General features: G+C 44.0%; 52 protein-coding genes and 1 pseudogene. 25 read left to right on the top strand and 28 right to left on the bottom strand.

The annotated features are described in order from the left end of the window. Nucleotides 1–30 precede the first annotated feature (30 nt). The gene (locus IQQ51_RS02990; protein WP_048608552.1) at nt 31–1,017 is read right to left on the bottom strand and encodes a DUF2860 family protein; all 987 of its coding nucleotides are present in this window, start codon (nt 1,015–1,017) and stop codon (nt 31–33) included. Nucleotides 1,018–1,221: 204 nt separating this feature from the next. Here IQQ51_RS02990 and IQQ51_RS02985 point away from each other — a divergent pair, with 204 nt between their 5' ends. Continuing rightward, nucleotides 1,222–1,719 carry a fasciclin domain-containing protein gene (locus IQQ51_RS02985; protein ID WP_050643900.1) on the top strand — a complete coding sequence of 166 codons (498 nt, stop codon included), beginning with the start codon at nt 1,222–1,224 and terminating at the stop codon, nt 1,717–1,719. 127 nt (nt 1,720–1,846) lie between these two features. On the opposite strand, the gene IQQ51_RS02980 is transcribed toward IQQ51_RS02985, so the two are convergent. From IQQ51_RS02980 to IQQ51_RS02950, 7 genes are all read right to left on the bottom strand, one after another. Beyond that, complete coding sequence (locus IQQ51_RS02980; protein WP_193840317.1) at nt 1,847–2,143, bottom strand: hypothetical protein; 297 nt, start codon at nt 2,141–2,143, stop codon at nt 1,847–1,849. A 131-nt stretch (nt 2,144–2,274) separates the two neighbouring features. Further along, a complete protein-coding gene (locus tag IQQ51_RS02975) occupies nt 2,275–2,532 on the bottom strand; it encodes a hypothetical protein (protein ID WP_050633506.1) in 258 nt (85 codons plus the stop codon). Between the two features lie 165 nt (nt 2,533–2,697). Further along, entirely contained in the window at nt 2,698–3,180 is a 483-nt protein-coding gene (locus IQQ51_RS02970) for a GNAT family N-acetyltransferase (protein ID WP_193840316.1), read from the bottom strand. Between the two features lie 98 nt (nt 3,181–3,278). Continuing rightward, complete coding sequence (locus tag IQQ51_RS02965) at nt 3,279–3,593, bottom strand: cupin domain-containing protein (protein ID WP_193840315.1); 315 nt, start codon at nt 3,591–3,593, stop codon at nt 3,279–3,281. A 71-nt stretch (nt 3,594–3,664) separates the two neighbouring features. Beyond that, the gene (locus tag IQQ51_RS02960) at nt 3,665–4,168 is read right to left on the bottom strand and encodes a YgjV family protein (RefSeq protein ID WP_050650519.1); all 504 of its coding nucleotides are present in this window, start codon (nt 4,166–4,168) and stop codon (nt 3,665–3,667) included. A gap of 124 nt (nt 4,169–4,292) precedes the next feature. Then, nucleotides 4,293–5,093 carry a PhzF family phenazine biosynthesis protein gene (locus tag IQQ51_RS02955; protein ID WP_193840314.1) on the bottom strand — a complete coding sequence of 267 codons (801 nt, stop codon included), beginning with the start codon at nt 5,091–5,093 and terminating at the stop codon, nt 4,293–4,295. A gap of 324 nt (nt 5,094–5,417) precedes the next feature. Continuing rightward, entirely contained in the window at nt 5,418–6,068 is a 651-nt protein-coding gene (locus IQQ51_RS02950; protein ID WP_050643905.1) for a LysE family translocator, read from the bottom strand. 362 nt (nt 6,069–6,430) lie between these two features. Here IQQ51_RS02950 and IQQ51_RS02945 point away from each other — a divergent pair, with 362 nt between their 5' ends. Next, nucleotides 6,431–7,462 (top strand): polyamine ABC transporter substrate-binding protein, encoded by a 1,032-nt coding sequence (locus tag IQQ51_RS02945; RefSeq protein WP_050633512.1) that lies wholly within the window; start codon nt 6,431–6,433, stop codon nt 7,460–7,462. 3 nt (nt 7,463–7,465) lie between these two features. Beyond that, on the top strand, nt 7,466–9,898 hold the full coding sequence (locus IQQ51_RS02940; protein WP_193840313.1) for a putative bifunctional diguanylate cyclase/phosphodiesterase: 2,433 nt from the start codon (nt 7,466–7,468) through the stop codon (nt 9,896–9,898). 235 nt (nt 9,899–10,133) lie between these two features. Here the strand turns inward: IQQ51_RS02940 and IQQ51_RS02935 are convergent, their stop codons facing one another. Together IQQ51_RS02935 and IQQ51_RS02930 are read right to left on the bottom strand one after the other, a co-directional pair. Continuing rightward, complete coding sequence (locus IQQ51_RS02935) at nt 10,134–11,159, bottom strand: diguanylate cyclase domain-containing protein (RefSeq protein ID WP_048611070.1); 1,026 nt, start codon at nt 11,157–11,159, stop codon at nt 10,134–10,136. A 9-nt stretch (nt 11,160–11,168) separates the two neighbouring features. After that, nucleotides 11,169–11,624 carry a hypothetical protein gene (locus IQQ51_RS02930; RefSeq protein WP_017064717.1) on the bottom strand — a complete coding sequence of 152 codons (456 nt, stop codon included), beginning with the start codon at nt 11,622–11,624 and terminating at the stop codon, nt 11,169–11,171. A gap of 462 nt (nt 11,625–12,086) precedes the next feature. On the opposite strand from IQQ51_RS02930, the gene IQQ51_RS02925 reads away from it, so the two are divergent. The 6 genes from IQQ51_RS02925 to IQQ51_RS02900 all read left to right on the top strand — a co-directional run bounded on the left by IQQ51_RS02925 (nt 12,087) and on the right by IQQ51_RS02900 (nt 17,652). Beyond that, the gene (locus IQQ51_RS02925) at nt 12,087–12,461 is read left to right on the top strand and encodes a c-type cytochrome (RefSeq protein WP_059018733.1); all 375 of its coding nucleotides are present in this window, start codon (nt 12,087–12,089) and stop codon (nt 12,459–12,461) included. A gap of 37 nt (nt 12,462–12,498) precedes the next feature. After that, nucleotides 12,499–13,923, top strand: a complete 1,425-nt coding sequence (gene ccoN, locus IQQ51_RS02920; protein WP_193840312.1) for a cytochrome-c oxidase, cbb3-type subunit I — start codon at nt 12,499–12,501, stop codon at nt 13,921–13,923. Then, nucleotides 13,924–14,538, top strand: a complete 615-nt coding sequence (locus IQQ51_RS02915) for a cbb3-type cytochrome c oxidase subunit II (RefSeq protein WP_017060032.1) — start codon at nt 13,924–13,926, stop codon at nt 14,536–14,538. It abuts the gene before it with no gap. Next, a complete protein-coding gene (locus IQQ51_RS02910) occupies nt 14,535–16,691 on the top strand; it encodes a cytochrome c (RefSeq protein ID WP_193840311.1) in 2,157 nt (718 codons plus the stop codon). Before IQQ51_RS02915 ends, IQQ51_RS02910 begins: the two co-directional genes overlap by 4 nt. Before the next feature lie 267 nt (nt 16,692–16,958). Then, on the top strand, nt 16,959–17,186 hold the full coding sequence (locus tag IQQ51_RS02905) for a PAS factor family protein (protein ID WP_004730426.1): 228 nt from the start codon (nt 16,959–16,961) through the stop codon (nt 17,184–17,186). Between the two features lie 283 nt (nt 17,187–17,469). Beyond that, nucleotides 17,470–17,652: a hypothetical protein gene (locus IQQ51_RS02900; RefSeq protein ID WP_004730424.1), complete on the top strand. Its 183-nt coding sequence runs from the start codon at nt 17,470–17,472 to the stop codon at nt 17,650–17,652. Nucleotides 17,653–17,821: 169 nt separating this feature from the next. Here IQQ51_RS02900 and IQQ51_RS02895 read toward each other — a convergent pair whose 3' ends face one another. From IQQ51_RS02895 to IQQ51_RS02865, 7 genes and pseudogenes are all read right to left on the bottom strand, one after another. After that, on the bottom strand, nt 17,822–19,114 hold the full coding sequence (locus IQQ51_RS02895; RefSeq protein WP_193840310.1) for an alpha/beta fold hydrolase: 1,293 nt from the start codon (nt 19,112–19,114) through the stop codon (nt 17,822–17,824). 362 nt (nt 19,115–19,476) lie between these two features. After that, nucleotides 19,477–20,214 (bottom strand): DUF3726 domain-containing protein, encoded by a 738-nt coding sequence (locus tag IQQ51_RS02890; protein ID WP_193840309.1) that lies wholly within the window; start codon nt 20,212–20,214, stop codon nt 19,477–19,479. Continuing rightward, a pseudogene (locus IQQ51_RS02885) lies at nt 20,211–22,012 on the bottom strand (hypothetical protein). Before IQQ51_RS02885 ends, IQQ51_RS02890 begins: the two are co-directional and overlap by 4 nt. 229 nt (nt 22,013–22,241) lie before the next feature. Then, complete coding sequence (locus IQQ51_RS02880) at nt 22,242–23,849, bottom strand: BCCT family transporter (RefSeq protein WP_193840307.1); 1,608 nt, start codon at nt 23,847–23,849, stop codon at nt 22,242–22,244. Between the two features lie 230 nt (nt 23,850–24,079). Then, nucleotides 24,080–25,075: a membrane dipeptidase gene (locus IQQ51_RS02875; RefSeq protein ID WP_048608578.1), complete on the bottom strand. Its 996-nt coding sequence runs from the start codon at nt 25,073–25,075 to the stop codon at nt 24,080–24,082. A gap of 183 nt (nt 25,076–25,258) precedes the next feature. Beyond that, complete coding sequence (locus tag IQQ51_RS02870) at nt 25,259–26,719, bottom strand: aldehyde dehydrogenase family protein (protein ID WP_050650528.1); 1,461 nt, start codon at nt 26,717–26,719, stop codon at nt 25,259–25,261. A 189-nt stretch (nt 26,720–26,908) separates the two neighbouring features. Then, the gene (locus tag IQQ51_RS02865) at nt 26,909–27,307 is read right to left on the bottom strand and encodes a RidA family protein (protein WP_004730412.1); all 399 of its coding nucleotides are present in this window, start codon (nt 27,305–27,307) and stop codon (nt 26,909–26,911) included. Between the two features lie 157 nt (nt 27,308–27,464). Here IQQ51_RS02865 and IQQ51_RS02860 point away from each other — a divergent pair, with 157 nt between their 5' ends. The 10 genes from IQQ51_RS02860 to IQQ51_RS02815 all read left to right on the top strand — a co-directional run bounded on the left by IQQ51_RS02860 (nt 27,465) and on the right by IQQ51_RS02815 (nt 35,964). Next, a complete protein-coding gene (locus IQQ51_RS02860) occupies nt 27,465–28,346 on the top strand; it encodes a LysR family transcriptional regulator (RefSeq protein ID WP_048608581.1) in 882 nt (293 codons plus the stop codon). A 719-nt stretch (nt 28,347–29,065) separates the two neighbouring features. Continuing rightward, nucleotides 29,066–29,467, top strand: a complete 402-nt coding sequence (locus IQQ51_RS02855; RefSeq protein ID WP_048608582.1) for an ATP synthase subunit I — start codon at nt 29,066–29,068, stop codon at nt 29,465–29,467. 1 nt (nt 29,468) lies between these two features. After that, entirely contained in the window at nt 29,469–30,239 is a 771-nt protein-coding gene (gene atpB, locus IQQ51_RS02850) for a F0F1 ATP synthase subunit A (RefSeq protein ID WP_048608583.1), read from the top strand. Between the two features lie 45 nt (nt 30,240–30,284). Continuing rightward, entirely contained in the window at nt 30,285–30,521 is a 237-nt protein-coding gene (gene atpE / locus IQQ51_RS02845) for a F0F1 ATP synthase subunit C (RefSeq protein ID WP_004730405.1), read from the top strand. A gap of 54 nt (nt 30,522–30,575) precedes the next feature. Beyond that, the gene (locus tag IQQ51_RS02840) at nt 30,576–31,046 is read left to right on the top strand and encodes a F0F1 ATP synthase subunit B (protein ID WP_017060839.1); all 471 of its coding nucleotides are present in this window, start codon (nt 30,576–30,578) and stop codon (nt 31,044–31,046) included. Between the two features lie 11 nt (nt 31,047–31,057). After that, nucleotides 31,058–31,609, top strand: coding sequence for a F0F1 ATP synthase subunit delta (locus IQQ51_RS02835; protein ID WP_193840306.1), 552 nt, complete (start codon nt 31,058–31,060; stop codon nt 31,607–31,609). Between the two features lie 9 nt (nt 31,610–31,618). Then, on the top strand, nt 31,619–33,160 hold the full coding sequence (gene atpA / locus IQQ51_RS02830; protein ID WP_193840305.1) for a F0F1 ATP synthase subunit alpha: 1,542 nt from the start codon (nt 31,619–31,621) through the stop codon (nt 33,158–33,160). Between the two features lie 46 nt (nt 33,161–33,206). After that, nucleotides 33,207–34,076, top strand: a complete 870-nt coding sequence (atpG, locus tag IQQ51_RS02825; protein WP_017064727.1) for a F0F1 ATP synthase subunit gamma — start codon at nt 33,207–33,209, stop codon at nt 34,074–34,076. 44 nt (nt 34,077–34,120) lie between these two features. Further along, nucleotides 34,121–35,506 carry a F0F1 ATP synthase subunit beta gene (gene atpD, locus IQQ51_RS02820; protein ID WP_019820615.1) on the top strand — a complete coding sequence of 462 codons (1,386 nt, stop codon included), beginning with the start codon at nt 34,121–34,123 and terminating at the stop codon, nt 35,504–35,506. 14 nt (nt 35,507–35,520) lie between these two features. Next, nucleotides 35,521–35,964: a F0F1 ATP synthase subunit epsilon gene (locus tag IQQ51_RS02815; protein WP_017060844.1), complete on the top strand. Its 444-nt coding sequence runs from the start codon at nt 35,521–35,523 to the stop codon at nt 35,962–35,964. Nucleotides 35,965–36,122: 158 nt separating this feature from the next. Here the strand turns inward: IQQ51_RS02815 and IQQ51_RS02810 are convergent, their stop codons facing one another. Next, on the bottom strand, nt 36,123–37,085 hold the full coding sequence (locus IQQ51_RS02810) for a nitrilase family protein (RefSeq protein WP_193840304.1): 963 nt from the start codon (nt 37,083–37,085) through the stop codon (nt 36,123–36,125). Nucleotides 37,086–37,190: 105 nt separating this feature from the next. Here IQQ51_RS02810 and IQQ51_RS02805 point away from each other — a divergent pair, with 105 nt between their 5' ends. Next, nucleotides 37,191–38,075, top strand: coding sequence for a LysR family transcriptional regulator (locus IQQ51_RS02805; protein WP_193840303.1), 885 nt, complete (start codon nt 37,191–37,193; stop codon nt 38,073–38,075). A gap of 156 nt (nt 38,076–38,231) precedes the next feature. Here the strand turns inward: IQQ51_RS02805 and IQQ51_RS02800 are convergent, their stop codons facing one another. From IQQ51_RS02800 to hisD, 6 genes are all read right to left on the bottom strand, one after another. Further along, the gene (locus IQQ51_RS02800) at nt 38,232–39,554 is read right to left on the bottom strand and encodes an ethylbenzene dehydrogenase-related protein (RefSeq protein WP_048608588.1); all 1,323 of its coding nucleotides are present in this window, start codon (nt 39,552–39,554) and stop codon (nt 38,232–38,234) included. A gap of 1 nt (nt 39,555) precedes the next feature. Further along, nucleotides 39,556–40,080, bottom strand: a complete 525-nt coding sequence (locus IQQ51_RS02795; RefSeq protein ID WP_048608589.1) for a cytochrome b — start codon at nt 40,078–40,080, stop codon at nt 39,556–39,558. 450 nt (nt 40,081–40,530) lie between these two features. Further along, a complete protein-coding gene (locus IQQ51_RS02790; protein ID WP_048608590.1) occupies nt 40,531–41,262 on the bottom strand; it encodes an alpha/beta fold hydrolase in 732 nt (243 codons plus the stop codon). Nucleotides 41,263–41,273: 11 nt separating this feature from the next. Continuing rightward, nucleotides 41,274–42,269: a cupin domain-containing protein gene (locus tag IQQ51_RS02785; protein WP_193840302.1), complete on the bottom strand. Its 996-nt coding sequence runs from the start codon at nt 42,267–42,269 to the stop codon at nt 41,274–41,276. A 17-nt stretch (nt 42,270–42,286) separates the two neighbouring features. After that, a complete protein-coding gene (locus IQQ51_RS02780; RefSeq protein ID WP_193840301.1) occupies nt 42,287–43,018 on the bottom strand; it encodes an SDR family NAD(P)-dependent oxidoreductase in 732 nt (243 codons plus the stop codon). Between the two features lies 1 nt (nt 43,019). After that, nucleotides 43,020–44,312: a histidinol dehydrogenase gene (gene hisD / locus IQQ51_RS02775; RefSeq protein ID WP_193840300.1), complete on the bottom strand. Its 1,293-nt coding sequence runs from the start codon at nt 44,310–44,312 to the stop codon at nt 43,020–43,022. A gap of 324 nt (nt 44,313–44,636) precedes the next feature. On the opposite strand from hisD, the gene IQQ51_RS02770 reads away from it, so the two are divergent. From IQQ51_RS02770 to IQQ51_RS02750, 5 genes are all read left to right on the top strand, one after another. Next, the gene (locus IQQ51_RS02770; protein ID WP_193840299.1) at nt 44,637–45,386 is read left to right on the top strand and encodes an HpcH/HpaI aldolase family protein; all 750 of its coding nucleotides are present in this window, start codon (nt 44,637–44,639) and stop codon (nt 45,384–45,386) included. Nucleotides 45,387–45,525: 139 nt separating this feature from the next. Then, nucleotides 45,526–46,491: a LacI family DNA-binding transcriptional regulator gene (locus IQQ51_RS02765; RefSeq protein ID WP_193840298.1), complete on the top strand. Its 966-nt coding sequence runs from the start codon at nt 45,526–45,528 to the stop codon at nt 46,489–46,491. Between the two features lie 672 nt (nt 46,492–47,163). Then, complete coding sequence (locus tag IQQ51_RS02760; protein ID WP_193840297.1) at nt 47,164–48,138, top strand: ester cyclase; 975 nt, start codon at nt 47,164–47,166, stop codon at nt 48,136–48,138. 17 nt (nt 48,139–48,155) lie between these two features. Further along, entirely contained in the window at nt 48,156–49,151 is a 996-nt protein-coding gene (locus IQQ51_RS02755; protein ID WP_416222599.1) for an ester cyclase, read from the top strand. Then, entirely contained in the window at nt 49,144–50,877 is a 1,734-nt protein-coding gene (locus tag IQQ51_RS02750; RefSeq protein WP_193840296.1) for a sodium:solute symporter family transporter, read from the top strand. The genes IQQ51_RS02755 and IQQ51_RS02750 overlap by 8 nt, the downstream gene beginning before the upstream one ends. A gap of 156 nt (nt 50,878–51,033) precedes the next feature. On the opposite strand, the gene IQQ51_RS02745 is transcribed toward IQQ51_RS02750, so the two are convergent. The 4 genes from IQQ51_RS02745 to IQQ51_RS02730 form a co-directional block, all read right to left on the bottom strand. Further along, nucleotides 51,034–51,570, bottom strand: coding sequence for an RNA-binding S4 domain-containing protein (locus tag IQQ51_RS02745; RefSeq protein WP_048611027.1), 537 nt, complete (start codon nt 51,568–51,570; stop codon nt 51,034–51,036). 78 nt (nt 51,571–51,648) lie between these two features. Continuing rightward, nucleotides 51,649–52,938 (bottom strand): ATP-binding protein, encoded by a 1,290-nt coding sequence (locus tag IQQ51_RS02740; RefSeq protein ID WP_193840295.1) that lies wholly within the window; start codon nt 52,936–52,938, stop codon nt 51,649–51,651. A 20-nt stretch (nt 52,939–52,958) separates the two neighbouring features. Next, nucleotides 52,959–53,663, bottom strand: coding sequence for a response regulator (locus IQQ51_RS02735; RefSeq protein WP_193840294.1), 705 nt, complete (start codon nt 53,661–53,663; stop codon nt 52,959–52,961). A 236-nt stretch (nt 53,664–53,899) separates the two neighbouring features. Then, a partial coding sequence (locus IQQ51_RS02730) for a zinc-dependent metalloprotease (RefSeq protein WP_228012656.1) occupies nt 53,900–57,671 on the bottom strand: 3,772 nt, incomplete at its 5' end.

The following is a 57,671-nucleotide window of genomic DNA, read 5'->3' as shown; positions in this document are numbered from 1 at the left end:
TTGATGAGTATTTTTAACATAATGTGAATATCAGAATTTATAATCCACACCCACACTCGCTAATACTTGCTCGGAGTTATAGAAATCGATATTAGAGTCTATGCTTCTTAAACCCAGTAAAGTAATGAACGCCCAATCTTTATAACCCATCAAACCACCAAACTCATACGCTAAAAAAGCACCGTATTCGCTCTCATCACGGGCTTTTCCATAGATTGGGTTCGCTTCATCGTACTGACGATCATGTGCATCCAACGTGACAACAAAACCGTGACGACCAATTTTCTTGGCGTAATTTAATTCAATACCGTAACTATCAAAGCTAAACGCTCCGCCTTCCGCATCAGAGTGGAAATACACCATGGATGGAACGAACACACCCGCTTGGTTAGCTAAGATGAAAGGGTATCCTGCTTTGGCATACACATAGATTCGTTCCCTATTAAGCAGTGCTATCTCTTCAGCAGATAGCCCCAATGAAGTCCCAGACAGCTCATCATCAACGTCGGACTCACCAATCGCGAAATCCGTTCGAAAGCCCGTGCCGCCTATGTTGGTCATTTGCAGTCGCCCAACATTACCTTTTAAATCGGTTTCGTTTCGATTAACGCCAACCGCGTAAGGGTCAGACCAAGCCTTACCCGAGACAAGTGTAGGAAGAACAGAAAAATCCAATATGGTGCCACCAGAAAGTTGATATCGATAACCGATCTCAAACGCAATGGTACCTGTTGCAATATCCTCTCGTGTTGTACCCGCATACACTTGGTGAGTCAGCGATTCGCCAAAAGTATATTGAACAGTACCCAAAAAGCCGAGTAGCCCTTGGTTTTCACTCTCCCCTTCCTGGGTGTTGGTTGCTTGATTCGAATCTTGTTCAGTACTCAAATTACTACTGTCAGAGTAGAAACCGGCCAATACACTGAAATTACCGCTGAAACCTTCACTTGGAGCAAGACCACTGTATGCAGGCATTGAAGCCAATGCAGAAAAGACTACTGGTAAAACAAACCTCATATTCACATCCACTATTTGAATAATCATCAAATAACTATAAGCATCAAAATGGAATTACAACAAGCATTTAACAATATAAATTTATTCGCTTGGCGCAGTCGATATCGTTAACCATTCATTCAAAGACACTACAAATTGATCTATCACGATTGGGCTTTCGTAATACCTCTCGAAAATAACGGACAAAACTCAAAGGAAGACAATATGTTTAATAAATTAATCAAAACCATGTCAGTGCTAGTTGCGGCGCTTCTTTTTACGGCTTTTGCTCACGCCGATCACCACGGAATGAAGAAAGATATCGTTGACGTGGCGGCTGAAAACGGCTCTTTCAACACCTTGGTAGCAGCAGTAAAAGCGGCAGGCTTAGTTGAAACATTGAAAGGTGATGGCCCGTTCACTGTGTTTGCGCCAACGGATGAAGCGTTCGCTGCACTACCAGAAGGAACGGTTGATATGCTGTTGAAGCCAGAAAACAAAGACAAGCTAATCGCAGTACTGACCTATCATGTGGTGCCAGGAAAAATAATGGCGTCTGAAGTGATGAAACTTGATAGTGCCGTAACAGTGCAAGGTGAAGCGGTAATGGTAGGAATTGATCACGGCAATGTGATGATCAACAAAGCGCAGGTCGTGATGGCAGATGTTGAAGCAAGCAATGGTGTTATCCATGTGATTGATGCTGTATTACTGCCTAAATAATAAAGATGAACACAAATCAAAGGTTCTTAGAGGGTGTGATAGGTTCACACCCTTTTCATGTTTAAGTACCAAGTAAAGATAGGTATCAAACTAGCCGAACCTGCCTTTTGATAAGCAAGAACCCTCATTACATAAACAAGCGCCCGAATATCAGAAAGGCCGCCATCGATACCACCTTCGTGAAGACCACCACCCAGATGCAATCACCAACACTAGAATGCGTCGCTTTCCCGAGCAGGAACACAAACAGAATCAACCCTAACACCCAACCCACTGTCGGAATCAATGACACCAAAGCAACGATTACAGCAATAGTAAGAAGGGATTTAAAATCTGCGACCACGAAAGACATTTTAGAGGCGATATACATGCAACATGCGGTGATTAATACGTCCATCACAAACGCTAAAGCTTCAATTCCCACTTTTCTTCCTTCACTGATATTTGTTGAAGTGAATATTATCTCTAAAGTGATGATTTTTCTTGAATAAGAGAACAAAAAGCAGGTGAAAACTGTATCAAAAATGAGATTACCGTTCGTCTGAACGCACAGGTTTATTTGCTCGAGTCTTCTAAGCCTTTGACCAATGCTCCCGACCGAGTCTGATTTGCTTTTTGATAGGCATCAAAGCCATCTTCGCGTTTACCTCCGAACAAACAAAGAAACGAGTTGATGACAAATGAAAAGAATGAGATGACGACAACAAAGAGAGGAAATAGCCCCGACACCCCAGCATCTAAGGCAAGTACGCCAACAGCGAAGGACAACATCGACACTAATGTATATAGTTTAGATCTACTCACATGACTCATGAACAACACTCCTTGTATTCACTCAACGTTTAGATTAGACAAATTATCTTGCACACAATTTGAACTCATCGACAATATCAATAGATCAGGAAAAGTTATCCTTAAAAAGGTTCATTAATATTTCAAACTCGATGTCTGTATCCCTAAGAACACGAGTCCACCTATTCAGCTGCCTTGTCCATCTTCAACTACCTTTTCCATCACGTAATTGGTCAGCTTTACGCCACGCATTTCGACTTCCTGTTCATTTACTACCTTAAAGCCAAGGTGCTCATAAAAAGGCCTTGCGGTAATACTTACTTCAGAGAAATATCTCGATACGCCACGAACTCGACCCACAGTGAAGACATGTTCCATCAGCGCTTTCCCTACACCCTTCCCTTGATATTCGTGGTGACAGAAAAAGTGATCAATCAAGCCGTTGGGTTGCAGGTCAGTATAGCCAACAACGCAGCCATCGAGCTCAGCTACAAAGGGTTGCAACCCATTCATACGCTTTTTCCATAATGCAAAGTCAAAGCTACTGGGTGCCCAAGCTTCGACTTGCTGTTGAGAATAATCACGAACATTGACGTTACGTACCGTATGAAAGAAGATCTCCCACAGTGCTTTATCATCACTCGCTTGATAGTTTCGAATTCTAACCACGACATACTCCTTTTTGTCTTAAGTCCTTTCAGAGGTGCAAATAAACAGCTAACTCAGCAAGCTTTATAACCTAACAACCTCAGCTTTAGAGCAAGATATCAACGATAAAATACAGCCAACCAGATCGTCACCGTATCTTTATCTGTGCCAACAACCTTGTGCTTTTCTCTCGCAGCAATGTTGATGTAATCCCCTTTAGACAAGGTAACAACGCGTCCATCTTCAAACTCGATGACGCCTTGACCTTCAATCACCATCACCCATTCATTCTCATCTTGGTCATACCAACCCTCTTCTGGTGAACTGTGTCCATGCGACAATATTCTTTCAATTCGAACACTATCGTTGGCAATCAGATCATTGAATATCTCATTGGGTATTGATGAAGGAACATCATTGTAAATGTTTGGCATCAAGCTCTCCTAGCTAGCATTGAATTGATTTGAATTGATTAACAACTTGGGCCTTAGCTTCAGTTGTAAACCTAAGCAGCGGCACTCTTTCTGAAGTAAAAACGGTAATAGCCCACCAAGTTACTGCAGATAAACAGCGCCTCCATAACAACCGCTGTTGGCGAGCCAACTAAGTAATTGTGAATCAACCAAAAGCTGGTTCCGATGATCATCAATTCTCTTAATCGACGGTCATCTTTATTGAAGGCAGCAAAGGTTTGAAATACGGAGGCAAAGCAACTCAATATGCTGGTCAGCCCCGAATAAGTCACAGCGGTTGCGACCACCGACATCGAGCAGAACAAATATTTAAACTTAGACGAGGTAGAAAATACGCTCGTCAAATAGCGAATCGTGGCAATCGTCATTAAGCTCGCCGCTGTCCATTGTTCAAGTAGGATAAAGTGACTCGAAATAAGAACGCCAGCAAAGAACAGACAAGTGACGATTTTCTTCCTTTCCTTGAATTGGAATGACAGAAGATCAAAACAAATGGCTATCGCGACTAATACTTGGGAAAGATAAAAGGCAGACACGGTGATTCCTTCAATAATACATTACGCCCTAGCCGCCTCTTTTAACTGTGAACAGTCGAATAAAACGTACTAGGCGGTTCCAACAAAACAGGGGGAACCTGCGCTCTAAAGCTTCTATAGAGATCTAAAGCTTCAACACTCCACTAATCACAGTGGTCGCAGAACCGATTAACTTTATTCGCCCATTAGCTAAGAGCTCTGTCGACATATAACCACCACGACGAGACGCCTGATAAGCACTGAAACTGCTTTTGTTGAGCTTTTCAGCCCAGTACTGCGTCAATGCGCAATGTGCCGAGCCGGTAACAGGATCTTCATTAACCCCAACCCAAGGTGCAAAGTAGCGAGAAACAAAATCAAGTTCCTTATTTGATGCCAACGCTGTCACCACAACGCCTCGCCCTTGAATGCCTTTTAACGCATCAAAGTTTGGTGAAAGCTCCAATAACACTTGTTCGTTGGAAACTTCGATTAACTGCTTTGAGTCAAATTCTTGGAATGATACGACTTGATGCGGTTCTAAACCTAAATGTTCAAACAGCGTGAGGTTGGGTTCAGAATGTAATGACAGTTCGGCGCTAGGGAAATCAAGCTCGATAGACGATTCACAAACTGCGGCAGATAACTCCCCAGATAAAGTGTTAAACACGACCTTATCACCTGTCTCAAGCAGTCCTTGTTCTTTCATTACATGAACAGTTGCCAGTGTGCCATGCCCACACAGCTTCACTTCGACTTCTGGAGTGAACCATTTAAGCGTCATCGTGTTAAGCGCAAGAAAAGCCGTTTCGGATACCGCCATCTCTTCTGCGATTGAAAACATTAACGACTCATCCAACGGCTCTTTAGAGATACAGACCCCGGCAGGGTTCCCTTTAAACGCTTGAGTTGTAAACGAATCTACTTGATATATCTCTAAATCCACAATGACTCCTAATGCGAAACCTTTCCCAAATCGGCAATCATAGCTCGTTGGGACATAACCTAGATACTACTGACCACAATAAGCACAAACACCTTGTGCTACAAGTCTTTAGAAACAAATTTATCGATACTTACTCAGAAAAAAAGAAATGATAAACAAAGAGTTATGAAAAGAATTGGTGGATAAAGCAAAAGGTTTAATATCGGGCAAGCACTAGATAAAACGTATCAGACAAGGCAGGAAACATACACACATTCGCGGCACATAAGCATTGTATCGTGCCACAAACGTGAGGTTACTCAGCAATAATGACTCAAATTGAACCTATTGACGTACTAGCGCAGATTTCACAATGGTCAAGCCAAGTAGCCCCAGCATGACTCCTGTCACTTTATCAATATAGTAAGCAACACGCGTAAACTCTTGACGTACTTTGGGCGCAGATAACAAGAAGATGATCGCCGCATCCCATATAAAGACAACCACCGTCATCCAAATACCTAGACCTAACTTAAACATGAAGCCCACCTCATTATTCAGTACAACCGTGAATAAGCTCAAATAGAACAAAAGGTTTTTAGGATTAAGGATTCCCGATAGAAAACCCGTAACAAATTCTTTAAGAAAAGTGGTTTGATTGGAGGCACCTTCTTCGTCAACATCGAAATTACTGTAATTGCTTTTTTTCGCTCTTATCGCTTGCAAAGCAAGATAAACAAGAAACACACCACCAATGATCTTGAGTGCAATCATAATAGAAACGGATGCTGCCAAAATCGAGCCTACACCAACTAGGCACAAAGCAATGTAAACCGCATTCGCACTGGCAATACCGAATGCAACGCCTAGTGCTTTTCTTCCCTTATTTCGAACAGCACTCTTCACTACAATCACAAAGTCTGGTCCGGGGCTCAACAACGCCAAAAAATGAGCAATCGCCACGGTAACAAAAATCCCAACTAAACTTGCATCCATAAATCAATGTCCTTATTGTGAAATTTAATGCATTATTATCGCATAATTAACTTGTAGTTGGTTTTTTGGTTCATAATTAATGTTTCGATACTAAGAGAATCAGACGAGCAACACGTTTTCATAAGCCTCGTAAGGTAAAGACGATCTAATAACCGACTTTCCAACATTTAGTTCAGATAGTTAATCCATTATTTTGCCTAGCGATCTCATAACCAAGACTCATTTTCCTTCTATTTTGGTAATTAAAAGTCTGTGTTCGCATGCATTGCATTAGGTTGTACTAAAATAAGAGCCGTAAATTTGAATCATGTCGCAGATTTTGGGCTACGATTTAGTTATCACGTACGAAAGGGAATCCGTCAGTGAAAGCGTTTTGTGTATCAATTCTCGCGTCAACATCCTTTTTGGCTAGCCCTGTATTTGGCCAGCAGCATGATATTTATCTCTACAATTGGGATGAATTTTTATCTGACAGCGTCGTTACCCAGTTAAGTGATACCTACGGCATCTCACTAAAGCAACAATTCTTCTCTGATGAGTCAATAAGGGATGAGGTTTTATTAAGCGAGCGTCGAGGCGCTTTTGAACTGGTCATCGTCGAAAGCGTAAAACTTAAGGCATTAGCCAAACAAAACCTTTTCCATAACCTAAGTGACTTACAACAATCCATTGAAAGCAATTTTGACCCCAGGTGGGCGGATGGGTGTGGTGAGTATGGAATTCCTTACGCGTGGGGAACATCCGGTATTCTTTATCGCAGTGATAAAGTCTCCGCCCCAGAATCTTGGATGGCGATTCTTGAACCCGACTCGAAAGTCAGTGGCCGTATAAGTATGTACTACGACCCCACCGACTTGGTGAGCACGGCGTTATTGGTCAATCGATTTGACCCATTTACTAATAATGAACAAGAACTTCGTGTTGCGTACAAAACGCTACAACTGCAAAAACCACATCTTGAAAGCAATGAGTATGTCATCGACCACATCCACCAGCTTGAGCGTCTAGCCAATATCGACCTCGCCTACGGATATTCAGGTGACAGCTATGTGCTTAATGATGCCGAACCTGAAGCATCTTGGGCCTACGCAGTGCCTCAAGAAGGAACGACCTTATGGTTAGAGTGTATGGCTGCAATTAACAACGGAGAGTTATCTCCACAGGCAACCACTATCCTCTCCTTCCTATCGCAACCTGAAATAGCCGCTCAAAACGCAATGGATTCATGGTTTGCAACACCAAGTTCAAAAGCAAAAGCACTCACTTCTCAGGAGTATCAAAACGATCCCGAGCTTTTCCCGAGTAAAGCAGTATTAGATCGCAGCTACCTTTATCAGCCGTTAGAACCGAGTAGCATTCAAATTCGCAATCGTATTGTCGACAGTTTGAGATAACTCATGCCCGTATTGAAGAAGCTCTATTTCGTACTTTTACCCACGCTACTGTTGGTCTTTCTGATCGCAGGAATCGTGTCATACAACTTCGCGTCAAATCATGCTAAGCATATGTACCTAGACAAAGTGCAATCTGATGTGAATACCGCTTTAGTCGCTGCAGAGTATGAGCAACTCGGCTTATCCTTACTGGTCAAAGATATTGGGTCTTCGTTGCAGTTTCTTCGCTATATTCAAAACCCAGGCGACTACACGACTCTATCGCTATTGGAGAAACGAGTACTACGTGTATTAAGCCAGAATCACGTCAATCAATTTGGACAACGCAATGTTTATATCGTGGACCCTAAGTTCAAATTAACGCTTTCGACTCTCAGAGCCGATCCTTTCGAGGGGCTAAAAATCCCTGACAAGATTTATGAAAGAGTCTTCGACATATACACCTCGTTAATCAGCAAGAAGGAACTCTCCTACGAAGGCTTCTCTTATATCTCGATTAGTGGCGAGCTCAGATATTCGTATGTTGCGGCAATTGACCCTTACCTCCTTCCTCAAGATAAACGTGCAAGTAACAGTTTAAATCGCTACATCTTGATTGCTGACGGACCTCTGATACAACTCTCTAGCTTATTAATCAAATACAATGACGATGACAATATTCAGTTCTTAATCGAGCCATCCTCAGACGCTGCCAACATCGAAAATACCCAATTCGTTATCAAATCAATTGAGCAAACCCAAGATAATATCAATGTGCAGATGACCAGCCGACATCTCATCGCGCAAGTAAATATTCGAGAACAAAAGTTCAACCATGAGAAAGCCATCATCGCTAAACAAACCTTGTTAGGTGGCTTTGGTACTCTCTTTACGATCATGTTAATCGTACATTTAGTGGTGCGTTATCAACTCGTGCGCCCGCTTAAAGACTTACTGCAAGAGATATCGATCGGCGGGCTCAAGCTTAGATACTTCAAACGCTCATCAGGGCAGAGTGAAATTGATGGGTTGAAAAACGCTTACATCGACTCATTAACAGAGTTGAAGTTCGAAGCCGAATTCGACCAACTTACCAAGTTAGCCAATCGACGCTCATTCATTCGACACCTTGATGTACGCCTCAAGAGTTCAATGAACCCACACTGCTATGTGGTTTGTTGGGACATCATCGACTTCCGTAAAATCAACGATCTCTACGGTGCAAAAGTTGGTGATAATGTACTAATAAGCTTAACTAGAGTGCTTAGAGAAACTCTACAAAACCAACAGTCATCTTCCGGTTTCAGTTGCAATGACTACTCCATAGCAAGGCTTGGGGGGAATCAGTTTATTGCCATTTTAGAAATGGATAAAAGCCAAGTGATAAACGAAGAAATAGAGAACATCAATAATACGCTGACTAGCACTACGTTCCTTGATTACTATGGGTTTAGGTTATCACTCGCAACAGGTGTTTTACCGCTCGACACACCAAAGTTTGTAGAAATTTGGCACCGATGTATTGATGAGATGCTGCTCCGTGCAAAATCTCACAATAATGGAGAAAGCCGTATTGTTTATGGCGAGGAGTTATTACACACGTTAGAGAGACACGACATTATAGAAAAAAGGCTTTTAGAGTGCTGTGAAAGTGATAACTTTGAACTTCGCTTTATGCCTATTTTCAACGCTAAAACACTTCAGGTAGATGGCGCTGAGTGTTTGATTCGTTGCCCTGCTTTATTTGACATAAACGCGGGTCCAGACGAATTCATACCTGCTGCAGAGAAGAGCAACCTCATATCCAAACTCGATATGTGGGTTATTAGCACCGCTATCAAGAGCTATAAAGAGCTCTCAGAAATCCACAAGTACAAAGGTACCTTATCCATTAACATTTCAGCAATGGAGCTATACAACCGCAATTTTGCCGACAATATTCGTAAGGTTATCGAACGGTACCAAGTACCTCCTAGCAACATTATTATCGAGATAACTGAGACCAGTTACGTGAAAAGTACCAAGCTTACGGTACAGACTATCGAGAGAATCAGAAGCCTAGGCTTAAAGGTTTCACTTGATGACTTTGGTACTGGATACACAGCCTTCAACCAGCTACTCCACTACCCTGTGGATGAGCTAAAAATTGATAAGAGCTTTATCGATAACATGGTAGACGACAAAGCCGACCGTAAGATGGTCGAATCTATGGTTAACTTAGGCCACTCTTGTGACACGCTAGTCGTCGGAGAAGGTGTTGAGTCGATAGAACAGTATCATTACCTCAGAAAAGCGAACTGTGACCTAATACAAGGCTACTTCTTCAGTCAGCCACTCACTTATCTGGAATTCATCGAGTTTGTTCGAAACCATAACCCGCAAGCAATTTTAAACCCGCAGTCTGTTACCAGTTCGAGATCTAACGAGCGAATCGTTGCACTCACTCAAAAGCAGTAACCTTAAACCTAAACCTAAACCTAAACCTCAAAGCCTCTCTTCCTGTTCAAGCGCTGCAAGCCGCTATAGCTATAACTAGTAGTAGAACTATCTTCATCTGTGCAGGAGGTCTGCGTTGGCTACACATTGAATGAGGAGGTAAATAAAGGATGGAAAAAGCCATGTTAATGAATCGGGAGCGTGGTGAGCGGAAAGCAATTAAACGTAACGTTCTGACTTTTGGCTAATGCGGGGATTAGCTCTGCATTGTCGTCAGTAGCTCCATCATATCTTTAGAGCTGATGTTCTTCTTATGCCTGACTACAGCGTCAATCATCAATTCTAAATTGCCCGCAGATATATAATCCTTGAGCACGTCATTGAATTTTTCCTGTATCTCATCACTGGTGTACAAGTGCTCAGGAATAAAGAATAAAAATTGGCTGCCACTGCTACGAAACGAGATAGTACTTTCCGGAACCTTTGCCGTCAGAGACTTAGCGGCGGAGCTCACTACCAGATCACCATATTCAAGCCCATACTTTTGGTTAATCTCATTGAGGTTTCTGATGCGTACAAAGTAAAGGTCGAAATTACCGTTTGTTGGATAGCTGTTTTTAACAAACTGCATGAGCGAGACTCGATTGCGAAAACCAGTAATAAAGTCGGTAGAATGAAGTTTTCGTTTGATGGAAAAATCGAGATAGAAAATGATGCCTGTCATCAACATAATCAAGACAAGAAAGGCGCTGCTAATTTGGTGAACAACAACAAACTTACCTACCATGGACGTATTTTCTTCAATAACTGGGCTTTGTAATCGAAACTTTTCGTTAATAAACTCGACCAGCGTGGTGTAGCAAATATCGACTTTCTTCTGCAGGGATTCTTTGGGTAATTGCCCTGTACTGACCAACTTGATTGACGATTCTAGCGACTTAAACTTTTCAAACTCTGAGGTAAAGTACGGCTTAAAGTTTGCTGAGCGAATAAAATTGGACGATTCAGTGCTGTTGATCAGAATATCAAAACGACTCCAAGTAATGTCATAAGCCAACCAAAGTTCATCATAATCAATCGTTTTTGCGTGGCTAACCATCAAGAAGTTTGCATACTCTTTGACGAGTTGAAAAACAAACCATGTGGCCTCATTTTGGCGGTTAGAAAAGCTCTTGTTGATGTCATTAATTCGAGTAACACTGTAGATATTGACGGATAGAACAACCACTGCCAAAGACAAAACAACGACTTTGATTGCAGCCATAGACAACAGCTTCTTCATAATTAGCCTCTACAGGTGAATATCACGAATCTGCCAAATCATCTTGGCATGGAAATCAGGGGTATTGGTCTCAGGATTCGCAGAGAGTGGGTAAATCAACCAAAACGGGCCTTTCTCTCTCACAGACATAAACTCCCCATTCTTTTTAATCGCAATGATGGGTTCATAGGTATCAAAATCTTCTTTGGGCACGGCAATTTTATAGTCATTCAATGCTACGAAAGTGACTTGTGATGATATCGGTAGATCCATATTTTCAAGCACCGTTTGTAACGTCACACCACTATAAACGGTCAGACCCTCGACCCAAGGCAAGGTGGTAGTAATTTCTTTTTGAGGAAGTGACAGGAGTTGCTCTCTACTAAAACCATGCTTTTGCCCAGAGTGGTCGAAAACCGTTAACTCTGAGGCTGCAAAAATCGAAAACGAGCAAAGCCAAAGCATCAACAAGAATACAGTTCTCATTCTAAACTCCATTTAAAAAGGTCACTAAATTGAGTCTAGTATAAATTGACCATTTAACTTGTACCGATACCACTCAGATTGATTGGTATCACTTGATCCCTAATTCTCCTACACCTCGCTGTCTTTCAATAACTTCGCTGTTTCTCTGTCTCTTCCATCACCGCTCTCGTTCAGCAATCCTTAGCCGCTTGACGTATTCCTTCCAGGCCGTCGAGTAAGAAAAACTCGTATTTTACTCTGCGTAAGTAAACCAATAAGCCCTATGAATACGTATCAAACAACAAAATTAACAATAAATATGAGTAAGTAAGTAGCGAGAATGCTGGTTGCTGCATAACCTTTAATCGAACGTAAGCAGCTTTAAGAGACTTAATAACGGGTTCCAGTCGTTTCTACTTCACCAGTTGATCTCGTGTATTGATCTTAGAAAGCTTACTCATTTCATAATCAAGGGAATCGAGAATGAGTTTGAATATAAAAAAATTTAACCCCATGGCGACACTTTCTACCCTAGTAATGACGCTGGTCATGTTTCCTGTTTCTGCTGAAGTTAATCAAGAACAATTCGAATTAGGTAAACAAAAAGCCAAAGTGTGCATGACCTGCCATGGCGCTGATGGCATCTCAACACAAGATCCCTACCCGAACCTTCGCGGTCAAAAAGTGGGCTATCTCATCTCTTCATTGAAAGATTACCAGACTCGAGAAAGAACCAGTGGCTTAGCGATTCTCATGCAACAACAAGCCGACACGCTCTCAGACCAAGACATTCGTGACATTTCCTATTTCTATTCAGTGCTCGGCAACGAAGCAAGCTCGCTCAGCGATTCAAATTAAGTCAGCGATTCAAAATATCTAGGCAAGGAGCCTTGTTATGGAACAAGTGACAACGCAATACAGCATTAAGGTCGTGAAGTACTTCATCATCGCATCCTTAGTGTGGGCGATTGTAGGTATGATCATCGGCGTGATTCTCGCCGCGCAATTATATTGGCCAGTCTTAAACTTTGATTCTCAATATTTCCAATTTGGTCGACTGCGCCCGCTACATACCTCTGGAGTGATTTACGGCTTCGTGGTGAATATCTTGATGGGGACGTCTTTATATATTGCCCAGCGAACAGGCCATTGTGACTTGTTCAATAAAAGCCTTTCATGGATGGTATTTTGGGGCTGGCAACTCATCCTGTTACTTGCGGTCATTTCCTTACCCGCAGGCCACACTACCTCAAAAGAGTATGCAGAGCTTGAATGGCCAATCGACTTAATGATTGTGCTGGTTTGGGTGCTGTATGCGGTGTTGTTCTTTGGCACCCTTGCTAAACGAAAGGTCAGCCATATCTTCGTGGCTAACTGGTTCTTTGCTGCTTTCATCATCGTCGTTGCAATGATTTTCATCGTGAACAACCTCGCGATGCCTGTGTTGGCGATGAAGTCCTACTCTGTGTTTGCAGGCGCTCAAGATGCGATTGTTCAGTGGTGGTGGGGACATAATGCCGTCGGCTTCTTGCTGACCGCTGGTGTTATTGGTATGAACTACTATTTCATACCTAAAGCGGCGGATCGACCTATCTACTCGTACCGTTTGTCTGTGATCCATTTCTGGGGTTTGGTCGGCTTTTACACGTGGGCCGGAACGCACCATTTGGTTTATTCTTCCGTTCCTATCTGGATTCAGAACATCGGCATCGTGATGTCATTGATCCTGTGGCTCCCTTCTTGGGCAGGTGCGTTTAATAGCGCAATGACCCTCCTACAAAACAAAGAAAAGCTGAAGTCCGACTACATTCTTTTATTCTTTTTCTCAGCGATTCTTTACTACTGCTTGGCAACATTCGAAGGTCCGCTACTCGCCATTCGCTGGTTTAACATGGTGGCACACAACACCGAATGGATCATCGGACACGTACATTCCGCGGCTCTAGGATGGGTTGGAATGTCAGGGATAGCGGTTTTTTACTATTTCATTCCACGCTTATGGGGCCAAACCGATCTTTGGTCACGACGATTGATTAAATGGCACTTTTGGCTTGCTCATGCTGGCGTCGCCATCTATGCAATAGCACTTTGGATCGCAGGCATCGGCGAGGGGTATATGTGGCTCGCTCAAAATGAAAATGGCGAACTGATTTACAGTTTTGTAGAAGCTATGGATTTTAAAGCACCTTGGTTATTCATGCGTTTCTTTGGTGGTGCGCTGTTTGTACTTGGATTGTTCTTAATGGCTTTCAACTTGTACAAAACGGTTCGTATGCCCGCAGTACATGATGCTAAACACACCGTTAATGAGGGGGCTTAAATGATGAGTAAAGACTTTACACATTCAATCGTCATTTTAATTTTGACCACTGTTGTCGTGGCCTCCTTCTCTTTATTGGTCTGGGTAGTGCCAAGCATTGTCCGTGGCGATGATATTGCCAAAGGCAGCTTAGCGATGCCACTCACACCGATTGAGTTAGCAGGCCGAGACATCTACATCAGTGAAGGCTGCCATGTTTGTCACACACAAATGGTTCGCCCTCTAGAGCCAGAGGTGAAACGTAATGGTCGCCCGAACCAAGAAGCAGACGATATCTATGAGTTTCCTAACTTGTGGGGCTCTAAACGTACTGGCCCTGACCTCACTAATTTAGGCAGAAAGTATTCTGACCAGTGGCATGTTATTCACTTAATTGATCCTCGAAAAGTTGTACCGACCTCGATCATGCCCTCTTACCCGTGGCTATTTGAGCAGACTCTGACTGGCGATGATATCAGCGCCAAAATGGAAGTGTTACGTACCTTAGGTGTGCCTTATACCGATCAAGAAATTGGTGACGCCCGTTTGCAAGTAAGAGGCAAAACCAAAGGTGAAGCGCTGATTCGCTATTTACAAAGCCTGGGTAAAGATACGTCACAGGAGGTATCACAATGAGCACATTCTGGAATCTATGGGCGGTACTCTTAACCTTAATATTCTTTGTTCTGATGGTATCGGTTATCGTTAAATATTGGCGTAGCAATCACAAGGCCGATCACGACCACACCATAGGCACCTTTGATGGGATTGAAGAGAAAGATGCGCCTCCACCTAAGCTGTTATTTGTAAGCTATGCGGTCGCATTTCTTTTATCTGCAGGCTATTTGGTGCTCTACCCTGGGCTTGGCGAGTGGGAAGGCTTAGTCGATTGGGAACAAAGCGATGATAAGCTCAGTTCACCATCCACCACTCTCAATGAGCAATTTGCACAAACCAGTGAAACCACGTTAGAAGGACTAGCTGCCGTCTCAGAGATCGTGAACAGCGGTAGAATTCTATTCCAAACTCACTGCGCTGCTTGTCACCGAGATAATGCTCAGGGACAAAAGCACTTTCCTAACTTGATAGACCAAGAGTGGCTTTATGGTGGCAGTGATGAAGCTGTGATTCATTCGATTGCCAAAGGCCGGAACGGTGCTATGCCGGGTTGGAGTGAAATCATGCGCCCAGACGAGGTGGCGAAGGTCTCCTACTACCTAGCGTCTCTCAACCAACGTCATACCGATGTGCCGGAGATTAAAGTCGAGCTCGGTAAAACCTTGTTCGTCCAATACTGTTCGTCTTGTCATGCTGATGGTGCTGTCGCTAACCCAGCGATTGGTGTACCTGATCTTTCCGATGACATCTGGCTTCACGGCGGCAGTATTGAAGAGATTCAGCACACCATTAATTACGGTTTGAACAACCTAATGCCTGCGTTTAATGAGCAGCTCACCGAGAACGAAATACTCGCGCTTGGGGCTTATATCCGACACGCTGGTGAAGTAGAACAACAAAGGCTCGCGAGTTTGAAAGCATCATCTGTTAAGCGCGGAGAATATCTCGCTTACGCCGGTGATTGTGTGGCTTGTCATAGTGCAGAAGGTAGCGAACCCTTCGCTGGCGGCCTACCGTTTGTGACCCCTTTCGGTACCGTGTATTCAACCAACATAACCCCACACACCACCGAAGGGATCGGGACTTATGACTTCGATGATTTCCGAGCCGCATTAGTTGCAGGTAAAGGTAAGAATGGTTACCTCTACCCTGCAATGCCTTACACCTCTTATCAATACCTGACCGACCAAGACATGGTGGATTTATGGGAATACATGCAGTCCATCACCGCCGTGCCGCGACGCAATGATGACAACAGCATGATGTTTCCATCCAATATTCGCTTAGGTTTGCTTGGCTGGAACATCGTATTCATGGATACAGACCCTATTGATTATGAAGTACCAGAGGAGCTCAAAGGAGAAATTGAGAATGTCGATAAGTGGCAGCAAGGCAAATATTGGGTCGCAGGACTTGGCCACTGTTCGGAGTGCCATACGCCACGAAACATTGCCCAAGCACTGATACCAGAACGTATTTTCCAAGGTAACTTGATTGACGGTTGGAACGCGCCTGATATCACAGCTAATGAGCTCTATATCGATGGTTGGGATGAAGCAACACTCACCGACTTTTTACACACAGGGCATTCAGACAAAGGCACCGCTTTTGCGGGTATGGCTGATGTCGTGAAAAACAGCCTAAGTTTGATGACACGTGAAGATATTGAGTCGATGTCCTATTACCTACTCAGTGGGGATATTAACAACACCATTGCCAGTGATGCCATTCAGTTGCAGCCTAGAGGGTTTGATGAAGCTGCGTATGCCAGTGAAATCTACACCACGTATCGTCAAACCTGTGGGGCGTGTCATGGTGACGATGGTAAAGGTCGCGATCCAATCGCCCCTACTCTGCTGAATAACGGCATTATCATGCACAGCGACCCATTCAACACCATTGCAGTAACCGTTCGTGGCTTGCAACCCACCTATCTCGACAAAGATCGAAACTTCATGCCGATGGCAAGTTTTGAGGATGTACTGTCGGATCAACGCTTAGCTGAGTTAATCACGTTTGTGCGTTTAAACCTTGGCGCCAGAAATGAACCAGTCACGGCTGAGCATGTTAGAGAGGTAAGAGAAACACTTGAAGCAGCAGGTTATGCGGGTGGATTACACACCACACCTGAAATGTACGAAAATCGAGATAAGAACATTAACATACGATAGGCGCTGTAGCTGTGCGTAGCCGAACGGCTCAATAAGCAGCGAACAGCACGTAACTTTTATCTTTGCCTAACAAACCAAAAGGAGACCACTGTGTCTCCTTTTCTTTTGCCCAAACCCAAGTTTTCGATACTTTGCCGTACAACACAATTGTAACTAACTGATTACACAATTAAGCAGAGCTGCACATAATGCGATCAATCTCGCAGAACAAAGATGACACCAAGTGCATAATATGCAAAATTTTCTAAAGATGTACTAAGGACAGTTATGGATACAACTACACTCATCTACGATACGTTGGAAGGCCTGTCGAGCGCAAAGCCACAGCAACACGCTCAAATCCGCCAAAATCTATATAACCAATTAGATTTATCATTTGAGAAGCAGTTGGCTTTGTATTCATCAGTTCTTGGTCCAGCAAGTGCTGGTAGATTGACCGATTTGGATAGTGCAGTGATGTCTGCACGCAAGATTGTTGGCTTAGAAAACAGCTAAGCAATCTTCAACCTATCTCAACTTTAACGCTGCCATCGTGCAGCGTTTTTTTATGGACGCTATTTACGATAAGTAATGTTGGTTGCTTAAAAATGCTGTTGTTTGCGATAAGTACGGTTAGTTGCGATAAACGCGGTTAAGAAGATAAGTGCAGTTGGGTCTGTTTTTCAAGTTACACGCATTCTCATTTGGTTAATCTTATGTTCCATTTTTAACAGGTGTGTAACCACAATAATGGCGCTAATGTTAGTAGCACGTTAACCACACATCGGATGGAAGAATCATGAGAGTACTTATTGAATATACACAGACAGGCAAATACCGTGATCATGCGTGGGAAGCATTAACGATTCGTTCAAAAGGCGAAATTCAAGCTGTGACTCCCTCTTATGCGGCTCAGCTTATCGAACAGAACCGCGCCAGCTTATCGACCACTGAAAATCAAGATATCGTCATCCAACCTTAATGGCTTCAAGGGCTACCCCTCCTAGTTCCTTAAATCGAATAGTTCGATGACATAAAAAAAACGCTGCACGGATGCAGCGTTTTCTTGTTTTTGACGTATCTTGTCTCTAACGTAAAGAGCTTCTAACTTAGATAGCTTCTAACGTAGATAACCTACGCAGAGAGTTTGATTATTTTGGCAAGTTTTCTAATGCATCAACCATCGTCATCAGCTTATCGACGATTCGTTCACCATCCACTCTCAAACCATTGTGCTCATACTCGTTGGTAATCCACGCTTTTGAGTTTGGAATATTGGCTAGCGTTTCACGGCTGTAATCCAGCTCTACATACATATCATCCGCATAAACCGCACATGCCATCGGAACCGTATTCTTGCTCAGTTGCTCTGCGTTGTACAAAGACCCCCAGTCCGGCTTCTCGGCCAACATGTTTGCCGCTTCACGCAGTGGCTTCAGCGTTTCTAGTTGATCGAACATCCATGGGTACACCATTTCCCCGGTAAACCAGAACTCGCTACCTGATTGGTAGTTAAAGTGTGGGTACTGTTCACGAACTCTGTGAGCCGACCATTTTGACGCAGTGCCCTGGCAGTAAATCGATTCATGCAAAATTGCGTAAATTGGGTTAGTTAAGTAACCCTGCTCTTGCTGCATTTGGTTTAGGAAGCTGTAGCTCAGCTGTCTGTTACCGTTCACTTCAACAAAGGCACTTTCCAGAGTGAAGTACATCGGCAGGTTCGCTTCACCGCCACCAAGGTTAATGCCAATAAGTTGAAATTGCTCAACCGTGAACACCTGACCGTTTGGCAGTCTGACGTCGTTGTTGAGCAGGTAATCAGAGATCTCACGACACATGGCTTGCGCTTGTGGGAACTGAGCAAAGAAGGCTCTGTTTTTGTCCTCGACACGCTTATAAGTCGCACGATAGACATCGTCAGCTTCGCGTTCAATCGAAGGAATACCGCCCGTCACATAACAACGTTGCAAGCTCTGTGGGAACAGTGACAAATAGCTCAGTGTGCAGAAACCACCAAAGCTTTGACCAATCGTCGACCATTGCTTAATACCGAACTGCTCACGAATCGCTTCCGCATCACGAACGATGTTATCCGCTCTGAAATGCGTTAAGTACTCAACCTGCTGTTCTGGAGACAAATGCGCCAACGTTTCATGGCTGATAACCGTGCTGTTGCCTGTACCACGTTGGTCTAGCAGCAGAACACGATAGTTTTGTAATGCACGCTTTAGCCAACCCGATTGACCACTCACTCGTGGAGAAGGAAAACCTGGCCCCCCCTGAAAGTAGATAAGCCAAGGCAGTTCTTGCCCATCTTTAGCGAGATCAACCAGCTCACGTGCGAAGACTTGGATCTGTTGTCCATCTTTTGCTTGATAGTCGAGTGGCAACTCAAATGAGTGCTGACGATACAGGGTGGTTCCATCAATAAAGTTAGCTTGCACGCTTCATTCCTTTTTTATCTGATTCTAAAGTCATCGGTACGAATAAAAACGGTGCCCTTTGGCACCCTAGTTAGCAAGATACGCATACTAGCTTGTAAATGAAACCGTTTGTTGAACCTGAATGTGAAGGTACTTCATTAAATCGCCAAATTAGCTTTATACGCGTAACAACTTGTTTCAAAACAGAAGGTTTAAGGGGCGGTCTATTGAGAGGAAGAATGAAAACGGGAGACAAATAAAAAGAGCTTAACGAGGTGAGGATACGTTAAGCTCTTTGGTTTTATCTGTTGTAGCGTGTGTTATCAATAATGCTATCGATTCACTAAGCACTAAGTACTAAGTACTAAGTACTTAGTACTAAATTATGAAGTCGTTAGCTCACCTGCACCTTGAATTGAACGTTGGCTGTTTTCAACAAGGATAGCCGTGGCCGTTTCTTTCAACGCGCCCCACTCTCCATCGTCAACTTCAATGCCCTCGTTCCACGCCTTCTCTTGAGTTTTAAAAAGCGCTTCCGATTCAATGTGTGTTTGGTAGCCATCTGACAAACGTTCGATATCGAAATCCTGGACGGAAAGCTCGATGGTCATATTGTGGATATGATCGTCCGATGCCAGAGGCAAATCTGATAAAAACAATTCTGGTGCAACGCAACCACGGTTAAGCACATACAAAGTGCTCTTAGGGTTGGAGCCATTATCCCAACGTGCAGTACACGCGATGCCCTTCGCCGCCAGTTTCACAAGCTCGCTGTACGCTAGCCAGCGGTTATGACAGTTGTTTAACTCAATTTTCAGCGTCTTCTTGCCGACCATTTTTTCAATCGCGTAATCCATCACCACAGGTAGGTGGCACGCTAAACTTGCCTTGTGCAGGTCAACTTCAACCGTGTTATCACTAAGCACTTGAATGTCCACTGGGCAATCGTCTTCTAGCCCCATAAAGTTGCTCGCGTTGTTAAAATGACGAACTCCATCCAAGCCAACCATTTGTAAATCTGCCACCATGTTCGCTATTACATCGGCTTCACCACATGTACGACGCATACCCAAAAAGGCTTTATTAACGGCCGCTACCAGTTCATTGTGAGAAACGATCATAACGATTTACCTCTATGTTGAGCGTTGATATGTGTAGGAACTTTATTTGAGTCAGCCATCTCCGCTTCACTTGGTAATACTGGGAACACCCATTCGTCCTGATGAATTTCATCAAGCAGTGGTGCACCTTGGAAAAACGTCACTCGTACCCAACGGTCTGAGCGAGGATCAAACTTAGTCGCACCAAACATTGCTAACTTGCAACGCAGCAAGTGCATTGGTGGCGAGTCTTGATGTAGCACATTCATTTGAATGTCGCCCATCGCCTTGTTACCTAGCGTCCACACACGGCGTGCAATTGCACGATGCTGCGGCTGCTTAACAAGAAACTCTGCCAATGAAAGCTCTGGCGCGAATTGCAATAAAGCATGGTACAAGCGGTAAGCTTGGCGGCCGATATCTAAGGGCAGTTCGCGCTCTTCGCCGAGTTCCTCGCCTCGAACACCGAGTCTTGGCTCTTCTTTGTCCTGAGAGCGATACCAGAACCAGTAGTTGTTTTCTGCTTTGGTAAAGTCGGTCGTGATCGCCCAACGGTACTTTTCTTCTAACACAACCAAAAGGTCTTGGATCTTTTTACCGCTTGGAAGCGACAACGTTTCGCTACAATTCATTTGCTCTTGATGGGCGTCCACTAATTCTGGGTACAATTCCATCAAGCATGAGATAAGGATTTCTTGGGCTTCCATACTCATGTGCTTAGATTGTTCAACTAACTGCGCCCATGTCTCACAATGATTTACAGAAGCTTCTAGTGATTGTTCTGCGTGTTTTAACTCATCAACAGCGGTTTTGTTCAACTCTTGCTGGTTTTCATTGATGGTAACAACTTGTTCTAAATGACAAATCGCTTTTTTAACGTATGTACGTAGTGGCTCAATTAACGCCGTATCGGTCTGACTAGCCAACACGTCCGCCAATGCATGTTCACGGGTTGTCATCCACTGATCGACAATACTTGGGTGGTTAATAAGGTATGGCGCCATGCCTAAACCAGTCGCATTACCAACACCAAGGTAACGCTGTAATCCTCTGTGTAAAGTGATTGCTTGTTCACCGCCCTGTTGCTCGGCTAGGTAATGAACCCAATCTAGGCTGAACTCACGCAGCATATAAACCGCACACATTTGCGCACTGAACGACTGATTAAAATCCTCATTTTTCTCTAAGATTTTAAAGTCAGCAATGCCAAATTTGCCATTACCGTATACCGCTGTCGTTCGCAGGATGTAACCCACTTCAGCCAGCTCTTTTGGCGTTGGTTGAACACCTTTAGCCAAGTGACTAACGATATGTTCAAACACACGTACACTTTTATTTGCACGCGCCAACACAAGCACGTTATTTGGATTACGGCCTGCTTCTTGAAGCGGTACATTCGCACGAAGTCTTTCAAGTAGGGCGACATCAACATCACCAAGAACAAGCGCAAACGTTACGTCCCACTTTTCAGCAATTACACGGTCATTTCGTTCGTCATCTGCAATCTCATCGCAGAAAACAACCAAATGATAAACATGGTTTGGCGTCGCAAGCTTATAGATAACATGACCAAAACCTTGAGCATCTAATTGCCATTCATGTTTGGTCACTTTCCATTCTTGCTGCGCCATTTTACGAATCAGAGTTCTAACGAAGCTGATACGTGTTTGGTGCATTGCACCTAGCCTTTCCGGTGCCATGACGACAGTCGCGTCACGTAGTGCTGATTCAGTGTAGGTAGAACGATGTGCATCCATTTGCTCACCACCTTATAGTTATAGGATTTTGCTAGCCATTCAGAACCGATCGTTGCCATCATTTGAAGCATTCGTTGTTACAGTGTGTTGGTTAGCTTTCACGTTATTTGGGGCAAGCGAGCTCACCCCTTATTATTTGTCCTGACTAGATCGATTGACCTAAATACGTGCCGCCCGATGTATCTTCACCAGTACGGTTTTTCTGTTCCTTTCGGAATCTTGGATCAGCCTTCTTTCAAAGGCTGATTCGTTCTTGTTTTACAGAGCCCTTTTGTTTAAAAACCCTGCTCTCTAAAAACCTTGCTCTTTTGCCATCTTGATTGCGATTTGAGGCGCATTCCAAAGTGATGGCAGCAAGATTAAGGACACCGGTACCGCGGTGATAACAATGAAGGATTGCAGCGCTGAAATACCGCCAGAACCAAGGGAAATCAGAATTAACGCTGTTACCCCCATCATCACACCCCAGAAGGTACGAATAATTGCATTCGGTTCTGTCTCACCACTGATCACCACACTGATGGTGTAAGTCATTGAATCACCGGTCGTTACGATGAAGATCGTGGTTAAGATCAAGAACAGAATTGAGATAAGCATTGGCATTGGTAGTTGCTGAGTTACCGCCAGTAGCGCACCTGGTAAGTTAAAACCTTCAAACGCTTTACTTACACTGCCTGGATCTGCGATTTCGAACGCAAGACCAGAGCCGCCAACAATCGTGAACCAGAAGCAAGTAACAAACGGTGCAATCAAGCTAATCGTTGATACCAATTGGCGAATACTACGACCGCGTGAAATACGTGCGATGAAGATTGCCATCATTGGGCCGTAACCTAAGAACCAACCCCAGAAGAATACTGTCCACCAGCTCAACCAACCTTCGTCACCACGATATGTTGCCATCGGGATGAAGTTATCAATCATGCTGCCTACACCTTGGATGTAGCCATTGAAAATGAAGTTTGTTGGACCGAAAATCAGAATGTAGACCATCAATGCCATCGCCAAAATTACGTTGTAACGGCTTAGCATTTGCATTCCTCGGTTAAGACCACTTAATGCCGACAGTGTGTAAAGAACGATAGCGAATAAGATGATGATCAGCTGTGTAGTGAAGCCATCTGGAATACCAAACAGTTCGTTCAGCGCGTAGCTCACTTGCAAGCCCAAGAAGCCGATCGGGCCGATGGTGCCCGCTGCTACTGCAACAATACAACATGCATCAATCAGCGCGCCTGTATGGCCTTTCAGTGCTCTTTCACCTAATACAGGGTAAAGCAGAATACGAGGTTTAAGCGGTAAGCCTTTGTCATAGTGAAGGTGCATAACTACGATAGACGTTAAGCTGCCCACAATTGCCCACGCTAGGAAGCCCCAGTGCATGAATGACTGCGATAACGCGTTCACTGCACCTTGCTGTGCGTTCTCTTGAGCACCATATAACGGTGGTGGATTAACGTAGTGTGCGATAGGCTCTGCTGCCGCCCAAAATACACCGCCACCCGCAAGTAGCGTACAGAAGATGATAGCCATCCAACGGAAGCCATCCATTTCAGGTTTAGCAATACCACCTAGGATAACCTTGCCTGTTCGCCCTGCCGCCAGGCCAAGACCAATAAGAAAAGTCAGAAGAAGAAGCATTTGCCAATAAGGACCGAATACTTTTACCGACCAAGCAAAGCCTGTGTTTACTAGGCTTGATAGCAGCTCGCCATCAAATAAAGCAAGCGTTACGAACAGAGCGATAAAACCGCCGCTGTACCATAGTGCTGGGTTGGTAAGTCCTAATTTGTCTGACGTCGATTCAGACTGGTTTGTGTTACTTATTTTATTACTTGTTGTGTGTGCTTGACCCGCATTTACGTTTGAAGATTTCACGCTATTGGTTAAATCAGACATACTCTGACTCCAGAGGTTTCTTTGCAGCTGTCATTTGAATGATGACTACAAGGGTGTATTTAACACCCGCCCTATTGTTTTTTGTGTTGGGCAGGCTAATCCATGTTTGGGTTACCGCGTTGCGAAATAGACCGTTGTTCCTTTTAAATAATGAATTTGATTAAAGCAGCACTGACTAAATGAACGTCTGTTAACAGGCTGCCTATTAGATGATGACTAGCGAGAAACGCTTAACCCTTGCTTTGCGGCTCTAGGCCATCTTTCAAGAAGTTAAACCAGTTTTCTCCCAAGACTTGCCCAGCTTCAGACTCACTGAAACCATGACGCATCAATCCGTTATAGATATTTTCCATACCCGAACTACCACAGAACCAAGGCAATGCGTCTGGCCAACCTGAGTTGTTTGCAGAGCCTTCGCCGTAGTCCATTGCCTTCGACCAACGACCATTTCTCATCCATTCAAGAACGGCTTGTGGTTGGTTTAAGCATAGGTCACTGCCAATTCCTAGGTGTTCAACGCCAACCATGTCGGCTGTCGTCGCAACCATTTGGCAGAAGTCTTCCAACGTACATTGACTGCCGTTTGGTAGGTGGAATGGGTATAAGCTGAATCCGATTAAGCCACCGCGTGCGGTTAGGGCTTTAATCACATCGTTTGATTTGTTTCGTAGTGCATCATGAGCAAACGTTGGGTTCGCGTGGCTGATACAAATAGGACGAGAAGACAGATCAATCGCCTCAAGCGTTGAACGCTCCGCACTGTGAGACATATCGATGATCATCCCCACTCGATTCATCTCTTCGATAGCTTGCTTACCAAAGCGCGTGATACCGGTATCGTTCTTCTCGTAACAACCTGTCGCCAATAAGCTCTGGTTGTTGTAAGTAAGCTGCATGATCAAAAGACCTTGCTTGCGCATCACTTCGATAAGACCAATCTCATCATCGATTGGAGAACAGTTTTGAGCACCAAGAAAAATGCCGACTTTGCCGGTCGCTTTTGCAGTTTCAACATCAGCCATTGAATGAATCGGCATGATAATGTCTGCATTCTGCTCGAATCTTAAGTTCCACTCTGCAAAGCGAGATAAGGTTTCACGAGCTGTCTCGTGGTAAACCGCGGTAGCGTGAACTGCTGTAATGCCGCTCGCCTTTAGTGTTTGGAAATATTCTCTGTTCCAATTGCAGTATTGCAATCCATCTATAACAATCCGTTGCTGGTACATAACCACTCCTATTGAAAGCTCAGTGTTCTAGCTCGGTTTTGAAAACACGCTCAAACAACATGTTTTCAAAAATGGGTTAAATCACGTCTCTAATTTCATTTGCTGTGTTGGGTTTGGGTGCAGGCCTGACTCTGTGAATCAGGCCACTTTTCATCAATAGAACGTCAATTAATAGAGAGCTAACTAGTAAGGACGCTGGTAAGCCGTCTTCACTACTGTGTAGAACTCTTTCGCGTATTGACCTTGCTCACGAGGACCGAAGCTAGACTCTTTACGACCACCAAACGGTACGTGGTAATCAGTGCCCGCTGTTGGTAGGTTCACCATCACACAACCTGTTTGCGCTTGTTGCTTGAACATTGCGCTAGTACGTAGGCTTTGAGTAATGATGCCGCCCGTTAGGCCAAAGCGAGTATCGTTGGTCGTCGCAATAGCTTCCTCTAAATCTGCCACACGAATCACGCTTGCCATTGGTGCAAACACTTCTTCTTGGTTCACTTCCCAATCGTTCTTCGTGTTCAAGAACAGCGTTGGAGACATGTAGAAGCCTTCGTGTTTCATGCTTAGGCGTTCGCCACCAAATGCTAGCTCACCGCCGCTTTGACGTGCTTTCTCAACCCAACCTAGGTTCGCTTCAAGTTGGTTGCCGTCAACAACAGGGCCCATGAACACGCCGTCTTCTAGTGCGTGACCCACTTTCAGCTCGCTCATACGTTTGATTAGTGCTTCAACGTATTGGTCGTGAATGCCATCCATAACCACTAGACGAGAAGATGCTGTACATTTTTGGCCTGCGCCAGAGAATGAACCTGCGATCGTTGCATCAACGGCTGTTTGGATATCCGCATCATCTGCAACCACTAGTGCGTTCTTACTGCCCATCTCTAGTTGGCAACGAACGAAGTTTGGCGCTGTAGCAGCGGCAACCTTACGACCCGTATCAACGGAACCAGTAAAGCTCACACCATTCACTTCTTTAGAGTTGATCAGTGCATCACCGACTGTTGAACCGCTACCTAGAACAAGGTTGAACGTGCCTGCTGGGATACCTTGACGGTGGATAATTTCAGTAAGCGCAACCGCACTTGCTGGTGTTAGGTTTGCTGGTTTCCAGATAACGCTGTTACCGAAAGCCAGTGCTGGAGCGATTTTCCAAGCTGCTGTTGCCGTCGGGAAGTTCCAAGGAGAGATGATGCCAATAACACCAACAGCTTCACGAGTCACTTCAACAGAAACACCTGGGCGAACTGATTCTGCGTTGTCGCCAATTTGACGAAGCACTTCAGCCGCGAAGTATTGGAAAAACTGACCTGCACGGTAAATTTCGCCTCGACCTTCAGCAAAAGGCTTACCTTCTTCACGAGAAAGTAACGTACCTAGTTCATCACAACGTGCAATCAGCTCATCACCAATTGCTTGAAGTACTGCTTGTTTACGCTCAATCGGCGTTTTTTCCCACTCTGGTTGAGCGTGCTTTGCTGCTGAAATCGCTTGTTGAACTTGTTCAGCACTTGCTTGTGCAAAGTTACCGATGTTTTCAGAAATATCTGATGGGTTAATGTTCGCTACGGTGCTTACACCCGCTTGCCATTCGCCGCCAATGTAAAGTGCGTTTTCTGCTTGAACATTCTGTAATTGAGTCATCATTCTGTCCTTGTAACGGTTAGGTTGCGGTTGAGTCTGGCAACCATCTGATTAATGAATAAAACGTTAATTTATATAAGTAATTACGTTTAAATCTTGTATCTAAAACTGAACCAAGTCGCTTGTATCAATAAACCGCTTTAATTCAAAACAGCTTTAATCCGCAAATTGCCTCAGTTCACAGTATCTTTATTCAGGTTGAGAGGCTGATGCGTAAACCACGAACTCAACCAACATCTCTTCTCTTGCTAACCCTGCAACGACGACCGCAGCACGGTTTGGATAAGGTGCATTGAAGTATTCTCCGTATACGCTGTTTACCGTTTTTAGGTATTCACGGTCTGTCACGTAAATCAGAACTTGCAGCACTGAATCCATAGATTCGCCTGCACACTCCAACGTATGAACAAGGTTGTTAAAAGTCTGACGCGTTTGCGCTTCAATACCGCCTTCTACTACTGCGCCAGTTTCATCAATTGGAATCTGCGCGGTGTATAGAGTGCCGTTATTAACGATTGCCCACTCTAGGGGTGCTTTTGAAGCGAAAAGCTCGGTTTTTACTGGGTGTTTTTTAGTTTGTGCGTTCACGATTCCATCCAACTTTGTAACAACTATGTTTCAAGATGGTTAAATACTGCACCTTGACGACTGATAAATCTAACGGTAAATTTTGTGCATTTGATAAATAAAATCTATCACCTTGCAAAAAGTAAGGTATAGCAAGGGCTAGAGAAGGATTCGCGCCATGAGTATTAAGCTACAACAGTTAAAACATTTTGTTTTGGTGGTCGAAGAAGGTGGATTTCGAGCCGCATCTCACCGTGCAAATCGATCGCAAGCGGCACTTTCGACTTCGATAAAAGAGTTGGAAAAAATACTCGGCCAACCTCTGTTTGAAACAGGCAACAAATCGACACTGACGCCTTTTGGAGAAATATGCTTGCCCAAGATCATTCAATTTCTTAACGTTTACAAAGCATTAGACAATGACTTACGCGCAGCGGCAGCAGGACAACAAGGAAGAGTTCGAATAGCGAGCGTGCCTTCGGTGGCCGCAAAACTCATCCCTAGTGTTTTAGGGGCTTTTTGTGAGCAGTACCCGAATGTAGAAGTGAGTTTGATTGATGATAATGCGGCAGGGGTAGAAGCAAGATTACTCTCTGGCGAGGTGGATGTTGCCCTCGGAAATAGCTCCCATTTAGAAGAAGAGAGCATCGACTTCACGCCTTTGCTTTCTGATCCTATCGGTGTGGTGTGCCTCAAAGACAACCCTATTGCCTCTCAACGGGAAGGAATCGAATGGCAAACCTTGTTAAAGCAGCCCTTCATTCGTAACGGGACTTGCACCCTACTGGACCCAACACCCGCGCGAATGCTCAGTGAACAAGCCCTGTACTCAGTCGAGAACATTACCTCACTGTTTTCGGTGTTAGAGCTCGGGATAGGCGTGACCACGCTACCTAAGCTGGCTTTCCCAACCAATGAAACCCGCTTGGTGTGGATTCCGTTAATTGACCCGCCCTTGCAACGACAAATCGGCATTTTCAGATTGTCTGATCGTACAATCTCGCCACAAGCACAGGCTTTTCATGACTTATGTATTCAATACCTCAGTTATGAAGAGTAATAACTGAGCCTAGATTAAGTAAGTTAGGCAGCGTTTTGCTGCCATTTACTTCCTCAAAACTCGGTGTTTCTTCGCCGCACCATGCTTCTCGCACACCCAGTCCCCCATTTCACTCCTATATCATCAACATTTAGGCGCTGAATTTTCACTCTCGCGCACGCAAATAGTGACAAGCTGACAACAATATAAAAAATATTCGCTTATTGATAAGGAGCGACGTACGTTTAATTTACCAGAAAAACCAGATCTTCCATCATTGCCTCAAACAAGCTTAACCCCTACCGAAATCACACTTCACAACTCAGCTTGTAAATGAACCTAAGTGTTTGAATAGTCTTAATTGATAAGATCATAAGTTGAAAATTTAGCTCGCTACTCCCTTCTAAAAAGACCCTCTTTTTCACAAGGATAAAGCATCTTAAATATTCATGAATAAAGTGATAGAACTATTACTTTCATAAATGAAAAACACTCATTTCAAAAATGGAATTATTGATGTCAATATTTGTCGTTTTGATCACATAATTTTAGGCGTAATTTATATTTTGTCGAAACGATAGTGAATTAGCTTAATTCGTTTCATTTCGTCAGGAGATATAAAACCAGCAAGGGTTTTTCTTTAAAGCAAATCAAGTGTTATTAACAAGTGAAATGTAGTAACAAGTTAAATTTAAACTGTGTTTTATATTAACTTACACTGTTTAGCATAAGGTTTTATTATGAGGCTTAATGGGATTAGTAGCGACATCCTTGTTGCCGCTAAAAGAGTTGTTCTCTGCCAAATAGTATTAGCCATCGGTGTAGTTTTATATGAAGTGTTTTTTGGTAATAAAGTAGATATGGAATCATCAGCTTTGGGCATCGTAATTGCAATGTTGCCACCGCTGTTTGGATTTATATATGCAAGCCTAAAGGTGCGTAAGAATCCTAATTATAGTTTACGTGACTTAATGCAAATGAGTCGTGTCGTAAAAATAACATATACGTTTTTGATGTTTATCTTGGCGTTCCAATTCTTCAAATTGGATAACCCAGTAATATTATATGCGTACATCTTTACTATGGTTGGATACTTCTTAACACCGTTTATTACCGCCTCTAATAGATCGGAGTACGCGTAGTATGGATCAAGTAACTACCGCTCACGAATACATAGAGCATCACTTAACCTTCTTAACTACAGGTGATGGTTTCTGGGCGTTTAACATTGACTCGATGTTGGTATCTTGGATTACAGGTTTACTTTTCATCGGTGCATTTCGCTATGTTGCCACTCGTGGCACTAGCGGCGTTCCAGGTCGTTTTCAATGTTTTATCGAGCTTGTCTTTGACTTTGTGAATAATCTCGTCAAAGAGATTTTTCAAGCGGAAGATAAATTAATAGGACCACTGGCATTAACCACTTTTGTTTGGGTATTGTTAATGAATGCAGTCGACCTATTACCCATTGATTTAATCCCGGGGTTAACTCGAGCTGTGGGTCTAGAGCACTTTAGAGACCTACCAACAGCAGACGTAAATATACCAATGTCGATGGCACTCGGTGTGTTTATTCTACTGTTAACCTATACATTTAAAAATAAAGGTTTGAAAGGCTTTATCAAAGAGCTAACTACTCAGCCATTTGATAACCCTCTTTTATATCCTGTTAACTTAGTTCTTGAATTAATAACATTAATTTCAAAGCCAATATCACTAGGCTTACGATTATTCGGAAATATGTATGCAGGCGAGATGATATTCATCCTTATTGCACTAATGCCTTGGTGGATGCAGTGGGCACTGAGTGTACCTTGGGCCTTATTCCACATATTAATCGTATTCTTACAAGCATTTATATTTATGGTACTGACCGTTGTTTATTTAGGAATGGCAACAGAAGAACACCACTAATTAATAACTAAAAAATTAACTAACAAATTATTTTCGGAGATACAAATGGATATCGTAAGCGCAGTTTTATATGTAGCAGGTGCATTACTGATCGGTTTAGGTGCAGCAGGTGCAGCATCTGGTATTGGTAACTTAGCAGGTAAATACCTTGAAGGTGTTGCGCGTCAACCAGACCTTACTCCAATGCTTCGTACTCAATTCTTCATCATGATGGGTCTTGTGGATGCGGTACCGATGATCGGTGTTGGTATCGGTCTATACATCATCTTCGCCGTGGCTTAATCAAACCGCTTTGAAAGATCGATTTATACATAATCAAGATTTAGTGAGGAAGGTATGAACTTAAATGCAAGCATGTTTGGACAAGCAATCTCATTCGTGATTTTTGTTTGGCTCTGCATGAAATATGTATGGCCCCCTCTCACCGCGATGTTAGACGAGCGCCAAAAAGAAATCGCTGATGGTTTACGCCACTCAGAGAACGCTGCGAAAGAGCTAGAACTAGCGAAATCAAATGGCGCGCAACTCATCGAAGATGCAAGAAAAGATGTGACTGAACTGGTTGAACAAGGCCGAAAACGCCGCAATGAAATCATCAGCTTAGCGCAACAAGAAGCCGAGCAAGAAAAGGCACGCATCTTAGAACAAGGTAGAGCTGAGCTAGAAGGCGAACGCCAAAAGATACGCCGTGAACTTCAGGCGGATATGGCAGACGCAGTGATTCAAAGTGCACAGAAACTGATTAGCAAAAACCTAGATTCCGCAACGAACCGAGCGCTAGTTGACCAAATGATTAGCGAACTCTAAGGAGAGGCAATATGTCAGATTACACCAATATTGCTCATCCCTACGCCAAAGCATCGTTTGAATTTGCTTTAGGTGAAAACCAGTTACAAGAGTGGCACTCAATGCTGTCCATTCTTGTGGCTGTCGCGGAAGAAGAAACGATCGCTAGTCAGATTTCTTCAGCAGAAGGTGCTTCTACACACCAAACAGAAGAGCTGGCAAACCTCATCATTCATATTTGCCAAGGACTCGTTGATGACCACGTCATTAATCTTATTCGAGTCTTGGCCGAGAACGGCCGCCTTTCTGTTGTAAGAGACCTGTTTGAATTGTTCTGCGAGCTAAAGGACGAACATGAACGTGTAGTGCCTGTCACTGTCACCAGTTCCGAAATGCTGACACAGGATCAAGTTACGTCATTAACAGCTGCACTTGAGAAGAAATTAGAGCGTCAGGTTGAAATGAAGCAGGTTATTGATGACACGTTAGTGGGTGGAATAGTCATCAAGGCGGGTGAAACCGTTATCGATGGTTCTTTAAACACATCAATTGACCGATTGGCTCATCAACTTCACGCGAGATAGGTAACAATTATGCAATTAAATTCAAATGAAATCAGCGATCTAATTAAAGAACGCATCTCGAAATTTAATGTGAGCACCGAGGCTCGCAACGAAGGTACTATCGTATCGGTTCGTGATGGCATCATCACAATCAATGGCCTTGCTGATGTTATGCAAGGCGAGATGATTGAGCTACCAGGTGGTAAATACGCACTCGCACTTAACCTCGATACCCACTCAGTAGGTGCGGTGGTTATGGGCCCCTACACTGACCTCTCTGAAGGTATGAAAGTGAAAGGTACAGGTCGTATCTTGGAAGTACCCGTCGGTAACGGACTTCTTGGCCGTGTAGTAAACACATTAGGCGAGCCAATCGATGGCAAAGGCCCAGTAAGTTGTGACCGACTCGACCCTGTAGAAGTGATTGCACCCGGTGTAATCGAACGTAAGTCTGTTGATCAACCTATTCAAACTGGCTACAAAGCGGTTGATACCATGGTGCCAATCGGTCGTGGTCAACGTGAACTTATCATCGGTGACCGTCAGACGGGTAAAACAGCGTTAGCTATCGATGCGATCATCAATCAGAAAGATTCTGGCATCAAATGTGTGTATGTGGCGATTGGCCAAAAAGCCTCCACTATCGCTAACGTGGTTCGTAAACTCGAAGACCACGATGCGCTAAAAAACACCATCGTCGTCGTGGCATCAGCGTCAGAGTCTGCAGCGCTTCAATACCTAGCACCTTATGCGGGTTGCACCATGGGTGAATACTTCCGTGACCGCGGTGAAGATGCATTGATCATCTATGATGACCTATCAAAGCAAGCTGTTGCTTACCGTCAAATCTCGTTGCTACTGAAACGCCCACCGGGTCGTGAAGCCTTCCCTGGCGACGTATTCTACCTTCACTCACGCCTTCTAGAACGTGCAGCACGAGTGAATGCAGAGTATGTAGAGAAGTTCACCAACGGTGAAGTGAAAGGTCAAACTGGCTCATTAACGGCGCTTCCGATCATTGAAACTCAAGCGGGTGACGTATCAGCGTTTGTACCAACCAACGTAATCTCAATCACCGATGGTCAGGTTTTCCTTCAAACCCAATTGTTTAACTCAGGCCTACGTCCTGCAGTAGACCCAGGTATCTCGGTATCTCGTGTGGGTGGTGCAGCGCAGTGCAAGATCATTAAGAAATTGTCTGGTGGTATCCGTACTTCATTAGCTCAATATCGCGAGCTGGCGGCCTTTGCTCAATTCTCTTCTGACTTAGATGAGATGACGCGCAAACAGCTAGACCATGGTGAGCGTGTTACCGAACTAATGAAGCAAAAACAATACTCTCCTATGTCAGTCGCTGAGCAAGCAACGGTTATCTACGCGGCAGAGAAAGGCTACTTGGCCGGTGTTGAGCTAAGCAACATTGCCCGTTTTGAAGAAGAGCTGATTGCTTATGCCAAAGGTCAAAACCCTGCGTTATTCGAAAAAATCAACGCGACAGGCGATTACAACGACGAAATCGACGGCGATCTTAAAGAGATCCTAGAAGGTTTTGTTGGGATGAAAGCTTGGTAAGTGCTCCGGTTTGTTAGCTGGAAATCAAAACAAATAGGAGCAGGTTATGGCAAGTACTAAAGAAATTCGCACCAAGATAGCCAGTGTTAGTAACACTCAGAAAATCACTAGCGCAATGGAAATGGTTGCAGCAAGTAAGATGCGCAAGGTTCAAGACAACATGACGCTAACTCGTCCCTACGCCGAGAACATGCGAAAAGTTATCTCTCATGTTGCATCGGGTTCACTGGAGTACCAGCACCCTTACCTGCAACAGCGTGAACCTAAGCGTGTCGCTTACATCATTATCTCGTCCGATCGCGGCTTGTGTGGCGGCTTGAACTCAAACTTGTTCAAGAAAGTGTTAGAAGAAATGGAGCAATGGCGCACCAAGGGAGTCGAGGTAGAAACAACCTTAGTGGGATCTAAGGCTATCTCGTTCTTCCAACGCGGCGGCAACGTTATTGCACAAACGTCAGGTCTTGGCGATACACCTAAGTTAGAAGACATCTTAGGTACGGTGAATGCGATGCTCGGGCATTATGACGAAGGCAAGATCGATAGCTTGTATCTCGTTTACAACCAGTTCGTCAACACCATGGTTCAAGCGCCAACGACCTTGCAGTTGCTCCCCCACCCTTCAGATTCAGAGGAAGGTGGTGAGCCTAAAAAAGCGCGTCGTTGGGACTACATCTATGAGCAAGCACCCAAAGACATACTCTCAGAACTGTTACATCGATACATCGAATCGCAAGTGTATCAAGGCATTGTTGAGAGCATTGCCTGTGAGCAAGCAGCCCGAATGGTAGCTATGAAAGCGGCGACTGATAACGCAGGCCAACTCATTGATGACTTGCAGTTGGTCTACAACAAGGCGCGTCAGGCTGCCATTACCCAAGAGCTGAGTGAAATAGTCTCAGGTGCCCAAGCTGTCTAGGGCTAGAAAAGACTGGGTCAAGAACAGAATTTGAGGATTTAAGAATGAGTGTTGGAAAAATAGTTAAAGTAATCGGCGCGGTGGTTGACGTCGAGTTCAGCGGCGGCAACAGCCCACGCGTTTATGATGCATTGAAAGTGACTAGCGACGAAGCAAGCTCGTTAGTATTGGAAGTACAACAACAACTGGGTAGCAATATCGTTCGTTGTATTGCAATGGGTACTTCAGATGGCTTACGTCGTGGCCTAACGGTTGAAAACACAGGCTCTCCAATCACGGTTCCTGTCGGCGAAGAAACGCTAGGCCGTATCATGAACGTGCTTGGTCAACCTATCGATGAGTGTGGTGAAATAGGTCAGAAAGAAAACTACGAGATTCACCGTGAAGCCCCTTCTTATGAAGAACAAGCAAACAGCACTGAGCTTCTAGAAACAGGCGTTAAGGTTATCGACCTTATCTGTCCATTCGCTAAGGGTGGTAAAATTGGTCTGTTCGGTGGTGCTGGCGTAGGTAAAACCGTCAACATGATGGAGCTTATCAACAACATCGCCAAAGCCCACTCAGGTCTTTCTGTATTTACCGGTGTAGGTGAGCGTACTCGTGAAGGTAACGACTTCTACTACGAGATGAAAGAAGCGGGTGTACTAGACAAAGTAGCCATGGTTTATGGCCAAATGAACGAGCCACCGGGAAACCGTCTACGTGTAGCACTTACAGGTCTGACTATGGCTGAGCGCTTCCGTGATGAAGGTCGTGACGTACTGTTGTTCATTGATAACATTTACCGTTACACGCTTGCCGGGACTGAAGTATCAGCTCTGCTAGGTCGTATGCCTTCTGCAGTAGGTTACCAACCAACACTGGCTGAAGAGATGGGTGTGCTTCAAGAGCGTATCACTTCGACTAGACAAGGTTCTATCACGTCTATCCAAGCGGTATACGTACCTGCGGATGACTTGACCGATCCATCACCAGCAACAACCTTTGCTCACTTAGATGCGACCGTTGTACTGTCTCGTAATATCGCGGCATTGGGCCTCTACCCTGCGATTGATCCATTGGATTCAACCTCTCGTCAGTTGGACCCGCTTGTGGTTGGCCAAGAGCACTACGACATTGCACAAAAAGTACAAACAACGCTGCAACGCTACAAAGAGCTAAAAGACATCATCGCGATTCTTGGTATGGATGAACTGTCTACTGAAGACAAACAGACCGTATCTCGCGCTCGTAAGATTGAACGCTTCTTAACGCAGCCTTACCATGTAGCCGAAGTGTTTACTGGTCAGAAAGGTGTCTTTGTACCGCTAAGCGAAACACTAAGAGGCTTTAAAGGTCTGTTAAGCGGTGAATATGACGATATCCCAGAACAAGCATTCTTGTACTGTGGCTCTATCGACGAAGTGCTTAACAAAGCAAAATCACTCTAAGAGGTAGGTGCACCATGGCTATCGGAATTACAGATAATACATTTCAACTTAATATTGTAAGTGCGGAAGGTACGCTGTTTTCAGGTCCAGCGTATGCCCTAGCCGTTTCTGGCGCTGACGGTGAACTGGGGATCCGCCCCGGTCACTCTCCGCTTCTCAGTAAGATCAAGCCGGGTGTAACCGTGTTTGTTACAGACCCTAAATCAGAAGGCCAAGTGCTGTATGTTTCTGGTGGGATGCTGGAAGTTCAGCCGGATGTGGTTACGTTGTTAGCCGACACGGCCTTGCATGGTAAAGACATTGACCGCGCTCGCGCAGAAGAAGCAAAATATGCCGCTCTAGAGAACATCAACAAGGGCAACATAGACATTAACTTTGCACAAGCTCAGCTAGAATTAGCGAAAGCCGTTGCTCAGTTACGTGCATCAGAGCTGACTTCTTCTCACACAAGACACTGAGAATAGAACTTAGATGCTTAGTGCTTGATGTGTGAATAGTCTACCCACTTAAACATGATTTAAGTGGGTAGACTACATCAGAAACCCTCACTTCTCTTTCAACTTCCCCACCCTTTTAACCGCTACTAATACATCCTTTTTCACCCGAGCTTACACCATTACTTCTCTGCAAAGCGTGCTTGGTGTGGATCCAGTTCAAGACCTAGCGGCTGCGTCAGTGAATGATACAGTTCAGGTTTACGACCACGAATCCAGCGCCTGCCAGTACACATCTCCAATTCTTTGGCTTTTAGCTCTGCAATCACCATATCGTTATCAACGCTATCAGTCTCTGTGATGATTTCACCATAAGGGCTTAAGATCATCGCATTGCCTGTTCTCACTTCATCCATATCAACACCCACACCATTGCTGAACACCACAAACATACCGTTATCGTGTGCTCTTGTAGGCAACCAACGCATTAGCCATTCGCGTCCATTCTTACCCTGCATTTCAGCACGAATCGCCTCTGGGTTTTCGTCTCGGTTAAACCATAAATCTGGGTCAATTCGCTTCATCGCATTGGGGCTACGTGACTGACAACCGCCCGTTTGATGTGGTGCAATCAATATATCAGCCCCTTTCAAAGCAGTGATTCGGACGTTCTCAACCAAGTTGTTATCCCAACAAATCAGGATACCGACTTTGCAACCATGCGGCGTATCGAACACCGTGTATTGGTCGCCGCTACTCATATGAGGGCTCACAAAGGTGTGCAGTTTACGGTGTTTCTGAACTTCACCATTAGGCATGGCGAATACGTAGGTGTTGTATAGCTCACCATCGATGCCCTGCTCTATCAAACCCGCCCCAACACTGATTCCAAACTGTGTTGCCAGTGCAATCAGCTTTTGAGTGGATTCACCGTTCGGCACAGGTTCCGCTAGTGCTTCTATCTTGTCTCGTGACAAAGCAGACACATGCCAGTAGCCAGTGATGCACATCTCCGGGAAGCTAATGATCTCCACACCACTCTCCGCCGCTTGTCGAACATATTGCTCTATCACAGATAGGTTGTACGCCTTGTCACCCGCATGGTGATTGAATTGAACCGACGCTACTTTGATGTCTCTCTTCATTATTCGCCCTCAAACTTCTCTTTATCGAATTGGTATGAGCTCAGTATAAAAAATCGATTCAATTCCATATAATGAAAGATATTCTTAATTCAATGAGCATTTGGAATGGAATTTGATTTACTGAAAGCATTTTGTCAGTTAGCTAAATCGGGCAATTATCGCCTGGCATCAGAGCAGCTCTGCATCACTCAGTCAGCTCTTACCAAAAAGATTCAACGACTTGAATCCAACATTGGGACGAGTCTATTCTCTCGTGGCAGAAATGGCGCCGAACTGACGCACGCAGGTAAAACCTTGCTGGTAGAAGCCCAACGTTTGGTTCATTCAATGCAGGCGTTTGAGCAGCTTTCAGGCTCTGTGGTAAACGGAACGCAGGGGCATTTGAACATTGGCTTTGGCGTGTCCACTTATCATGAAGCGCCTAAGCTGATTGCGGCTTATAAACAGCAATACCCAGACGTTCATGTTACTTTAAATGACACACCATCTAAGCAACAGACGGATGAGTTATTGAGCCATGAGCTCGATATCAGCTTCAATCGGATACCTAACTCCACGGATTTAGATAGCCTAACCCTATTCAATGATTCCCTTGTAATAGCAACACACAAAGACCTTCTCAAGCAAGCGCCGAGCAAAGCTCAAGTTCTCTCTGAGTTATCGAAATGGCCTTATCTAAAGTTGGCCCAACATCGCGGCCCCGGATTAGACAAGCAGATTCAACAATATTGTCTTGCCAATAAAATCGACTTATCTAAGACGCAAGAAGCCGATGATATCCTCACCCTGCTTGCCTTGGTTTCGGCCAATATCGGATTCACCATCGTACCCAGCAGTGCGCAGTACATTAGTAACACCGATGTAGAATTCATTGAGTTAGAAGGTGAACACGCGACTTGGCCTGTCGGGTTAATCTGGAATGGAGAGAGTGAAAACCCACTCAGGGATAGATTTGTAGAGTTTGTTGCTCATCAAGCTAAGCAAACATAAAGCCAAAGAGACAAGTAGAGCAAAAGTTAGGGCAGCAGTTGGTTGAGTTAAAACAGCAGTTAGTTGAATTAGAACAAATAAGGCTCTTGATGACTATGCGAATCGCACACCAACCAAGAGCCTAAGATTGTTTCTCACATCAAGTGAAGTTACTCGTTACTTGATCGGCAACGCAATAACACTGCCTTCAGAGCCCTCACCAATACCAACCGTAAACGGGAACGCGACATAGTGGAAACGTGTTGTTGTTTCGCCATCGTGAATCGCGATGTTCATGTCATAAGTGCCGCCAATTTCCATGATTTTATCATCTTCGGGGTGGCCAGTGTTCAACTTACGTTTGAAGATAACCGTGTATTTACCGTCTTCCCATGAAGAGAATACTTGGTTGTTATCACCTGCAGAGCCAGCACCCTCTCGGTTTAATCGTCCTTGAAGATATTGACCTTCTTCAATTTTACTTGCGTCGTAAGGCATCACGTTAACGCCTTCGACCATTGCAATCTTCTTGTTGAGGTCGTTGAAGTCTTCTTTATTCAACGCATAAAAACCGGTTACAGACTTATCGTACATATACTTAGGTAGGCCTGTTTTCTTGTCGAAGTTCCAAGTAAACACAGTAGTGCCTTTATCGTTCAAACGATACTCAAAAACATAACCATCATCAGCACTGTTGGTGGGTGCAGAACGCGTCGAACGCCATTGCATCAAATCAACAAACTGCCCTTCCGCTTTCAGCTTATCGATTTCTTCTTGTGGCTTCACTTTGTCCCAGTTTACACCGTAACGCTCAGTGCGAGACTCAGGAAGGTACTTACGAATGTCTTTCTGATCTAAGCCAAACGCGCCAACCACATCCAATGCTTGAACATCTCTCGCTGTTGCTTGGCCAATGTCTCGCGCACCACGGTGGCAAGACATCCAACAACCTTGTTCGCGGAACTGCAATACAGAGCCATCGTCAATCATCAACGAGAAGCGGTCTTCATAGATGGGAGTGTAAGGGTTTTTGCCTCGGTCACCGCCAATGATTGTCCATTTGCCTTCTTGGAAAAGAAGCGTGTCATGTAAGCGTGCTGGGAAAGGCGATTCCGTTTTCCACGTTCCTTTCACATAAAGATGTTCATCATCGTGTGCAAACTGGAACTCGGCAGGAATCGAGCCTTTCTTATCTGGGAAGTTACCTAGCCTGTCATCTTGCACCAACATTTCACCAAGGCCTTCTTCCTCCCCTTGGTGGCAGCTCGAACAGGTTTTGGTTTCAAAGCCTTTTTTGAGCGTGCCTTTATGCGCTGGTGAATTGATCCAATCGAAGGTCACTTTACCCGGGAAAAACATGGTTTTCTCAACCACAGGAATGTCGCTCCAATCGACGTCTAATTCCGTGTCATAGATACTCATATTGTAAGCATTGGCACTCAAAGACAGACCACTCAACGCAGCAAGTAAAACGCTATTTCTTATAGAGAACTTTGTCATATTATTTCTTCCCCATCATTCGGCTAAGGGTTTCATCTTTAAGGATAAAGTGGTGATAAAGCGCTGCACCAACGTGCATAGCGACCAGCAGGTAACAGATGATTTCTAAGAAAGAGTGGAGACCAGAAGCAAAATCGATCAAACCTGAATTACGCTCCGCAAGTCCAGGAATGGTGAATAAACCGAACACAACGGTATCTTTGGCTTTTGCCATCGCGATAAGCAGGCCAGATAACGGCATCAGAATCAAAATGCCATATAAGGCTAAGTGAGCCATGTGCGCCATAAATTTTTCGAACTTAGTACCAAGCGCATTCGGCTTTCCCGCCCAGTTCATCCAAACAATACGAGCCAAATACAGCACAATAACCAACATGCCCAAAGATTGGTGAACACCAAAAGCAAATGAATCAGGGTCTGGCGCAAGCAGCATGATCAACAGCGCACCGATAAAGGCAACGGCGGAGACGATGTGTATAAACTTACTGACAGGACTGAAATGCTCGGTAGGGACAAATACCTTCATAATTAATTCCTAAGTGTATCGTTAATAAAGAGAAAATTTTATTGATATGATTTTTATTATCTTCAGCAGCTAATACCACTAAAGTACTAATATTATATTTTCTACTCACACTCAGGACTTTTGATGACGGTCAATTTCCTTTCCGGACAGACGTTAATCTCCAACAAACCATTGAAATAGCTTGATATATCGATGAGAAACTGCAGATTAGAGTTATGTAAAAAAACAAGATAAATTTATTTATCAGATTCAATCTAGACTGCTAATAATTATTATCGAGAATAAGTTTATTGAATTGAAGAGGAAAGGTTTAAAGCGTTTTTTGAGGGTTTTATAAAGAATAAAATCGATTGTAAAAAATGAAAAAACGAACCTAGCATCCGTCAGAAGAACTAGATTCATTCATGGTGACTAATAATTGGCTGTCGAACATTAGTTGTCAAGAGCCGGTTATCGAGAGCTGATTATCAGAAATTGATGACTACTCAACCAGTCCGAAATGTGTTTCGACACAACCTTAGGCTGCTCCATTGTCGATAAGTGTCCACACTCCGGAATGACATGAAGTGATACCTGTTTGATGTGCTTTGCCATTAACAGGTGATTATCGATTGGACATAACAGGTCGTCTTTCCCAGTAATGATCAACGTCGGAACCTGAATGTCGGCCAGCAATGGTCTAGCGTCAGGACGAGTCGCCAATGCTTGAGCGTGAGCCTCAAACCTTTCAACGCCAATATTATTCGCCATTTGCGTGATTCGTTGAGTCAGTTCTTGGTTCGCTAACTGGTTCGGATGAATGAGCACTGGCATTAAAATATCAGGGGTTATTGACTCAAACTCCCCTGCTTTTGCTTTATCGACTAAAGCATTTCTTTTCTCCGACACCTCTGGCTTTTCATCTGCGGAATTGGTGTCCATTAAGATTAAGCCTTTCACGCGTTGTGGTGCCTGTCGAAAGACTTCAAACGCTAGAATTCCGCCCATAGATAAACCTCCAAGCACGAAACTATCAGGGGCATTGTCTAGGACTTTACTCGCCAAGGCTTGCATGGATGTGTCGGCTCCCAAGTCACATGTAAAAGGAGCCACCCAATTGGGCAGCTCTTTATTGACGTCTTGGAACAACGTTTCATCACACAACAAACCAGGTAGCCATAACAGTGGTACTTCTGGTTTCATCATTCGTTACCCTATACAGTTTGTGGCTGATCGGAACCAAGAACAACGTAAGTAAAGCTAGTGCCTCGTAGGTTTTCAAGGCTGTATGACGCGCCGTCTGGAACACTGAACACATCACCAGTGGTCAGCACGACTTGCGCCTGCTCGCCCTCTTGGACGATGTTTAACAACGTGTCACCTTCAAAGTTAATCAGTACCTGCTTCTCACTACGTTTGTGTACTGGGATGCTCGCACCTTCAGTCAATTCATAAGCCATGATGCTGACGTCATCAACGCTTTTAACTTGGAAGTCGTAGTCAGATGATGGGTGTCCTGTTAACGCAAATTGTTTAACGCCCGGCTTATCAAAATCACCAGAAACCTCTCGATAATCCTTTTTCAGCGCAACAAAAGGCATCATCTGTTCAGCCGTGTAAGTATCAAATTTGCTCAACTCTTCGCTCGTTAGCAGAGGCATCAGCTCAGACTCATTTGGAATAGCATCGCCGTCAATGGTATCAACCAATGTACCGTCCGCTTTTAGGTATAAACCGTAACCTTGGCTATCAGTAATCACGCTTGGGTGCCAAACCACACCACCACCGGAGTTATCGCCACCTAAAACAGAGTACATAAAGCCGTAATCACGCCCTACTACCTCAAAGCCTCTAAAAAGATTGGTCGGAATAGAGATGACATCACCGTGTGAAAGCACCGCTTCGTGTTCACCTTCGTTACCCCAATAGAATCTAAACTGACCTTTGAAGACCACGAATAGCTCAGCAGTGTGATGAGAGTGCAGAGAGTTCTTAATGCCAGGAGGCTGACCAGCAGCACCTATGTTAAAACCTGCGGTTTCACGAATATGAACATGCTGACGGCTGCTTTCAGCCACACCAGCACCAATGATGCAGAAGTTATCTTTTAGATCGCTTCCCGGAGTACGTGCATCAATGAAAGCACTTGTGCCTGGGATCAGCTCCATGTAACGAACGAGATTATTATTTATTCTATTTTGTAGAGTCATTCTAAATTCCTTCTTACCTAACCTAGCGGCCTGCCACCATCCACTGCGATGGTATTACCCGTTGAAAATGTCAGTAGTTCCGCAGCGGCATAAACAGCGTTGGCAACCTCTTCATCACTGGCTAATCGCTTTAGTGGTGTCGATTGCTCTTGTGCATTACGCCATTCATCATCTAGCCCTTTGACAAATTCGGTATCCACTAAGCCTGGAGCGACAGCGAGCACTCGAATGTCAGGAGACAATGCTCGACCTAATGATCGTGTCATATTTTCGACTGCAGACTTACTCGCACAGTAAGCCACGTTACTGCCCATTGCGGTTTGCGCTGCAATTGAGGTGATGTTGACCACGCAACCTTTAGCGCTACGAAGTAAGGGTTCAAAAGCACGAACCATGGCGAATGGCGCACGAACATTGACGCGGAAGATCTTGTCTATCAACTCATCATTCAAGGATGCTAAGTCATTGTGTGCGACAAACTTTGTCATGCCTGCACAGTTCACTAGCAAATCTAATGAAGCAGACGACTCTTTAACTTGGTCCGCTAATGCGCCAATCGCAGAGCTGTCTTCAACATTCAGTTGATACATGGCATGACCTGAGCCTTGTAAGGTATCTAAGATTGTTTGAGCTGCGCTTTCATTACTGTTGTAGGTAAACACAACGCGGTAACCAGATTGCGCGAGCTTGTGACATATGGCGGCACCAATGCCGCCACTGCCGCCTGTAACTAAGGCGAGTTTTGTCATGTTATGCCTCTACCGATTTTTCTTTGTAACGACGTACACGAATGTCTGCTTGCTCTTTGTGGCCAGCGAAACCTTCTAGTGCACATAGGCGTGAACAGTACTCACCTACTTTTAGCGAAGCTGATTCCGTTACGCGTTGGTAAGTACATGTTTTAATGAATTTACCGACCCAAAGACCACCGGTGTAGCGTGCAGCTTTATTCGTTGGCAATGTATGGTTAGTACCGATGCACTTGTCACCGTAAGAAACGTTGGTTTCACGACCTAAGAACAACGCACCGTAGTTAGTCATGTTATCTAGGAAGTACTTAGGATCTTTTGTCATGACTTGTACGTGTTCAGAAGCAATATCATCTGCCACTTCAACCATCTCTTCGTAGCTATCACATACAATAACCTGACCGTAGTTTTCCCAAGCTTTGCCTGCCACTTCCGCAGTAGGAAGAATCGTTAGCTGACGTTCAATCTCTTTTACTGTCTCTTTTGCAAAAGTTTCGCTATTGGTTAGCAGTACCGCTGGAGAGTTGTAACCGTGCTCAGCTTGACCAAGTAAGTCCGCTGCCGCTAATTCTGGGTCACAGCCCTCTTCGTCAGCAATAACCAATGTTTCTGTTGGACCAGCGAACAAGTCGATACCAACACGACCAAACAATTGACGTTTTGCTTCTGCTACGAACGCGTTTCCTGGGCCAACGATCATGTCTACCGGTGCAATCGTTTCAGTACCAAGCGCCATCGCGCCAACGGCTTGTACGCCACCAAAGCAATAAATCTCATCCGCACCCGCCATTGCCATTGCCGCAACAATCGCCACATTTGGTTGGCCGTTAAAAGGAGGAGCACAAGCAATAACGCGTTTTACACCAGCAACCTTTGCAGTAAGAACACTCATGTGCGCTGAAGCAACCAATGGGTATTTACCACCTGGGATGTAACAACCAACACTGTTTACTGGCACATTTTTGTGGCCCAGTACGACACCTGGCATGGTTTCTACTTCAACATCGTGCATTGAGTCACGTTGGATCTGAGCGAAGTTGCGAACTTGTGTTTGTGCAAATTCAATGTCGTGCTTGGTTGATTCGTCCAATGCGTCCACACATGCCTGAATTTGCTCATCTGTTAAGCGAAACTGCTCCGGAGACCAGTTATCAAATTTTTCTGAAAGCTCACGTACTGCACTGTCACCTTTCTTTTCAATGTCAGAAAGAATGTTCTCTACCGTTTGGCGCACTTGCGCGTTGTTTGATGCTGATGCTTCTTCAGTGATGCCGTGTTTTAGAATGCGAGCCATGCGTAATTCTCCTTGTGGCGTATGCCTAGTGTTTACTGATTATTGGTTTTAACAGAGTTTATTCTTTGTTTTGTATACTTTTGGATACGAATGCAAAATAAACATAAACATTTTTCTAACACTTGGCAAATCGAAGACAAAACCAAACAAAAATCACATAAACCACTGTTAAATAATAATTTTAACCATAATCACCATCAACATGGCATTCATTAATAGCAAAAAACAATCATATAATGTTGCATTGATCACATAGTTTTTACTCTTTTTTTACAACCACACATGTTAAGTTTTGCATACCTTTGCAATGGAGAGATAAAAGAAATGGATAACTTTAAAAACACACTAAACCACGCAGAACTGCTCGGCACATTTGTCAAAACGCCCCACCCACATATCATTGAAGTGCTTGTGCTAGCAGGGCTGCCTTTCGTTGTATTGGATGCTGAACATGCACCTTTTGATCGTTCGACTCTGGATGCTTGTCTACTTGCTGCGCGTGCCAACCAACTGCCTTGCGTTGTTCGAGTCCAAGATAGCCACCCATCGACCATATTGAATGCGCTAGATTGCGGGGCGACTGGTATTCAGATCCCACACGTATGCAGTGCAGAACAAGCAGAGAAACTGGTGAAAATGTCTCATTACGGTGAAGGCGGCCGAGGTTATGCCGGTTCAAGCCGAGCAGCAAAGTACGCAACCAAACCGATGGCAAACCACTTAGAAGACAGCAAAAATAACACCGTCGTAATTGCACAAATAGAAGACCCTGAGGGGGTGATAAATGCTGAATCTATAGCAAAAGTTGAAGGCATTGATGCACTGTTCATCGGGCAAGTTGATTTAGCCGTATCTTACGGAGCAGCGAGCGTTAACGAAGAATGCGTGCGTGAAGCAAGCATCAAGATCATTGAGGCTGCTAAAAAAGCAAACAAACCTGTAGGTATGTTCGTCGCGAATGCTCAGGTTGCGCGTGACTGGAAAGAGCTTGGCGTGTCCTTCTTTTGTGTGGGTTCTGAACACAAAATGATCATTGATGGCTTTCGAAATGAGCAAGCCGTCATGAATTCATAATTTTTCTTTGTGATTTCAACGGTTACACGTATTGTAATTATCAAACCAGACTCATTGACTATGACGTTGCGCTTGGATTTATCGCGTTATAAGGAGATTCACCATAAAAGCGAAAGTTACTTCTATTGATGTCGCCAAGATGCTTGGCGTATCTCAATCTACCGTTTCTCGGGCATTTAGCCCGACTGCAAGTATCAGTGAGAAGAAGCGAAAAATGGTGATGGATGCCGCTACCAAGCTTGGCTATACACCCAATGCTATTGCTCGTAGCTTGATTTCTAATCGCTCAGGACTTGTAGCTATAGCACTCGATAGTGAGTCGAACCCAATGTACGACTTGCAATCTCGTGCGCTCGCGATGGAAATTCAAAAGCGTGGCGGCCAAGTTGTACTCTGCCCTATCGACAAAGATGACCTCGATCTCGCTATCTCACGTGCAATTGAATATCAAGTTGATGGCTTAATCATCGCCACCAGCCGCCTCACCTCCCGAGCGTTTGCACAATGTGAAAAGTTTGGCGTTCACTTAAGCCTCATCAACCGTTATACAGAAAGCATTAATGCGAACAGCGCTGGCTTAGACAACCAGCGAGCTGGCACGCAAGCGGCTGATTATTTACTTGATAAAGGCTACAAACAACTGGCTTATGTCAGTGGTGATGCAGGCTCAATGACCAGCGACAAGCGTTGGTTAGGCTTCTCTGAAACCGCAAAAACACGTGAAGCGGCCTCCCCTATATTCATCAACGCAAAATACAGTTTTGAAGCAGGATTAGAAGCAGCCAAAGAGCTGATGGAACACACTTCAAAACCTGACGCCGTGTTCTGTGCCAACGACATTCTCGCAATGGGCGTTATGGATGGCTTGAGAAAGCTTGGATGTAACATCCCACAAGACTTCGCAATTATGGGCGTCGATGATATCCCTATGGCAGCTTGGCCAAGCTATGACCTCACTACCATTGCCCAGCCTATCGATAAAATCGTGAAAAGTGCCGTCGAAGACTTGATGCAACGAATTAACGACAATGAAGATGCGAAGGGCGAGTACCTACTTGAACCCGGCACCATCATAGAACGCGGTAGTACTGTACTTAGCCAATAAATCCTTTCTCGTTACACCAATTAAATCCGCTGCGATTGGTGTGCTATACGGATTGTTTTTCGGCATGTTTGTCTACAAAGAGTTGGATTATAAAAAGGTCGTGATGATCATTACCTTTATTCCAGCCATATCACTGTTTCTTCCGGAATTATTGTCTTAAGTGTTCCCTCGAACAAAGCCACTTGAAATTCACCTTTGAGTGGCTTTTTCAATCCAATTATTCTCAAACTTATTGTTGCATGCGAATTCATTCGCAGTTAAACAATCTTAAACAAATAATTAACAATTAAAGTTAAACCTCATCGAACTAGAATCATTACTCTAAATTTTCTCTCGTCATCACTTCGATATGATAAATCGTCACAGAGCATTATCTGATTTGATACCCACTTCTTCACGAAAACTAAATATCAATTAAATACATAAGTTAAACAACAAAGCATTGCCTTTAAACCCAATTATGTTGTTCATATACACTCGATTAATAATTAATCTTCATTCAATTTATCTTAAGAGAGTCGTATTTAGTGAATTGTTAAAAAACAGATCCAACCCACAATAAAGAAACATATGCAATACACCTCATTGACACAATAGCAACAAAAGGCAATATTGGATACGTAACCAAAACTAATTCAATAACGAAACTTTTGACGCATCAGGAGGCGATAAATGGCTATGGTTGGCTTTGATTCTAAATGGCAAGATTTTCCAGACTACATATTAGGTATCACTAAAGAAATTTGGGAAGATCGAGGTCTGAGTACCCTGCATAACTATTACTCACCTGACATTATCGTCCGTACACCACTCTCCATCACGAAGGGAAACGAAAAGGTCATTAGCGCGACCATGGGCACGCTAGCCGAGTTCCCAAACCGTACCTTATTGGGTGAAGACGTTATTTGGTCAGGGACTCCTGAACAAGGCATGCTTTCATCCCATCGAATCATTTCAACAGCAACTCATACTAATGATGGCGTGTTTGGTAAAGCCACGAATAAAACACTTAAGTTTCGAATTATCGCAGACTGCCATGCCATCAATAATCAAATCAATGATGAGTGGATGATCCGAGACATCGCTGCGATTGCAAACCAACTGGGTATGACGTCAGAAGAGTACGCCCGTCAACAAATTGAAATAGAGGGTGGCGTTGAACAATGCTCATACCCTTTCACTCCTCAGGTCGACATACAAGGCCCTTACCTTGGCGTAGGTAACGACAATGAATACGGCCAGCGCTATGAAGACATACTGCGACGTGTAATGAATGCTGAGTTCTCTGTAATACCAACAGAATATGACCGCGCATGTATCGGCGAGTACACGGGTGGGCAAACAGCACTCTCTCATAATGAAATAGACCAGTTTTGGATGTCACTTCGCTCTTCGTTTCCAAACGCTGAGTTCAAAATTCACCACCGTATTGGTCGCAACGACGAAATGATGTCACCACGTGCTGCTATTCGTTGGTCGTTGCAAGGCAAGCATGAAGGCTACGGTATGTTTGGGAAGCCTACAGGAAAAGACGTTTACATCATGGGAATCAGCCATGCAGAGTTTGGACCTTGGGGTCTACGCAGAGAGTTTACGCTACTTGATGAAAGTGCGGTCTGGAAACAGATTTTAATCCAAATCGGTTAACTATATAAGGAAGTATTATTTTGAACAGCTTGATTGAGAATTTCTACAAAACGTATTTTAACGCTCACTCATCAGAACGTACTCAAGTAGTCCACGAGATGCTAAATGCTGATGTTAAATGGTGTGTCGCTCATCCGATTAATGACGTCTCTGGTGTCAAGGCAACCGAGCAAGCATTCCTATTGCCGCTAGTAAGCTCGCTGCCTGATGTTGAACGACGTCCATCAATCGTTATGCAAGGTGAATACGAAGGCCGCACTTGGATAAACTCTACGGGTTATTTCGTCGGCACATTTACACAAACGTTATTTGGTATTCCAGCAACAGGAAAAACACTCTACTTACGCTACACCGAAATGGTTTGTATCCAAGAAGGTCAAATTGTTGAATCCTATCTAATCCCTGATTTTATTGATGCAATGAACCAAGCTGGCGTTAATCCGTTACGCAAAAGCCTAGGTCATGCTGGATTGGTCCCTGCCCCAGCGACTCAAGACGGTATACATACAGGTTGCATCGCAGCTGAAGAGAGTGAGAAAAGCCAAAAGCTAGTCCTAGACATGCTGGCTTGCTTGGGTCGATTTGACGGTAAGCGCCTTGATTCAATGGATTTGGAAAACTACTGGCATGACGACTTTATGTGGTACGGGCCTGCTGGGATTGGTACGACACGTGGAATTCAAGGTTTCAGAGACCACCATCAAGGACCATTTGTATTTGCCTTCCCTGATCGAAGTGTCGATATAGAGCTCAACATTTTGTCCAAAAATGACTACGTATCCACTGGGGGTTGGCCACACATGCACGGTACACATACTGGTAGCAGTGGCTGGTTAGGGTTAGCGCCTACAGGCAAGCACATCGAACTTCGTGTTATGGATATCTGGCGACGCGAAGGAGAATTACTCAAGGAAAACTGGGTCGCTATTGATATAGCACACATATTAAAACAGCTTGGTTACGATCTGTTTGAGCAAATGGATGAACAATTAAAAGGACGTGAGCATGTATGAGTTTGGAGCTTTAAACTGGACAATTCTCGGTACTTATATCGTCCTTACTTTAGTTATGGGTGCACTCGTTGGTAGACGTGTGACTTCCGCTAACCAATTTGCATTAGGCGATAAAAATATTCCATGGTGGGCCATCGGTATTTCCGTTGTGTGTACCTATGTCAGTGCTATGTCTTTCTTGGGTGGGCCGGCTTGGTCTTACAAAGAAGGCTTGTCAGTGATCGCCATCCACCTTAACTACCCGTTAGTGATTTTCTTTATCGTTGCTGTGTTTATGCCGTTTTTCTACAACAACGGCCTCACTTCGATTTATGAATATCAAGAACGACGCTTTGGTAAAGCCTCACGTATCACTCTGTCTTTGATCTTCTTAATTAAACAGGCGATAAGCTCAGCTGCGGTCTTATATGCGACCTCGTTAATCCTCGAATTCATTACAGGCATCGACGTTACTTACTGCATCGTCATTGTCACTGTTATCGCACTGATTTATACCGTAATGGGGGGAATTGCCGCCGTTATTTGGACAGATGTAATCCAAGCGGTCATTCTGTTTCTTGGCGCATTTATCATCATCGAAGCCGTCTGGAATGGCATGCCACAACCCATGACCGAAGTGATGCAAGATCTCAAGTCACAAGGCATGACGAATGCGTTACAAACGAATTTAGATTTAAGCCAAGTTACCACCGTATGGGCTGGCGTTATCGCAATGACAATGTTCCACACCACTGTTTATGGCGGTAACCAAATGATGGTTCAACGCTGTATGGCGGCTAAAAACATGGGTGATGCGAAAAAAGCGATGCTAATGATGGGTTACGTTGCTTTCTTCATCTACTTCGTATTTATCCTATTAGGCGTGTTATTTAACGCTTATTACGATGGTAAAGAGTTCGAAAATGGAAACACCATTATCCTGCACTATGCCAGCGAATATGGTATGCAAGGCTTGATGGGAATCATCGCGGCCGCTATTCTTGCAGCAAGCATGTCTAGTCTAGATTCCGCTTTTAACTCGATGGCTACCGTCTCAGTTTCTGACTTCTACAAACGCTTTTACAAGAAAAACGAGTCAGAGGAACATTACCTCAAAGTATCGCGTTTCTTCACGGTTATGTGGGCGTTATGTATCATCATTCCAGCCTTCATGTTTGCAACCAGCACCGGCTCAGTTTTAGAAATATTAAGTAAAGCAGGTTCCTATTTTGTAGGTGCAAACTTCTGTATGTTCGTGCTTGGTTTTTATTCTAAACATATAACAGAGAAGGGACTATTAATCGGTGTTGCTGCAAGCTTCTTGGCGATTTGGTATGTTGCTGTTGCGACTGATATTGCTTGGCCTTGGTACTGTGTAATCGGTGTGTTAGTCAATGCTACTGTCGCGTACGCTGCAAGCTTATTTCTAACCGGTAAACAGACAGAAATGCACCTCTACACCGTCAAAGGTCAACAAGCAGAATATGCTCGTTTGAACAAACCGATCAAAGAAGATGGTTGGTATGTTGTGCCGGGTAAAGTCGATGCACCTTGTTGGGGGCTACTCATCATGTTTGTATTCTCTCTCGTTTTACTTTGGGGAATTAACGAGTTTATTGAGAACGCACCGATGTTGATTAACTTTATCCGAATTTGCTCTGTTATTGTTGCTACAAGCGTCATCGGTTATATGATTTACGCGTTCAAGCGCTCTAAGCAATCAAACAAAGTAGAACAAGTCAGTTAGGGTTCTATTTAAATTCAACCTAGCTCATTCAAAAAAGGCTCACTAAATAGTGAGCCTTTTGATATTTGCTTAACGTAAACCTAAGTCTAACGTTGCTTGCTTTTTGAAAGAATAGCTTTAGATCAGCAGGTTAGAGCTGTAGTTTAGAACTATAACTTAGAAGAACTCAATCGAATTACGGCCGCTTTTGTCATCACGTGTTGGCTTTGGCGTATCCGCTTTCTTTTTTGGTTTCTTCTCTTTTTTCTCTTTCTTTGGTTCAGCCTTTGCGCTTAGCATTTCTGCTTTGCTTTTCTTAGATTCCTTCTTCTTAGAATCCTTTTTAGACTGACCTTTCTTCGCCTTGTTCTCTTTTTTAGGCGCTTCTTTCTTTTTCGGCTTTTCTGATTCTTCTTGTACTGGCTGATCACACACCACTACATAGTATTCTTGATTGAATTCAAAGAAGTCGCCATCGTACATTTTACGACGCTTACGCGTTTCTAGCTCACCATTTACCGCTACGTAGCCTTCAGAGATGATGTGCTTAGCTTCACCGCCACCACTCACTAGGTTAGCAATTTTAAACACTTTGTAGAGCTCGATTGGCTGTGATGAAACATCAATACCAATTGCTTCAATTTCAATCTCTTCGCCTTCTTCGCCCAGCTCTTGGCCTTCGTAATCAGCGTCTTCGTAATGTTCTTGGTCCATGGTGACCTCTACCTAAATATGTACTTCTGAAATATTGGGCGCAGTGTAATCTTAAAACAACGAAATGACCATGTTGAATTATGGTTCCAGCCTAGGAAACGATAACGCAAAACACGCACCATCTAAGTAACTCTCACCAACTGTCACATGTGCTTGGTGTCGGTCGCATACTTGTTTGACAATAGCTAACCCTAAGCCATGACCAGTTTTTCCCTTGTTCCTTGCGGCATTAGCGCTATAAAAAGGGTCAAACAAATATGGCCAATGTTCAGCCTCAACGCCTTTGCCATCATCATGAATCTCAATAACAAATTCATTGTCGGTATACCACAACTCAACCACTATCTTGGTATCAGCGAACTTAAATGCATTCCGTACAATATTATCCACCGCCCTATTGAATAACTTTAGATCAACATAAAAAGAGGCAGGAACTTTTAATGGCACCTTAATAAGGTCGAGTGTTGTCTCTTTCTCCCAGATGCTAAAACGCTCGTTTAGCCATTCATTGGCATCAATAGGCTGCTTAAGTAACTCAAAACCTCCCCTTTCTAAGCGAGCGTAATATAGTAGCTCATCAACCATGTCTTCCATTTCTTCAGTATCCGCCAGAATGCGAGCTATTGCCTTAGATTGCTGCTCGGTCGGCGCTAAATCACTCAACAACTCAGCTTGCCATTGAATCCGGAATATAGGGGTTCTTAGCTCATGTGCTACCGCGTTAGTCAAAGACTTATTACTATTGATTAAATCTCTTATCTTGTCTGCCATGACATTAAAGCTGCGGTTCAACGTCCCCAACTTTATGCTGTTCTTCTCAGATGCTCGCTCTAATAGATCACCATGAGAAAAAGCAACCGTCGCCATTTCAAGGTTGTTTAATCGGCGCTTGATTCTCCAAACCAAAAACAAGCCGCTAAACGCAAAACCTGTTATGGCAAACACCCAAATAAGACGGTTTTCAAATTTAATTTGCTTCCTCAAGTAAGAATCTTTGTTCTTGGACAACTCATATAAATCGTCGCTTCCAACCAACCTAAACCAAAGAAAGTATTCGTCATGATAGTAAACATCTCGACCTTGTTGCTGAAATGCTCTTCTCACTAATTCGGGGGCACTATCAAAAGGGATGATTCGGAGATTCTGTCTAGTCTTAGCCGCGTAACGTTTTAAAAGTTTCTGTGTTTCAAGCAAACCTTTTTCACGGTAAACCACATCAATTAATTCTTGATAAGCTTCAGCTTGATGGTCTCGTAATATGTATTCATAGTCAGTGCTTAACTTGTAAACAATAAAGGCATAGGAATATATACTCACTAAGAAGATGGCAGTCAGTCCCGCTAGGTATTCAAAATAGATGCGTCGCATGTTATTTATTCCACTACCCGTTACCAACGTTCAGGTACGAACAAGTAGCCTTTGCCTCTTACAGTAATGATCTTTTTCGGTGGGACAGTTACGTCATTGAGCTTTTTACGTAAGATTACGATTTTGTTATCGATAAAACGATCGAAGCCATCGTACTCGATGCCTCTCAGCTGTTGAGTCAGAAAATTTCGTGATAAAACTTGCTCCGGAGAAGAAGCTAACAACCAAAGTAATTCAAATTCACTATCCGCTATCGATATCTCTTGTCCAATATGCGTACAAGCTTTAGTAGCACGATTTAGACTTAATTTACCAAAAACCAACTCATTCTTACTCACATCAGCACTTACAGAACTTTCAGAGCTACGACGTAAAAGCATCCTAACTCTCGCCAGTAACACTCTTTGACGAATGGGTTTACTAATAAAGTCATCGGCACCGGTTTCTAAAGCGGCTACATGATCGAAATCATCATCACTCGCGGTAAGAATCAATATCTTCCCATTAAACTGACTTCGCACTTGTCGACAAATAGTCAGTCCATCAACTTCCGGCAACATGAGATCAAGTAGAACAATGTCGGGCTGAATAGTTAAAATTTTCTCACACGCTAATGCTCCATCAGAAATAGTGACAACTTCAAAAGATTGACTTTCAAAGTACTCCTGTAACATCTCTCTTAAGATGGGATCGTCTTCTACGATCACGAGTTTCGGGTTGGTCATAAATCCTTCTCACCATTCCTTTGCTACCTTGCGAACCGCCTCTTTATTTCGAAATTCAGCACATTCTTATTACATAACTTCAATTTATAAAATTAACAAAAACATCTATATAACATATAAATAAAGGGCAATGCAGCTAAAAATAGACCAAAAGCTCTTAATTTTACACTCAAAAAAACCGGCCACCTTAACAAGGAAACCGGTTCGATTTATGAGTTTATTTGAACATTTGTTATTTAATCATCATAAACAGGGAGCTGCTCAAATGCGCGGCGGAATGATACATACTCATTTGAACTCCACAGACGAAGCTCCTCTGGGTCGTAGTCATACACTTCCTTGTGAGATGCATTGAGAGAGCTTGTATTATTCTCAGTAATTTGGTCACCAAAGATCTGTGCCACGTTAAACATATTGTCTAATTCATCGTCTTCAAACTTGCCAATCGCACTGTTTTGCGCCGTTTGTAGTCGAGCTAAAGAGTTACACTTACGCTTCATATGATCTTCATCTGACTCACCATCCACTTTAAAACGCAGACACTTGTTGCCCTCTTCTTCATACTCTTCAAACATACGGTCAAACATAGTCCAACGCGCAAACCCAGTTGTCTCTCGAAGTGCAACCAACGCATCCTTATCACCGATTGCAATAATACGAGCTTCATTGCGATCACGTGTATTTCTAAACACTGAAAGAGCATTACGAACACGGTAAGGCAGGCCATTTAGCTTCTCGACTCGAGCCTTTTGATCCTCTTGGTACAGAGCACGTGACGCCACAGCATTGGCGAGCGTATTACGCGAGTTCAAAGAGTAGTTCACGCCTTTCCATGTAAACTTGACGCCATCAGGGTCAGCAGAACTGCTGTTTGCCAAGTTAATATGGATTGAGTCGCTTAAACCTCTCACCGAGTCACTTAAACCATACTCATTTGCACGGTTGTATTTGTTCAGGTTGGCTAGAAGCGTGCCAAAGTAAGGGACTGTTGTATCTTGTGGTGAACCTTCCGTCCAGTATTCAAACGCCTCTTGTCCGCCCATTACAAAGTAACGTTTCATCGGCCATAAGTATGACGGCACAGCTTCGATTGTTTTCGCCAGGCTTGGTTGGTAACGCAAAACCGTTTCAACGTAGTCTCCGTTACCATCGACGAAGATCGCTTGACGCGCTTCTGGTCGTCCCGCTAAATCAGACAAGTGCGTATATAGTTTTGTGATCTTATCTGATAGGTCCACCAGAGCCAAACTAGAGTTCTCTGTGGAGATGTATGGTGAATCACGACGAACCAGCATTTGTGCTGCAAGCAATTTGTCAGGCCATACGCCAAGCAAATCCATAGAGTTAGACGCGGTTTGATATGGGTTATTCGCTTTCAAACTCGCCCAAATATGACCATCACGAGTCTCTGAACGCATGACGACTTCGTTACTTTGATTTTTCAACGTTTGAACAAGTTCTTCGTCAAAACAACTTGTTGGGACATCACGGTTTGGCGACATACCCGTTTGGTAGGTTAACCATAAGTCTGACAAGGTTGCAAAACGATAACGGTTAGGGACCCCATCGATACCACTTAGCTCTTCCAATTCACATACTTTGTCGGGTGCCGTTAACACGTCAAGGAAGAATTCTGCTGCCATATTTGCAGCATTGTAAGTGTCACAAATTGGACGAAGGCCTGCCGACATATTATCAAGTGGTACTGGATTACCACGCCAATCTAAACAGTTATTCTCGGCAATTTCTTCAAATACCTGTCCTTTGTTATTGGTTGTGTCTGCGCCGATGTAACGCGCAAATACAAAATCAATTTCACCGACGTTTTCAACAATGTCACGGATCTTCTGAAACTCATTCATACGCATCCAGAAGTACTCATACTGATTGTATTGAGTAAACCAATCTCGACCGTTTCTGCGGTTGGCCGTTTCGTAGCTATCGTAGTAACGTTGGATACGGAACTCTGTAATTTCAGTGAGTGACGTACCTTCATCAAAGCGATCACAGTTTAAGCTTGTGTAGGTGTGTTCGTCGGTACAGAAACGGTAACTCGCCAGCTCTGGAATATCGTCAGTACCCGCATTCGCGCGCAAGTGTGCAATTACGCCAGTAGGATACGCATTGTAATCCTCTGTCATCTCACGATCGTACTCAGCTAGAGAGTAAGTTTTACGAAGTTGTGCACCCGTTTTGTCATGAACAGAATCACCAATAAATTCATTGGTTTCAATTTCACGAGCATAAGCAAACTTTAGTGCAGCTTTATCATATTTACCGAACACAAGTAGTTCATCGAAAATTGAAGCGCCATAGTCCATAATAGAGCTGTACGCGGCTGGTTTTGCTTGGTGGCCTAATGTACTGCGCGCTAACTCTTCTTCTGTGTAAAAATGAGCTTTGTCTGTCGAACCCATGAAGTTATGGCGTAAACCTAAGTTGTGGCCTAATTCATGAATCAAAGTCGACTTAAACATATGCTCAGATATCGCTTCGCTTGCAAGTTTCTGCTGGTCAAGGTCGAGGTCATTCCACGTTTTCATGGTGTTCTGCTCGTCGTCAGCAAAGAATCCACCATTGGTATAGTCAATTCCTGTGATCAAACCTTTCGCTTTAGTACTCAGCCACATTGCATCTTCGCTGTAAACATTCTGTTCAGAAAAACGCTTAAGCATATCTTGGCGCTTGTAGAAAGTTTGAAGTGCCAAGTCCTTATTGTTCACATCAAACCTATGACCAAAGTCAGCCTTTGGGGTTTGATTGACAAATTTACCTTGTCCTACAAACGCCATTTCGTCTTCTGTTACAGCAGGAACAAATTGATCTGGCCCACGATCGCTTGCGACCATGTCTGTAAAGGCATCAATGTCAGTTCGTGGCTCAGCAACGGGTGCTTCGTCACCACCTCCAGCATCAACATTCTGTATTTCTTCAGCAACAGGTTCTAGCTTCTCAATTTCCTGACGGTTATAGCGCAACGCTAAATCATTCCAATAGCGACGAGTCGTGGTACGAATCACACCAAGGTATTGATTGACGTGTGCATGAATGATCTCACCCGTGAGTGGGTTAGTTGCGGAAGGCCCGTAACCCAACAAACCATTGTCTACAGGGTCTGCAATAAGATTAAACACGTTGTAACGAAGGTCACCGGGTTGAATACCTGCTCTCGCATCAGTATTAACAATTTTAATTGGAGGCACACCAGTACCTTCAAGTGACTCATTCACCTCTTTCATTGTATCAATCGTCAATTGGAGATACGCCTCATTACCTTCGTCAAAGTAACTATCACTTAAATAGTAATCAATCGACTCTAGGTTCGGGTTGAAACGGTTGATGTAAGCAAAGCGTGAACCTTGTACATCGCTCTCACCTGTGTGTGTTTTTACGGCTTTGCTGTCGTTAAAGAAGCCATAGTAAGCACTGTCTTGGCCCTGATAATAAACTGGCTCGTAGTTTGAGCTCGCTAGTTTGTCTAATCTAACTAGCGAGTAGAAAAAACGCGTCTTAAATGACAAGTTTTCTAGGCCACCAAACTCATATTGGTCATCCGGATCGGCTGTATATGTACGCTCAATTTCGACGTTAATTACACCTTCTTCCGGGTTGTACTCATATGAGATAACACGTGGGTCAGCACTCTCAGTTACGTTACTCGCTGTATACCAAGTGCTGAGCGTATCTTCCGATAACGATTTGATATTTTCGTATTCAGGAACAAAGTGTGTCGCTGTTGTCCAGTCGACATTCTCATCCTGATTTATCTCTTCTTTATTGGTACATTCGCCGTAACCGTTTTCAGCGCAGCGATACTGTCTGAATTCACCTGGAATTTTCAGTACCGGTACGCGATTGATTTCATGCTCCCAACGACTAGGCTCCAGAGAATCTACTTTATCGCGATCCAATGCTTCAACATAGATACCGTTAGTTTTATCAAAGCGTAGTTTGACAAGCTTTGGATCGCCTTGGAAAAAGCCACGCTGAGTCATTGCGTAACGTGGA

The sequence above is a fragment of the Vibrio sp. OPT18 genome (assembly GCF_015163615.1).
GTDB classification, from domain to species: Bacteria; Pseudomonadota; Gammaproteobacteria; order Enterobacterales; family Vibrionaceae; genus Vibrio; species Vibrio coralliirubri.
Note: the sequence above shows the minus strand (reverse complement) of the source record. Positions and strands in the feature narration are given on the sequence as shown.

What these genes read in the sequence shown, in the direction of transcription:
- IQQ51_RS02990 (WP_048608552.1), bottom strand. Translation starts at nt 1,017, where the DNA reads ATGAGGTTTGTTTTACCAGTAGTCTTTTCTGCATTGGCTTCAATGCCT.
- IQQ51_RS02985 (WP_050643900.1), top strand. Translation starts at nt 1,222, where the DNA reads ATGTTTAATAAATTAATCAAAACCATGTCAGTGCTAGTTGCGGCGCTT.
- IQQ51_RS02975 (WP_050633506.1), bottom strand. Translation starts at nt 2,532, where the DNA reads ATGAGTCATGTGAGTAGATCTAAACTATATACATTAGTGTCGATGTTG.
- IQQ51_RS02965 (WP_193840315.1), bottom strand. Translation starts at nt 3,593, where the DNA reads ATGCCAAACATTTACAATGATGTTCCTTCATCAATACCCAATGAGATA.
- IQQ51_RS02950 (WP_050643905.1), bottom strand. Translation starts at nt 6,068, where the DNA reads ATGGATGCAAGTTTAGTTGGGATTTTTGTTACCGTGGCGATTGCTCAT.
- IQQ51_RS02940 (WP_193840313.1), top strand. Translation starts at nt 7,466, where the DNA reads ATGCCCGTATTGAAGAAGCTCTATTTCGTACTTTTACCCACGCTACTG.
- IQQ51_RS02935 (WP_048611070.1), bottom strand. Translation starts at nt 11,159, where the DNA reads ATGAAGAAGCTGTTGTCTATGGCTGCAATCAAAGTCGTTGTTTTGTCT.
- IQQ51_RS02930 (WP_017064717.1), bottom strand. Translation starts at nt 11,624, where the DNA reads ATGAGAACTGTATTCTTGTTGATGCTTTGGCTTTGCTCGTTTTCGATT.
- IQQ51_RS02925 (WP_059018733.1), top strand. Translation starts at nt 12,087, where the DNA reads ATGAGTTTGAATATAAAAAAATTTAACCCCATGGCGACACTTTCTACC.
- ccoN (WP_193840312.1), top strand. Translation starts at nt 12,499, where the DNA reads ATGGAACAAGTGACAACGCAATACAGCATTAAGGTCGTGAAGTACTTC.
- IQQ51_RS02915 (WP_017060032.1), top strand. Translation starts at nt 13,924, where the DNA reads ATGATGAGTAAAGACTTTACACATTCAATCGTCATTTTAATTTTGACC.
- IQQ51_RS02910 (WP_193840311.1), top strand. Translation starts at nt 14,535, where the DNA reads ATGAGCACATTCTGGAATCTATGGGCGGTACTCTTAACCTTAATATTC.
- IQQ51_RS02905 (WP_004730426.1), top strand. Translation starts at nt 16,959, where the DNA reads ATGGATACAACTACACTCATCTACGATACGTTGGAAGGCCTGTCGAGC.
- IQQ51_RS02900 (WP_004730424.1), top strand. Translation starts at nt 17,470, where the DNA reads ATGAGAGTACTTATTGAATATACACAGACAGGCAAATACCGTGATCAT.
- IQQ51_RS02890 (WP_193840309.1), bottom strand. Translation starts at nt 20,214, where the DNA reads ATGATCGTTTCTCACAATGAACTGGTAGCGGCCGTTAATAAAGCCTTT.
- IQQ51_RS02880 (WP_193840307.1), bottom strand. Translation starts at nt 23,849, where the DNA reads ATGTCTGATTTAACCAATAGCGTGAAATCTTCAAACGTAAATGCGGGT.
- IQQ51_RS02875 (WP_048608578.1), bottom strand. Translation starts at nt 25,075, where the DNA reads ATGTACCAGCAACGGATTGTTATAGATGGATTGCAATACTGCAATTGG.
- IQQ51_RS02870 (WP_050650528.1), bottom strand. Translation starts at nt 26,719, where the DNA reads ATGACTCAATTACAGAATGTTCAAGCAGAAAACGCACTTTACATTGGC.
- IQQ51_RS02860 (WP_048608581.1), top strand. Translation starts at nt 27,465, where the DNA reads ATGAGTATTAAGCTACAACAGTTAAAACATTTTGTTTTGGTGGTCGAA.
- IQQ51_RS02855 (WP_048608582.1), top strand. Translation starts at nt 29,066, where the DNA reads ATGAGGCTTAATGGGATTAGTAGCGACATCCTTGTTGCCGCTAAAAGA.
- atpB (WP_048608583.1), top strand. Translation starts at nt 29,469, where the DNA reads ATGGATCAAGTAACTACCGCTCACGAATACATAGAGCATCACTTAACC.
- atpE (WP_004730405.1), top strand. Translation starts at nt 30,285, where the DNA reads ATGGATATCGTAAGCGCAGTTTTATATGTAGCAGGTGCATTACTGATC.
- IQQ51_RS02840 (WP_017060839.1), top strand. Translation starts at nt 30,576, where the DNA reads ATGAACTTAAATGCAAGCATGTTTGGACAAGCAATCTCATTCGTGATT.
- IQQ51_RS02835 (WP_193840306.1), top strand. Translation starts at nt 31,058, where the DNA reads ATGTCAGATTACACCAATATTGCTCATCCCTACGCCAAAGCATCGTTT.
- atpA (WP_193840305.1), top strand. Translation starts at nt 31,619, where the DNA reads ATGCAATTAAATTCAAATGAAATCAGCGATCTAATTAAAGAACGCATC.
- atpG (WP_017064727.1), top strand. Translation starts at nt 33,207, where the DNA reads ATGGCAAGTACTAAAGAAATTCGCACCAAGATAGCCAGTGTTAGTAAC.
- atpD (WP_019820615.1), top strand. Translation starts at nt 34,121, where the DNA reads ATGAGTGTTGGAAAAATAGTTAAAGTAATCGGCGCGGTGGTTGACGTC.
- IQQ51_RS02815 (WP_017060844.1), top strand. Translation starts at nt 35,521, where the DNA reads ATGGCTATCGGAATTACAGATAATACATTTCAACTTAATATTGTAAGT.
- IQQ51_RS02810 (WP_193840304.1), bottom strand. Translation starts at nt 37,085, where the DNA reads ATGAAGAGAGACATCAAAGTAGCGTCGGTTCAATTCAATCACCATGCG.
- IQQ51_RS02805 (WP_193840303.1), top strand. Translation starts at nt 37,191, where the DNA reads ATGGAATTTGATTTACTGAAAGCATTTTGTCAGTTAGCTAAATCGGGC.
- IQQ51_RS02800 (WP_048608588.1), bottom strand. Translation starts at nt 39,554, where the DNA reads ATGACAAAGTTCTCTATAAGAAATAGCGTTTTACTTGCTGCGTTGAGT.
- IQQ51_RS02795 (WP_048608589.1), bottom strand. Translation starts at nt 40,080, where the DNA reads ATGAAGGTATTTGTCCCTACCGAGCATTTCAGTCCTGTCAGTAAGTTT.
- IQQ51_RS02790 (WP_048608590.1), bottom strand. Translation starts at nt 41,262, where the DNA reads ATGAAACCAGAAGTACCACTGTTATGGCTACCTGGTTTGTTGTGTGAT.
- IQQ51_RS02785 (WP_193840302.1), bottom strand. Translation starts at nt 42,269, where the DNA reads ATGACTCTACAAAATAGAATAAATAATAATCTCGTTCGTTACATGGAG.
- IQQ51_RS02780 (WP_193840301.1), bottom strand. Translation starts at nt 43,018, where the DNA reads ATGACAAAACTCGCCTTAGTTACAGGCGGCAGTGGCGGCATTGGTGCC.
- hisD (WP_193840300.1), bottom strand. Translation starts at nt 44,312, where the DNA reads ATGGCTCGCATTCTAAAACACGGCATCACTGAAGAAGCATCAGCATCA.
- IQQ51_RS02770 (WP_193840299.1), top strand. Translation starts at nt 44,637, where the DNA reads ATGGATAACTTTAAAAACACACTAAACCACGCAGAACTGCTCGGCACA.
- IQQ51_RS02765 (WP_193840298.1), top strand. Translation starts at nt 45,526, where the DNA reads ATGCTTGGCGTATCTCAATCTACCGTTTCTCGGGCATTTAGCCCGACT.
- IQQ51_RS02760 (WP_193840297.1), top strand. Translation starts at nt 47,164, where the DNA reads ATGGCTATGGTTGGCTTTGATTCTAAATGGCAAGATTTTCCAGACTAC.
- IQQ51_RS02750 (WP_193840296.1), top strand. Translation starts at nt 49,144, where the DNA reads ATGTATGAGTTTGGAGCTTTAAACTGGACAATTCTCGGTACTTATATC.
- IQQ51_RS02745 (WP_048611027.1), bottom strand. Translation starts at nt 51,570, where the DNA reads ATGGACCAAGAACATTACGAAGACGCTGATTACGAAGGCCAAGAGCTG.
- IQQ51_RS02740 (WP_193840295.1), bottom strand. Translation starts at nt 52,938, where the DNA reads ATGCGACGCATCTATTTTGAATACCTAGCGGGACTGACTGCCATCTTC.
- IQQ51_RS02735 (WP_193840294.1), bottom strand. Translation starts at nt 53,663, where the DNA reads ATGACCAACCCGAAACTCGTGATCGTAGAAGACGATCCCATCTTAAGA.